Source organism: Microbacterium sp. MYb72 (assembly GCF_002979415.1).
Taxonomy (GTDB): Bacteria; Actinomycetota; Actinomycetes; order Actinomycetales; family Microbacteriaceae; genus Microbacterium; species Microbacterium natoriense.
Genome location: NZ_PCOT01000007.1, coordinates 56,771 through 112,383 on the forward strand (window position 1 = coordinate 56,771; position 55,613 = coordinate 112,383).

The 55,613-nt window shown below is 68.8% G+C and carries 57 protein-coding genes and 2 tRNA genes (2 of these 59 running past the window's edge); 36 read left to right on the forward strand and 23 right to left on the reverse strand.

Annotation, left to right across the window (positions count from 1 at the left end; all coding sequences use genetic code 11):
• The 12 genes from CQ047_RS05545 to CQ047_RS05600 form a co-directional block, all read left to right on the forward strand.
• Nucleotides 1-423 carry the 3' portion of an MFS transporter gene (locus tag CQ047_RS05545; protein WP_105673291.1) on the forward strand. Its footprint begins 1,125 nt before the window's first position, so only the last 423 of its 1,548 coding nucleotides appear in the window; its start codon lies off the left edge, out of view; its stop codon occupies nt 421-423.
• A gap of 64 nt (nt 424-487) precedes the next feature.
• Nucleotides 488-1,531 carry a 3-isopropylmalate dehydrogenase gene (locus CQ047_RS05550; protein WP_105673292.1) on the forward strand — a complete coding sequence of 348 codons (1,044 nt, stop codon included), beginning with the start codon at nt 488-490 and terminating at the stop codon, nt 1,529-1,531.
• A gap of 61 nt (nt 1,532-1,592) precedes the next feature.
• Nucleotides 1,593-2,693: a branched-chain amino acid aminotransferase gene (locus CQ047_RS05555; protein ID WP_105673293.1), complete on the forward strand. Its 1,101-nt coding sequence runs from the start codon at nt 1,593-1,595 to the stop codon at nt 2,691-2,693.
• 119 nt (nt 2,694-2,812) lie between these two features.
• On the forward strand, nt 2,813-3,580 hold the full coding sequence (locus tag CQ047_RS05560) for a fumarylacetoacetate hydrolase family protein (RefSeq protein ID WP_105673294.1): 768 nt from the start codon (nt 2,813-2,815) through the stop codon (nt 3,578-3,580).
• Nucleotides 3,577-4,833 (forward strand): MFS transporter, encoded by a 1,257-nt coding sequence (locus tag CQ047_RS05565; protein ID WP_105673295.1) that lies wholly within the window; start codon nt 3,577-3,579, stop codon nt 4,831-4,833. Before CQ047_RS05560 ends, CQ047_RS05565 begins: the two co-directional genes overlap by 4 nt.
• The gene (locus tag CQ047_RS05570; protein WP_105673296.1) at nt 4,830-5,594 is read left to right on the forward strand and encodes a class I SAM-dependent methyltransferase; all 765 of its coding nucleotides are present in this window, start codon (nt 4,830-4,832) and stop codon (nt 5,592-5,594) included. The genes CQ047_RS05565 and CQ047_RS05570 overlap by 4 nt, the downstream gene beginning before the upstream one ends.
• 53 nt (nt 5,595-5,647) lie before the next feature.
• Nucleotides 5,648-7,153: a glutamate--tRNA ligase gene (gene gltX / locus CQ047_RS05575; protein WP_105673297.1), complete on the forward strand. Its 1,506-nt coding sequence runs from the start codon at nt 5,648-5,650 to the stop codon at nt 7,151-7,153.
• Nucleotides 7,154-7,248: 95 nt separating this feature from the next.
• Nucleotides 7,249-7,320, forward strand: a tRNA-Gln gene (locus tag CQ047_RS05580).
• 93 nt (nt 7,321-7,413) lie between these two features.
• Nucleotides 7,414-8,031 (forward strand): DUF4304 domain-containing protein, encoded by a 618-nt coding sequence (locus tag CQ047_RS05585; RefSeq protein WP_105673298.1) that lies wholly within the window; start codon nt 7,414-7,416, stop codon nt 8,029-8,031.
• Nucleotides 8,028-8,390, forward strand: coding sequence for a bleomycin resistance protein (locus CQ047_RS05590; RefSeq protein WP_105673299.1), 363 nt, complete (start codon nt 8,028-8,030; stop codon nt 8,388-8,390). The genes CQ047_RS05585 and CQ047_RS05590 overlap by 4 nt, the downstream gene beginning before the upstream one ends.
• Before the next feature lie 464 nt (nt 8,391-8,854).
• On the forward strand, nt 8,855-9,799 hold the full coding sequence (locus CQ047_RS05595; protein ID WP_146114272.1) for a hypothetical protein: 945 nt from the start codon (nt 8,855-8,857) through the stop codon (nt 9,797-9,799).
• A gap of 43 nt (nt 9,800-9,842) precedes the next feature.
• On the forward strand, nt 9,843-10,484 hold the full coding sequence (locus CQ047_RS05600; RefSeq protein WP_105673301.1) for a hypothetical protein: 642 nt from the start codon (nt 9,843-9,845) through the stop codon (nt 10,482-10,484).
• A 22-nt stretch (nt 10,485-10,506) separates the two neighbouring features.
• On the opposite strand, the gene CQ047_RS05605 is transcribed toward CQ047_RS05600, so the two are convergent.
• A complete protein-coding gene (locus tag CQ047_RS05605) occupies nt 10,507-11,604 on the reverse strand; it encodes a serine hydrolase (protein ID WP_105673302.1) in 1,098 nt (365 codons plus the stop codon).
• Between the two features lie 66 nt (nt 11,605-11,670).
• Nucleotides 11,671-12,582, reverse strand: a complete 912-nt coding sequence (locus CQ047_RS05610) for a hypothetical protein (RefSeq protein WP_146114273.1) — start codon at nt 12,580-12,582, stop codon at nt 11,671-11,673.
• A gap of 98 nt (nt 12,583-12,680) precedes the next feature.
• On the opposite strand from CQ047_RS05610, the gene CQ047_RS05615 reads away from it, so the two are divergent.
• Entirely contained in the window at nt 12,681-13,922 is a 1,242-nt protein-coding gene (locus tag CQ047_RS05615; protein ID WP_105673375.1) for an MFS transporter, read from the forward strand.
• 6 nt (nt 13,923-13,928) lie between these two features.
• On the opposite strand, the gene CQ047_RS05620 is transcribed toward CQ047_RS05615, so the two are convergent.
• On the reverse strand, nt 13,929-14,750 hold the full coding sequence (locus CQ047_RS05620) for an SDR family NAD(P)-dependent oxidoreductase (RefSeq protein WP_105673304.1): 822 nt from the start codon (nt 14,748-14,750) through the stop codon (nt 13,929-13,931).
• A gap of 140 nt (nt 14,751-14,890) precedes the next feature.
• Between CQ047_RS05620 and CQ047_RS05625 the strand changes: the two genes are divergently transcribed.
• Nucleotides 14,891-15,385: a hypothetical protein gene (locus CQ047_RS05625; RefSeq protein ID WP_105673305.1), complete on the forward strand. Its 495-nt coding sequence runs from the start codon at nt 14,891-14,893 to the stop codon at nt 15,383-15,385.
• 89 nt (nt 15,386-15,474) lie between these two features.
• Complete coding sequence (locus CQ047_RS05630; protein ID WP_105673306.1) at nt 15,475-16,434, forward strand: DNA topoisomerase IB; 960 nt, start codon at nt 15,475-15,477, stop codon at nt 16,432-16,434.
• Nucleotides 16,435-16,497: 63 nt separating this feature from the next.
• Here CQ047_RS05630 and CQ047_RS05635 read toward each other — a convergent pair whose 3' ends face one another.
• Both CQ047_RS05635 and CQ047_RS05640 read right to left on the reverse strand, forming a co-directional pair.
• Nucleotides 16,498-17,355, reverse strand: coding sequence for a 3-hydroxyacyl-CoA dehydrogenase (locus tag CQ047_RS05635; protein WP_105673307.1), 858 nt, complete (start codon nt 17,353-17,355; stop codon nt 16,498-16,500).
• A gap of 57 nt (nt 17,356-17,412) precedes the next feature.
• The gene (locus CQ047_RS05640) at nt 17,413-17,835 is read right to left on the reverse strand and encodes a MarR family winged helix-turn-helix transcriptional regulator (RefSeq protein WP_105673308.1); all 423 of its coding nucleotides are present in this window, start codon (nt 17,833-17,835) and stop codon (nt 17,413-17,415) included.
• Between the two features lie 134 nt (nt 17,836-17,969).
• Between CQ047_RS05640 and CQ047_RS05645 the strand changes: the two genes are divergently transcribed.
• The gene (locus tag CQ047_RS05645; protein ID WP_105673309.1) at nt 17,970-18,269 is read left to right on the forward strand and encodes a DUF4190 domain-containing protein; all 300 of its coding nucleotides are present in this window, start codon (nt 17,970-17,972) and stop codon (nt 18,267-18,269) included.
• A gap of 12 nt (nt 18,270-18,281) precedes the next feature.
• On the forward strand, nt 18,282-20,765 hold the full coding sequence (gene pepN, locus CQ047_RS05650) for an aminopeptidase N (RefSeq protein WP_105673310.1): 2,484 nt from the start codon (nt 18,282-18,284) through the stop codon (nt 20,763-20,765).
• On the opposite strand, the gene CQ047_RS05655 is transcribed toward pepN, so the two are convergent.
• Both CQ047_RS05655 and CQ047_RS05660 read right to left on the reverse strand, forming a co-directional pair.
• A complete protein-coding gene (locus CQ047_RS05655; protein WP_258132501.1) occupies nt 20,762-21,286 on the reverse strand; it encodes a GNAT family N-acetyltransferase in 525 nt (174 codons plus the stop codon). The two genes, pepN and CQ047_RS05655, sit on opposite strands and share 4 nt — an antisense overlap.
• Entirely contained in the window at nt 21,283-21,921 is a 639-nt protein-coding gene (locus tag CQ047_RS05660) for an MBL fold metallo-hydrolase (RefSeq protein ID WP_105673312.1), read from the reverse strand. Before CQ047_RS05660 ends, CQ047_RS05655 begins: the two co-directional genes overlap by 4 nt.
• A gap of 156 nt (nt 21,922-22,077) precedes the next feature.
• On the opposite strand from CQ047_RS05660, the gene CQ047_RS05665 reads away from it, so the two are divergent.
• A tRNA-Glu gene (locus tag CQ047_RS05665) sits at nt 22,078-22,150 on the forward strand.
• 121 nt (nt 22,151-22,271) lie between these two features.
• On the opposite strand, the gene CQ047_RS05670 is transcribed toward CQ047_RS05665, so the two are convergent.
• From CQ047_RS05670 to CQ047_RS05685, 4 genes are all read right to left on the reverse strand, one after another.
• Nucleotides 22,272-23,513 (reverse strand): MFS transporter, encoded by a 1,242-nt coding sequence (locus CQ047_RS05670; RefSeq protein ID WP_105673313.1) that lies wholly within the window; start codon nt 23,511-23,513, stop codon nt 22,272-22,274.
• Nucleotides 23,513-24,061, reverse strand: coding sequence for a helix-turn-helix domain-containing protein (locus CQ047_RS05675; RefSeq protein WP_105673376.1), 549 nt, complete (start codon nt 24,059-24,061; stop codon nt 23,513-23,515). Before CQ047_RS05675 ends, CQ047_RS05670 begins: the two co-directional genes overlap by 1 nt.
• 115 nt (nt 24,062-24,176) lie before the next feature.
• Nucleotides 24,177-25,271 (reverse strand): DUF4349 domain-containing protein, encoded by a 1,095-nt coding sequence (locus CQ047_RS05680; RefSeq protein ID WP_105673314.1) that lies wholly within the window; start codon nt 25,269-25,271, stop codon nt 24,177-24,179.
• Nucleotides 25,268-25,825, reverse strand: a complete 558-nt coding sequence (locus CQ047_RS05685; RefSeq protein ID WP_105673315.1) for an RNA polymerase sigma factor — start codon at nt 25,823-25,825, stop codon at nt 25,268-25,270. Before CQ047_RS05685 ends, CQ047_RS05680 begins: the two co-directional genes overlap by 4 nt.
• Before the next feature lie 219 nt (nt 25,826-26,044).
• Here CQ047_RS05685 and CQ047_RS05690 point away from each other — a divergent pair, with 219 nt between their 5' ends.
• Entirely contained in the window at nt 26,045-27,046 is a 1,002-nt protein-coding gene (locus CQ047_RS05690) for a TerC family protein (protein WP_105673316.1), read from the forward strand.
• 21 nt (nt 27,047-27,067) lie between these two features.
• On the opposite strand, the gene CQ047_RS05695 is transcribed toward CQ047_RS05690, so the two are convergent.
• Nucleotides 27,068-28,381 (reverse strand): LLM class flavin-dependent oxidoreductase, encoded by a 1,314-nt coding sequence (locus CQ047_RS05695; protein ID WP_105673317.1) that lies wholly within the window; start codon nt 28,379-28,381, stop codon nt 27,068-27,070.
• Nucleotides 28,378-29,673, reverse strand: a complete 1,296-nt coding sequence (locus CQ047_RS05700; protein WP_105673318.1) for an O-acetylhomoserine aminocarboxypropyltransferase/cysteine synthase family protein — start codon at nt 29,671-29,673, stop codon at nt 28,378-28,380. The genes CQ047_RS05695 and CQ047_RS05700 overlap by 4 nt, the downstream gene beginning before the upstream one ends.
• A gap of 185 nt (nt 29,674-29,858) precedes the next feature.
• On the opposite strand from CQ047_RS05700, the gene leuC reads away from it, so the two are divergent.
• The 6 genes from leuC (at nt 29,859) to CQ047_RS05730 (ending at nt 36,207) form a co-directional block, all read left to right on the forward strand.
• On the forward strand, nt 29,859-31,304 hold the full coding sequence (gene leuC / locus CQ047_RS05705; RefSeq protein ID WP_105673319.1) for a 3-isopropylmalate dehydratase large subunit: 1,446 nt from the start codon (nt 29,859-29,861) through the stop codon (nt 31,302-31,304).
• Nucleotides 31,305-31,306: 2 nt separating this feature from the next.
• Entirely contained in the window at nt 31,307-31,903 is a 597-nt protein-coding gene (gene leuD, locus CQ047_RS05710) for a 3-isopropylmalate dehydratase small subunit (protein ID WP_105673320.1), read from the forward strand.
• 67 nt (nt 31,904-31,970) lie between these two features.
• On the forward strand, nt 31,971-33,338 hold the full coding sequence (gene murA, locus CQ047_RS05715; protein WP_105673321.1) for a UDP-N-acetylglucosamine 1-carboxyvinyltransferase: 1,368 nt from the start codon (nt 31,971-31,973) through the stop codon (nt 33,336-33,338).
• 5 nt (nt 33,339-33,343) lie between these two features.
• On the forward strand, nt 33,344-34,096 hold the full coding sequence (locus CQ047_RS05720) for a 1-acyl-sn-glycerol-3-phosphate acyltransferase (protein ID WP_105673322.1): 753 nt from the start codon (nt 33,344-33,346) through the stop codon (nt 34,094-34,096).
• Entirely contained in the window at nt 34,086-35,219 is a 1,134-nt protein-coding gene (locus CQ047_RS05725) for an NAD(P)H-dependent glycerol-3-phosphate dehydrogenase (RefSeq protein WP_105673323.1), read from the forward strand. The genes CQ047_RS05720 and CQ047_RS05725 overlap by 11 nt, the downstream gene beginning before the upstream one ends.
• Nucleotides 35,125-36,207 (forward strand): D-alanine--D-alanine ligase family protein, encoded by a 1,083-nt coding sequence (locus CQ047_RS05730; RefSeq protein WP_105673324.1) that lies wholly within the window; start codon nt 35,125-35,127, stop codon nt 36,205-36,207. Before CQ047_RS05725 ends, CQ047_RS05730 begins: the two co-directional genes overlap by 95 nt.
• A gap of 10 nt (nt 36,208-36,217) precedes the next feature.
• On the opposite strand, the gene CQ047_RS05735 is transcribed toward CQ047_RS05730, so the two are convergent.
• Nucleotides 36,218-36,436, reverse strand: a complete 219-nt coding sequence (locus CQ047_RS05735; RefSeq protein ID WP_105673325.1) for a PLDc N-terminal domain-containing protein — start codon at nt 36,434-36,436, stop codon at nt 36,218-36,220.
• Nucleotides 36,436-36,909 carry a DUF3515 family protein gene (locus CQ047_RS05740; protein ID WP_105673326.1) on the reverse strand — a complete coding sequence of 158 codons (474 nt, stop codon included), beginning with the start codon at nt 36,907-36,909 and terminating at the stop codon, nt 36,436-36,438. The genes CQ047_RS05735 and CQ047_RS05740 overlap by 1 nt, the downstream gene beginning before the upstream one ends.
• Before the next feature lie 23 nt (nt 36,910-36,932).
• Between CQ047_RS05740 and thiL the strand changes: the two genes are divergently transcribed.
• On the forward strand, nt 36,933-37,928 hold the full coding sequence (thiL, locus tag CQ047_RS05745) for a thiamine-phosphate kinase (RefSeq protein ID WP_105673327.1): 996 nt from the start codon (nt 36,933-36,935) through the stop codon (nt 37,926-37,928).
• Here the strand turns inward: thiL and rsmD are convergent.
• Entirely contained in the window at nt 37,898-38,491 is a 594-nt protein-coding gene (gene rsmD / locus CQ047_RS05750; RefSeq protein WP_181155841.1) for a 16S rRNA (guanine(966)-N(2))-methyltransferase RsmD, read from the reverse strand. The two genes, thiL and rsmD, sit on opposite strands and share 31 nt — an antisense overlap.
• An 88-nt stretch (nt 38,492-38,579) precedes the next feature.
• On the opposite strand from rsmD, the gene CQ047_RS05755 reads away from it, so the two are divergent.
• From CQ047_RS05755 to CQ047_RS05785, 7 genes are all read left to right on the forward strand, one after another.
• A complete protein-coding gene (locus tag CQ047_RS05755; RefSeq protein WP_105673329.1) occupies nt 38,580-40,748 on the forward strand; it encodes an ATP-dependent DNA helicase RecG in 2,169 nt (722 codons plus the stop codon).
• A gap of 19 nt (nt 40,749-40,767) precedes the next feature.
• Nucleotides 40,768-41,265, forward strand: coding sequence for a pantetheine-phosphate adenylyltransferase (coaD, locus tag CQ047_RS05760; protein ID WP_105673330.1), 498 nt, complete (start codon nt 40,768-40,770; stop codon nt 41,263-41,265).
• 105 nt (nt 41,266-41,370) lie between these two features.
• Entirely contained in the window at nt 41,371-41,865 is a 495-nt protein-coding gene (locus CQ047_RS05765; RefSeq protein WP_374197887.1) for a DUF177 domain-containing protein, read from the forward strand.
• A 2-nt stretch (nt 41,866-41,867) separates the two neighbouring features.
• Complete coding sequence (gene rpmF / locus CQ047_RS05770) at nt 41,868-42,077, forward strand: 50S ribosomal protein L32 (RefSeq protein ID WP_013586329.1); 210 nt, start codon at nt 41,868-41,870, stop codon at nt 42,075-42,077.
• A gap of 16 nt (nt 42,078-42,093) precedes the next feature.
• Nucleotides 42,094-42,786 carry a ribonuclease III gene (gene rnc, locus CQ047_RS05775; protein WP_105673331.1) on the forward strand — a complete coding sequence of 231 codons (693 nt, stop codon included), beginning with the start codon at nt 42,094-42,096 and terminating at the stop codon, nt 42,784-42,786.
• The gene (mutM, locus tag CQ047_RS05780; protein ID WP_105673332.1) at nt 42,779-43,642 is read left to right on the forward strand and encodes a bifunctional DNA-formamidopyrimidine glycosylase/DNA-(apurinic or apyrimidinic site) lyase; all 864 of its coding nucleotides are present in this window, start codon (nt 42,779-42,781) and stop codon (nt 43,640-43,642) included. Before rnc ends, mutM begins: the two co-directional genes overlap by 8 nt.
• A 53-nt stretch (nt 43,643-43,695) precedes the next feature.
• Entirely contained in the window at nt 43,696-44,217 is a 522-nt protein-coding gene (locus CQ047_RS05785) for a hypothetical protein (protein ID WP_105673333.1), read from the forward strand.
• 51 nt (nt 44,218-44,268) lie between these two features.
• On the opposite strand, the gene CQ047_RS05790 is transcribed toward CQ047_RS05785, so the two are convergent.
• The 6 genes from CQ047_RS05790 to CQ047_RS05815 form a co-directional block, all read right to left on the reverse strand.
• Complete coding sequence (locus CQ047_RS05790) at nt 44,269-45,207, reverse strand: Dyp-type peroxidase (protein WP_105673334.1); 939 nt, start codon at nt 45,205-45,207, stop codon at nt 44,269-44,271.
• 40 nt (nt 45,208-45,247) lie between these two features.
• Nucleotides 45,248-46,570, reverse strand: a complete 1,323-nt coding sequence (locus tag CQ047_RS05795; RefSeq protein WP_105673335.1) for an FtsX-like permease family protein — start codon at nt 46,568-46,570, stop codon at nt 45,248-45,250.
• Nucleotides 46,567-47,262 (reverse strand): ABC transporter ATP-binding protein, encoded by a 696-nt coding sequence (locus tag CQ047_RS05800; RefSeq protein WP_105673336.1) that lies wholly within the window; start codon nt 47,260-47,262, stop codon nt 46,567-46,569. Before CQ047_RS05800 ends, CQ047_RS05795 begins: the two co-directional genes overlap by 4 nt.
• A 78-nt stretch (nt 47,263-47,340) precedes the next feature.
• A complete protein-coding gene (locus CQ047_RS05805) occupies nt 47,341-48,420 on the reverse strand; it encodes a GNAT family N-acetyltransferase (RefSeq protein WP_105673337.1) in 1,080 nt (359 codons plus the stop codon).
• Nucleotides 48,417-49,502, reverse strand: a complete 1,086-nt coding sequence (locus CQ047_RS05810) for a GNAT family N-acetyltransferase (protein ID WP_105673338.1) — start codon at nt 49,500-49,502, stop codon at nt 48,417-48,419. The genes CQ047_RS05805 and CQ047_RS05810 overlap by 4 nt, the downstream gene beginning before the upstream one ends.
• Nucleotides 49,503-49,541: 39 nt before the next feature.
• A complete protein-coding gene (locus CQ047_RS05815; protein ID WP_105673339.1) occupies nt 49,542-49,823 on the reverse strand; it encodes a hypothetical protein in 282 nt (93 codons plus the stop codon).
• 537 nt (nt 49,824-50,360) lie between these two features.
• Between CQ047_RS05815 and smc the strand changes: the two genes are divergently transcribed.
• The 3 genes from smc to CQ047_RS05830 all read left to right on the forward strand — a co-directional run bounded on the left by smc (nt 50,361) and on the right by CQ047_RS05830 (nt 55,502).
• Nucleotides 50,361-53,906: a chromosome segregation protein SMC gene (smc, locus tag CQ047_RS05820; RefSeq protein WP_105673340.1), complete on the forward strand. Its 3,546-nt coding sequence runs from the start codon at nt 50,361-50,363 to the stop codon at nt 53,904-53,906.
• A gap of 178 nt (nt 53,907-54,084) precedes the next feature.
• Complete coding sequence (gene ftsY, locus CQ047_RS05825) at nt 54,085-54,957, forward strand: signal recognition particle-docking protein FtsY (protein ID WP_105673341.1); 873 nt, start codon at nt 54,085-54,087, stop codon at nt 54,955-54,957.
• Between the two features lie 44 nt (nt 54,958-55,001).
• On the forward strand, nt 55,002-55,502 hold the full coding sequence (locus CQ047_RS05830) for a DUF2004 domain-containing protein (protein ID WP_105673342.1): 501 nt from the start codon (nt 55,002-55,004) through the stop codon (nt 55,500-55,502).
• A 59-nt stretch (nt 55,503-55,561) separates the two neighbouring features.
• Here CQ047_RS05830 and lipA read toward each other — a convergent pair whose 3' ends face one another.
• Nucleotides 55,562-55,613, reverse strand: the final stretch of a protein-coding gene (lipA, locus tag CQ047_RS05835; RefSeq protein ID WP_105673343.1) for a lipoyl synthase. Its footprint extends 938 nt past the window's final position; only the last 52 of its 990 coding nucleotides appear in the window; its start codon lies beyond the right edge, outside the window; its stop codon occupies nt 55,562-55,564.

The following is a 55,613-nucleotide window of genomic DNA, read 5'->3' on the forward strand; positions in this document are numbered from 1 at the left end:
GTCGCCTTCATCGTGCTCGGCATCGGCATCGGCGCGGCCGAGACGATCTCGAACGAGCTGATCCTGTCGAGCGCCCCCGCGGAGAAGGCGGGAGCCGCGAGCGCGGTCTCCGAGACCGCCTACGAGCTGGGCGCCGTGCTGGGCACGGCGATCCTCGGCGGCATCATCACCGCGTTCTACCGCGGAGCCCTCGTGCTCCCGCCCGGACTGCCGGAGGATGCGGCCGTCGCCGCCCGCGAGACCCTCGCCGGCGCCTACACCGCGGCCGCGAAACTGCCGGAGCAGCTCGGGGGCGCGCTGTGGGATGCCGCGGCGACGGCCTTCGGGTCGGGCGTCATGGTGACGTCGCTGATCGGTGCGGGCCTCGTCGTCGCGGCGGGTGCCATCGCCGCCGTCACACTGCGCACGACCCCGTCTCACTGACCAGTACGCTGGGGGGACCGGCATCCGTTCCGATGGGTGCCGGTTCCCTCATGCAAGGAGTGTCATGTCGCGTGTCGTGAAGCTGGCCGTCATCCCGGGTGACGGCATCGGACCCGAGGTCATCGCCGAGGCGGAGAAGGTCCTCGACGCCGTGACCGCCGCGAGCGATGTCACGTTCGACAAGACCCGGTTCTCGCTGGGAGCCGCGCGCTTCCTGGAGACCGGCGACACCCTGACGGACGACGACCTGTCGGCGATCGCCGCACACGACGCGATCCTCCTCGGCGCGGTCGGCGGCCAGCCCGGAGACCCGCGCCTCAAGGACGCGAACATCGAGCGGGGGCTGCTGCTGCGCCTGCGGTTCACGCTCGACCACTACGTCAACCTGCGTCCGTCGAAGCTCTTCACCGGCGCCCCCGGACCGCTCGCGAACCCCGGCGACATCGACTTCGTCGTCGTGCGGGAGGGCACCGAGGGGCCGTACGTCGGCAACGGGGGAGCGATCCGCACGGGAACTCCGCACGAGGTCGCCAACGAGACCAGCGTGAACACGGCGTTCGGCGTCGAGCGCGTCGTCCGCTACGCCTTCGAGCTCGCCGAGCGCCGTCGCAAGAAGGTCACGCTCGTCCACAAGACCAACGTCCTCGTGCACGCGGGCGCCATCTGGCAGCGGATCGTGAACGAGGTCGCCGCTTCGCACCCGGACGTAGAGGTCGACTATCTGCACGTCGACGCCGCGACGATCTTCCTGGTCACCGACCCGTCGCGGTTTGACGTGATCGTCACCGACAACCTGTTCGGCGACATCCTCACCGACCTCGCCGGCGCGGTCACCGGCGGCATCGGTCTCGCCGCGTCGGGCAACATCAACCCCGACGGCGCCTTCCCCTCGATGTTCGAGCCGGTGCACGGCTCCGCGCCCGACATCGCCGGCCAGCAGAAGGCCGACCCGACCGCGGCGATCCTGTCGATCGCGCTCCTGCTCGACCACCTCGGCCTGGCGGAGGAGTCGGTGAGAGTCAGCGCGGCCGTCGAGGCCGATATCGCGGCGCGCACCGGCGCCCGCAGCACGGCGGAGATCGGCTCCGCGATCGCCGCGCGCCTCTGAACGACAGGCGTAGGCTGAAGCAGCGCGATGATGCGCCCACCCACGAGGAACGGATGACGACATGACGACGATCGACACCGAGGCGACCGTGGCTCCGCTGGAGTTCGCGGTCACGAAGAACCTGAACGCGGCGACGCCGGCGAGGGTCGCCGAGGTCCTGGAGAACCCCGGCTTCGGCGTGGTGTTCACAGACCACATGGTCGACATCTGCTGGTCGGTGAACGGCGGCTGGCACCGCCCCCGGGTGCAGCCCTACGGCCCGATCCCGCTCGACCCCGCAGCCTCCGTGCTGCATTACGCGCAAGAGATCTTCGAGGGCATCAAGGCCTACCGTCACGCCGACGGGTCGATCCACACGTTCCGCCCCGATCGCAACGCAGCGCGCCTGCAGGCGAGCGCCCGTCGCCTGGCGCTGCCGGAGCTGCCGACCGAATACTTCATCCAGTCGCTGCGCGAGATCATCGCCGTCGACGGCCGCTGGGTTCCGTCCGGCGCCGATCAGAGCCTGTACCTGCGCCCGTTCATGTTCGCCAAGGAGGCCTTCCTCGGTGTCCGCGCGGCGCAGAAGGTCGCCTACTACGTGATCGCGAGCCCCGCCGGGGCGTACTTCTCCGGTGGTGTGAAGCCGGTGCGCATCTGGCTGTCCGAGGACTACGCGCGTGCGGGCAAGGGCGGCACGGGCAAGGCGAAGACCGGCGGCAACTACGCATCGAGCCTGCTCGCGCAGAGCGAGGCGAGCGCGAAGGGCTGCGACCAGGTCGTGTTCCTGAACGAGAACCGCTACGTCGAGGAGCTCGGCGGCATGAACGTCGTGTTCGTCTTCAAGGACGGCCGCGTGGTCACGCCCGAGTCCGACAGCATCCTGGAGGGCATCACGCGCGACTCGCTGCTGCAGCTCGCGGAGGATCGCGGCTACACCGTGGAGAAGCGGCCGATCTCGATCGACGAGTGGCGCCAGGGCGTGGCCTCCGGAGACATCGTCGAGGTCTTCGCCTGCGGCACCGCCGCGGTCGTCACGCCGATCGGCGCGCTGGTCGGAGAGGGGTTCGACGAGCCGCAGCCCCTCGGCGAGCTGGCGCTCTCCCTGCGCGAGGAGCTCACCGAAATCCAGTACGGCCGCCGCGAGGACCGTCACGGCTGGCTGGTCCGTCTGGACGCCTGACGCCGCTCGCGCCCCGAGCGCGCCGCATCGCCGAGACCCCCGTCTGCCCCACCGGGCCGGCGGGGGTCTCGACGTCGGTCGGGGTCTCGAAGAGGAGCGCGGCTGGCTAGGCTGAACGGGTGAAGATCGCACGATTCAGCCACGACGACGCCATCATGTACGGGATCGTCGACGAGTCCGACCTGGTCGTGCTCGCCGGTGACCCCCTGTTCACGGGATACGAGACGACAGGTGCCCGCGTGCCGCTGGCGGATGCCGCGCTGCTGGCTCCCGTGATCCCGCGCTCCAAGGTGGTGTGCGTCGGCAAGAACTACCACGACCACGCCGCCGAGATGGGGGGAGTGGCGCCGGAGGAGCCGCTGCTGTTCCTGAAGCCGAACACGGCCGTGATCGGTCCGGGCGACGCGATCATCCGGCCCGCGCTGTCGCAGCAGACGGAGTACGAGGGCGAGCTCGCCGTCGTGATCGGCAGGGTCGCGAAGAACGTGAAGGCGGCGGACGCGCTGAACCACGTGCTCGGCTACACGATCGGCAACGACGTCACCGCGCGCGACCTCCAGCGCAAGGACGGCCAGTGGTCTCGGGCCAAGGGATTCGACACGTTCTGCCCTCTGGGCCCCGTGATCGAGACCGACTTCGACCCGGCATCCGCCACCATCGAGACCCGTGTGAACGGCGAGGTGCGTCAGCATGCGCCGCTGACCGACATGATCCACTCCGTCCCTGCGATCATCGAGTACGCCTCCGCGGTGTTCACGCTGCTCCCCGGCGACGTGATCCTCACCGGGACTCCGGCCGGAGTCGGCGCCTTCGGGGCGGGCGACACGGTCGAGGTGGAGATCACCGGCCTCGGCATCCTGCGCAACTCCGTCCGCGACGCGCAGTGACCACCCTCACGCCCGAACGACAGGTCGAGGTCCAGCGCCGCACGGTCCTCGTCCTGTCGCTCGGTCAGGTGCTGGGCGGCATCGCGTTCGGCGCCACGGTCTCCCTCGGTGCGCTGCTCGCCGCAGACCTCTCCGGCAACGACGGCCTCTCCGGACTCGCCACCGCGTCGGTGACGCTCGGCCCTGCGCTGTGCTCGATCCCGCTCGCCCGCATGGCGGCACGGTTCGGGCGCCGTCGCGCGCTGACCCTCGGCAACGTGTTCGCGCTGACCGGCATCGCGATCGTCGTGCTGGCCGTCGCGCTGCGCATCTTCCCACTGCTCCTGCTGGGCACCCTGACGATCGGGGCGGGCAACGCAGGCAACCTCCAGTCGCGGTTCGCCGCGACCGACCTCGCGGCGCCGCAGCATCGCGGCCGTGACCTGTCGATCGTCGTGTGGTCCACCACGATCGGAGGAGTGGCTGGGCCGCTGCTGCTGGGGCCGGGCGAGGTCGTGGGGCACGCGCTCGGGATGCCGCCGCAAACGGGCTCGTACGCCTTCTCCTTCGTCGCCCAGTGCGCCGCGCTGATCCTGTACCTGGTGGCGCTGCGCCCCGATCCGCTGCTGGCGGCGCAGAAGCTCGCCACTGCAGCCGCGGCCGCGGCGGCCGGGATCGTCAGGAAGGACAGCCCCGTCGTCGCGCGGTACGCGATCTTCGCGGTCGCGGGTTCTCACGTGGTGATGGCCTCGGTGATGGCGATGACGCCCGTGCATCTCTCGCACATGGCGCACGCGATGCACGGCATGGAGACCACGCCCGCCGACGTCTCCGCGCTCGTCGGTGTCACGATCGCTCTCCATGTGGGAGGCATGTACGCGCTGTCGCCTCTCTTCGGCATCCTCGCCGACCGCTGGGGTCGGCTGCGCGTCGTCCTGCTGGGGCAGGCGCTGCTGGCCGGAGCCCTCGGGTTCGCCGTCTTCGCGAACGATCAGGCGTGGGGCGTCATCGTCGCTCTGATCCTGCTCGGCCTCGGATGGAGCGCGGCGACCGTCGCGGGTGCGGCGCTGCTCACGGAGGCGAGCGCCGCCGAGCTGCGCACGCGTCGGCAGGGACGCAGCGACTCGCTCATGAGCCTGTCCGCTGCGGCGGGGGCGGTCCTCGCCGGGGTGATCCTGTCGAACTTCCAGTACGCGGGACTCGGGATCGCGGCATCCGTCATCGTGGTCGCGATCGTCGTGATGTCGCCGTTCGGCCGCTCCGGTTCGCGATGAAGGACTGGGCGGGCGTCGGGGAGGCCTACTCCGCCTCGTATGCGGCGCTCTGCGCCGGCACGCTGCCCGTCATGAGCGCGATGCTCGGGCCGGCGGTCGGTCGCGACCTGGTCGATGTGGGTTCCGGTGACGGCACCCTGGCGGCCGCGTGGGCGGAGCAGGGCTGGAGCGTCACGGCCTGCGAGCCGGAGGAGACCATGCGGAGCGAGTCGCTGCGCCGGCATCCGCACATCCAGACCGTTGCGGGGCGGTTACCGTCCCTCCCGTTCGACGACGAGGACTTCGACGTGGCCGTCGCGAATTTCGTGCTCAACCACGTCGACTCGCCGCGCTCCGCCGCGGCCGAGCTGCGCAGGGTGAGTAGGGGCGCCGTCATCGCCTCGATCTGGACGCGCTCGCCCTCCTGGCTGTGGGCCGAGGTCACGGAGCGGGCCGGTGTGGTGCCTCTGGCCGGAGGGCGCCTCGCCCCGGAGGAGGAGTTCGAGCGCACGCCAGAGGGCTTCGAACGGATGCTGCGCGAGGCTGGCCTCGCTGCACTCGATGTGGCAGAGCACACCTGGGTCTGGAAGGCCGATCCCGGTGCGCTGTGGACGTCGGTGGAGGGCGGTGTGGCGGGCGCCGGTGCGCTCTACGCCTCTCTCGGTGCCGCGGACAGGGAGCGCTTCCGCCACGCGTTCGACACCGTGGCGGCCGAACGCGTCATCGATGACCTGCTGCCACTGGAGCACTCCGCGGCGATCGCGGTGAGCGCGGCCCGCTGAGCCCGCGGAGCAGACGGGGAGACGGCATCCGCTCCCGGTAGAATCGAGGGGATATGGCTACTCCTCACCCCCTCACCACGACCGCCAGCGGTGCCGACGTCCGCGTCCGCTTCTGCCCCTCTCCGACCGGCCTGCCGCACGTCGGCATGGTGCGCACCGCACTCTACAACTGGGCGTACGCCCGCCACACCGGCGGCAAGATGGTGTTCCGCATCGAGGACACCGATGCGGCCCGAGACAGCGAGGAGAGCTTCCGTCAGCTCGTCGACGCGCTCACCTGGCTCAAGATCGACTGGGACGAGGGCGTCGAGGTCGGCGGCCCGCACGAGCCGTACCGCCAGTCGCAGCGCCACGACATCTACCGCGGCGTGATCGACAAGCTCGTCGCGAGCGGCGCCCTCTACGAGAGCTATTCCGACGCCGCCGAGATCGATGCGCGCAACGAGGCCAACGGCCGCGCCAAGCAGCTCGGCTACGACAACTACGACCGCGACCTCACCGAGGAGCAGAAGGAGGCGTTCCGTGCAGAGGGCCGTCAGCCCGCGCTGCGTCTGCGCGTCCCCGATGAAGACCTCACCTACGTCGACCTGATCCGCGGCGAGGTCACCTTCCCGGCCGGCTCTTTCCCCGACTTCGTGGTCGTGCGCCCCAACGGGGTGCCGCTCTACACGTTCGTGAACCCGGTCGACGACGCGCTCATGGGGATCACCCACGTGCTGCGCGGCGAGGACCTCATGCCGTCCACCGCTCGCCAGCTGGCGCTGTACGCGGCTCTCATCGACGCGGGTGTGACGACCTTCGTGCCGCGCTTCGCGCACATGCCGCTCGTGCTGGGGGAGACCGGCAACAAGAAGCTCTCCAAGCGCGACCCGCAGGCCGACCTGTTCCTGCACCGTGACCGCGGCTTCATCCACGAGGGTCTGCTGAACTACCTCGCGCTGCTCGGCTGGTCCATCGGCCCCGACCGCGACGTCTTCTCGCTGGAGGAGTTCACGGCGGCCTTCGACATCGTGAACGTGAACCAGAACCCGGCGCGCTTCGATCAGAAGAAGGCGGAGTCGATCAACGGCGACCACATCCGGATGCTGGAAGTGAAGGACTTCGCCGAGCGGACGATCCCGTACCTCGCCGCCGCCGGTCTGTTCGACGAGCCGACGCACGAGCAGCTGGTGCTGGCGTTCCGCGCCGCGCCGCTCGTCCAGGAGCGCGTGCAGCTGCTGGGCGAGGTGCCGGGCATGCTCGGCTTCCTCTTCACCGACGAGATCTCCTACGAGGCCGATGCGCTCAAGGGCCTCCCGGCGAACGCCGCCGAGGTGCTCGACGCGTGCGTCGCCGCGCTCGAGCCGGTCGAGGAGTTCACGCCCGAGAAGATCCAGGACGCCCTCGCGACCGCACTCGTCGAGAACCTGGAGCTCAAGCCGCGCGTCGCCTACGGTCCTCCGCGCGTCGCGATCACGGGCCGCCGTGTGTCTCCGCCGCTGTTCGAGTCGATGGAGCTGCTCGGCAAGGACGAGTCGCTGCGTCGCCTTCGCGCGCTGTCGTCCTCGCTCCAGAGCTGACGACGCGCCCGGGCGGTGTGCCGGAGCGGCCGTTTTGGCGTTCGGCCACCGCTCGGGTAAGCTTGAATCTCGGTGCGAGGCTCAGGTTTCGCCCTTGGGGTATGGTGTAATTGGCAACACGGCTGATTCTGGTTCAGTTGTTCTTGGTTCGAGTCCAGGTACCCCAGCACGATGAAAACCCCCGGTCACCCGGGGGTTTCATCGTTTCTCGGACGGGGTCTGATCGCTAAGCTGAACCGCAGACGAACCGGGGGTGCTTCATGGATCGCAAGACCATCGCGAGCGAGCTGCGCAGGCAGTTCTTCCCGCTGCTCACCGCTGCCGGGTTCGCCCGCATGGGCGACGTGCTCCGACGCGAGCTCGACGGTCCCGTCGTGCACGTCGTCGAGGTGCAGCACCGCCCGCGCAGCGCGGTCTTCCAGATCAACATCGGCGCCCACCTGCCGGCGCTCGGGGGTGTCGCCGGTGGGGATGCCGTTCCGGTTGCGTCGATGCGCGAGTACGACTGCGCGTGGCGCGGTTCGATCGTCTCCGGCTTCCGCAACTCCTCCGACGCCGAGTTCGCGTACGGGCGGACGGATGCCGAGGCGTCCGAGTCCGTCGCCTTCCTGGTGTCGGAGTGGCAGAGGCAGGCGGACGCCTTCTTCGGACCGCTGAGCGACTTCCCCGCCGGCTTCCATGAGCAGGCTCGCCGCTCTTCGGACGGGGATCTCCATCCGGCGCAGCTGCGCACCTGGGCGCGCGTCGCGCTCCTGGTGGGGGATCGGGGGCTGGCGCGTCGGATCGTCGATGTGGCTCTCCCGCGAGTTCCGGAACGGGCGACAGCGTTGCGCGCGGATCTCGAACGGCTCCTCGCCGAGAACGAGGGTCAGGCATGAATCGGGACCGCGCCGTTCCGAACCTGCCGTCGCGGGACTTCCCGGCGACCAGTCGCTTCTACGGGCGGATGGGCTTCCGCGAGACGTTTCGCGACGACGGCTGGCTGATCCTCGAACGGGATTCGGTCGAGCTCGAGTTCTTCCCGTACCCCGATCTCGACCCCCAGTCGAGCTCGTTCCGCTGCAGCATCCGCGTCGCCGACCTCGACGACCTCTGGGCCGCGGCGACGGGGGCAGGCATCCCCATCGCGCAGACGGGGTTTCCGCGCCTGCATGGGCCCCGGCTGGAGAGCTCGGGGCTGCGCATCGCCTATCTCGTCGATCTCGACGGCACGCAGCTGGCTCTGATCGAGACCTGACGACAGTCGGTCGCGTGAACCGTGACAATGGGGTCGTCGGGTGATGAGCGACATCTTCGGTGATCGCAGCCGTCCCGCTCGATAGGATGCGGCGACGAAGTACTTCGTCTCCAGGACCAGGACGGGGCCAGATGAGCAGAAAGACGGTTGTCTCCGGGCGTGTCGGAATGCTCGCTCTCGGACTCGCGTGCGGGGCTCTGCTGTTCATCACGACGGGCTGTGCACCCGTCTCTACTGCCGAACGGGTGGGGCCGACGCCTTCTGCGTCGGCGTCACCGACGTCTGCACCCGTGCGGTGCGCGGATGACGAGGGCACGGAGCAGGCCGAACCGGTGGATCCGCTTCCCACCGCAGCACCGGAGGTCGACCTGCTGCCGCAGTTGCCGATGGACTCCGAACAGAAGCGGTGGACCTGGGGGCCCGATCGGCCGAAGTTCACATACTGCCATCCGGCCGGAGCACCCGTGATCAACTCGATCGTGGACGACTCGCACGACATCGATGAGACCGCTTTCTACTTCTTCAGGGCTCCGGGGTCCGAAACGCAGCTGCGCAACGTGGATCTTCATGCGGGGGACACGTTCGCGGCCACCGTGTACTTCTGGAACGACGTCGCTGAGAACATCACCGAAGGCGCCACGACGAATGCGCGGATCTCCCTCGACTTTCCACAGTCGGTGACGAGCAATGCGCAGTCGCGTGCGGAGATCTGCGCCGACAATACGATCCCCCGATGCGTGTGGATGACTCTCGCGCTGAGGACTCAGGAGAACGAGACGCTGCAACTGAAGGTGCGCGAGGACTCGGCCGTTATGCAGGTGGGCGGACAGAGTCATCCCGTCGACTGGGAGCGTCTCGTCAGCGCCGAAGGACTTCCCGTCGGGTGCGACGGCTTCGACGGCGTCCTCGACGGCACGAACGCATGCAAAGGCGCGATCGTCTTCGAGGTCGAGGTGGGTGCGCCAGACGCAGAACTGTCTGTCAGCACCTCGACCAGTTCTTACGACAAGAGGATCCGCCCGGGAAGCCAGGTACGCACGACCGTGACCTACTCGAATCCGGCTGACGAGGGCGGAACTGAGCCGCTATACCTCGGAGTCATCTCGTCACCGGGGTTCGAGCACGGATCGGACAAGGTGGAGATCAGCACCTGGGACGCGGAGTCGATGGCATGGAGCAAGTGGGAGGTTCTCACCGGGAAGATCTCGGAGCCGTCGGGATTGCGGTGGATCATCGTCCCCGACAGATACCGGTCGGCCGAGCGCATATCGATAGCCGTCGCTTTGACTGCCAGCACGTCGGAGGACTTCGAGTGCGGGGGCCGATGGGCGGAGGTTCGCGGGTACGCCTCGTACGACGGCGTCGTCCAGATGGTGCCGACGACGCTGACGATCGATGCGATCTGTTGAACGGGGATGGAACGCCGTGCATCGGCGTGCAGGGAGGCCCGCGATGACTCGCCGTCCGTATCGTGAACGTCACATCCGGCTGTCCCCGTCGCGGCTGCTTCGAAAGGGTGTCGAGCAGAAGACAGAACCGGCGGCCCCATGGAAGCAGTTCTTCCATGACGGCAATTGGAGGTTTCAGGCGGGCATCTTCGCGATGGCCTTCCTTGCCCTCCTCTGTGCGGTCATCGCGTTGATCGTCTCGATCGCTTTGACATCCTGGTCCGCAGAGGTGGCGACGGATATCTCCGTCAACGAGCGTCGAAACGCGGCCGATCAACGGTGTGTCGACAGCTTGATCGTCCTCAGGGGAAGCCTCAGCGAGTTGACTGCCGGGTACTCGCTGCGCCCGCTGGACCGCGACTCCAGGCTCCTCGACTGGGGCAAGGCAAAGCAGTCCCTCGATGCGGTCTCACTGGCCTGCAGCTCGGAGGTGATCGGCGAATCCGCGGTCGCCCGCCACTACGCACTCCTCCTCGCCGACTTCGAGGACGAGTATCTACGTGCTCCTTCAGGGGAGTGGGACGGCTGCGCAGCGACGCAGTTGCACGAGTTCGCAGGCATCCTCACGCTGAATGTCCTGGACATCGCCGGGAGCAGCGGACGGCTGCGAGATCTCACCGACTCCGCGCAGACCTGCGCGGGCTGATAGGGGTCGTCGCGCGGCGAGGTCAGCTGAGGTCTGCGAAGAGACCCATTACCTGCGCGCCCATCTCGACCTGCGTCAACACGACGCGGAAGGAACCGTCCGCGTCGATGTAGAAGTCGGTGCCGAGTCCGCCCGACCACCCGTAGCGGCCGCGGCGGGGGCCTTCGGTGTGCACGACGACGCCGAATCCCCACCCCATGCCGTCCCAGAATCCCGGGAAGAAGCTGTCCGGGGTCTTGACCGACGCGGGCACCTGATCGCTGCGCAGCTGCGCAGCCAGGTCTTCGCTCAGGAACGTGTCGTCTCCGATTCGCCCGCTGTTCGCGAGCATCGTCGCGAACGCCGAGTAGTCGGCGGCCGTCGAGACGAGTTCGGCGTGACTGAGGTCGAAGGGGGCGGGCGCCACGTAGAAGCCCGCGCCGGCCGGCTCGATCTCGATCAGGCCCTGCTCGTCATCGTGGCGGTGGGCGGCAGGAAGTCGATGGGCCTTCTCGGCCGGGACGGTGAACCCCGTGTCGATCATCCCCAGCGGCTCGAAGACATCGACCGCGAGGTGCTCCTCCAGCGGCCGACCCACGAGGCGGGACAGGAGGATGCCGAGGATGCCGAACGAGTGGTGGTAGCGCCACCCGTGCCCAGGCTCGCACATCAACGGTAGGGTCGCGAGAGCGTCGAGCCAGTCCTGCGCACCGAGCTCGACGGCCTCCTGCCCGGCCTCCGTGCGGTTCGCGACCATCGCGTCGTGCAGAGGACATGGTGTGGTCGTCATTCCGTACCCGGAGGTGTTGGTGAGCAGATGCCTGACGGTGATCGGCCCCACTGCCGCGACGACGTCACCCAAGGGCGACTCCGGGGTGCGGAGCACGCGCCGGTCGCGCAGTTCAGGGAGCCAGTCGTGCACGGCGGCATCCAGGTCGAGACGTCCGTCCTGCACGAGTCGAAGAGCGGCGACGGCGACGACGGGCTTCGTCATCGACTGGATCCGCACGATCGCGTCGGGGGAGAGGTCGCCCGACGAGGTGATCGCGATCGACCCGGAGCGGTCGCCGTCGGCGACGACGATTCCCGGAGCCGTGCCGCGTGCGATGTGGCCATCCAGGGTGTTCTGCAGTTCCGACATCGGTCCTCGTCTCCGTCGCAGTCAGCGACTCCACAGTAGGTGCAACCGCTGACCCGCGGGGTGCCGCTATTTGCACTCTCCGAGGAAGCCCAGGTAGCAGACGGCCTTGTGCGTCACGGCCGGCTTGTCGTCGTTGTTCGACACCTGCCTGGTCGAGACCTCCTCGGTACGGTGGAGGCTGCCCCAACCGCCGAGCGTCGCCACGATGAAGTCTCCCGTGTCCTCGGCCCTCATGCGATCGATCTCGGCGAGGTAGTCACTGCAGAGGGAGGTCGCGGTGTCGGTCAGGGTGACGCCCGCGCAGTTGGCGTCGTACTGCGCCGCCATCGCGTTGATGCAGTCGGTCCAGTCCTGGTCGACCCAGCAGGGGTCCACCGTGTCCATCGTGACGTCGTAGCTTCCGGTCTTGTACTCCTCGCTGTGGAACGTCTCGGGCTGCGCCGCCACGTCGGTCTTGACCCAGTGCCGCGCGGTCACGAGCGCGAAGACCACCACGAGCACGGCGATCAGGATCAGTGCGAACAGGATCGAGAGCGTGACCCAGAGCCCGACGCGCGACTTCTTCGCAGGGGCTTCCGCGGGCGATGCAGCGTAGTCGGGGTACGGAGACGCCGCGGCGTAGGCGGTCGGCTGCTGCGGATCGTGGACGGCGGTGTCGTGGATCGGGAGAGTCTGCTGGACGTCGCCGGGGAAGGGCGCAGGGGTCGCCTCGTACGGCAACGTGGCGGCATGCTGCGGCTCGGGCGACGGCGCAGGCTGCTGCGTCGTCTCAGGGGCGGGCGTCGGCTGCGGAGCCGGTGCAGGCGCGGCAGGCGGGGGCGGGGTCTGCGGGAGCGTGGAGAGCCAGTATCCGTACCAGTTCTGCGCGGATGCCGGATCGGCGACGACGAGCTGGGCGTCGGCGTCCGACAGCTGGATCCCCAGCGCTGCCCGCTGATCGGCGTTCAGGAGTGATGCGCGGAAATCCTCGAAAGACATGGCCATACTCAGGATGATCTCAGACAGGGGACGGCGTGGACAATCCGGCGTGGTCCGAGAATGTCCCCGGCATCCGGAAGAATGCACGGGTGGTCGGAATGAGAAGCTTCTGGAACGCCCTGCCCGTCGAGGGGCGGTGGCTGCTGTCCACCGTCGCGATCCAGACGCTCGGACGTGGGCTCACGCTGCCGTTCACGATCATCTATCTGCACGAGGTGCGCGGGTTCGACCTTGGCTTCTCCGGCGCGCTGATGAGTCTCATCGCCATCACCGGTCTCGTCGTGACGGGGCCGGGAGGCACGCTGATCGACCGCATCGGGGCGAAACGCGTCCTGATCGTCGGGCTTCTCGCCATGATCGCCGGCTGCGTGCTGCTCGCCTTCGCCACCCACCCGGCGGTCGCGACGGTCGCGGTCATGCTGATCGGTGTGAACTTCGGCGTCTCGTGGCCCGGATTCAACGCCCTCATCGCAGCCGTCGTCGACGGGGAGGTACGCCAGCAGTACTTCGGCGTCAACTTCGCCCTCGTCAACCTCGGGATCGGGGTCGGCGGCGTGATCGGCGGTTTCTTCGTGAACGTCGACGACCCGGGCACGTTCACCGCGATCTTCCTCGCCGACGCGCTGTCATGCCTCATCCCGCTCGGCCTGCTGCTGGGCCCGCTGCGCAACGTCCGCACGCACTCGGAAGAGTCCGACGGCGAGGCGAAGTCCGGCGGGTATCGCGAGATCCTGCGGCGTCCGGCCGTGCTCTGGCTCACGCTTCTGACGTTCATCTCCGTGTTCATCGGCTACGGCCAGATGGAGGCGGGGTTCCCGGCCTTCGCGCGGCAGGTCTCCGGCGTCTCCACGCAGGTCGTGGGCTTCGCGTTCGCCGTCAACACGGCGGTGATCGTGCTGCTGCAGTTCGCGGTGCTCAAGCTCATCAACGGCAGGCGACGCACCCGCGTGATGCAGGTGATGGCGCTGATCTGGGCGGCGTCCTGGATCATCCTCGGCGCCACGGGCTTCCTCCCCGGTACGCTCGCGGCGGCGATCGGAGTGATCGCATACATGGGGGTCTTCGCGTTCGGCGAGACCATGCTGCAGCCGACCGTCCCCGCGATCTACAACGACCTCGCCAGCGACAGGACGCGCGGACGCTACAACGCGATCAACGCGGCGGCGTTCCAGGGCGGCGCGATCACGGGGCCTCTCGTCGCCGGGGTCATGCTCGGTGAGGGGCTGGACGGCTGGTTCATCGGCGTGATGGTCGCCGGCGCGTTGATCGTCTGCCTCCTCGCGCTCGCGCTCGAGCGGGTCGTTCCGCAGGCGGCGAACGGCGTGACCGTCGACGCGTGACGGAGATCAGCCGATCCAGGGTCGAGTGAAACCGAGGACGCGTTCGCCGTCGGCATCCGCCAGCGAGGTGCTCACGAAGGCGGTCGCACCGGGTGAGGTCTGGGTGCGGAACCGGAAGTCCTGCGCGGTCGCCGCGTCGGCGATCGCGACCGCGGCGCTCTCCGCGGACTGCGCGTTGGCGAACGCACCCGTGGAGCGCGCGATGTACGCGGCGAGCAGCGGAGTGTACGGGCCCGCATCCGAAGGCCGTTCCACATTCGCGACGAACTCGCTCGCGACCGCCGCCGGCTCGATGACCCCGACCTGGACGCCGAACCGCTCGGCGACCACCGCGAGGGACTGCATGAAGCCCTCGACCGCGAACTTCGCGCCGCAGTAAGCGTCGGCGAACGGCTGCCCTACGGCGCCCCCGACGCTCGTCACCGTGAGGATCCTCCCTCGACCGCGCTCGCGCATGCCGGGGAGCACCAGCTTGGTGAGGTTGACCGGCGCCAGGTAGTTGACCTCGAGCTGGGAACGGATCTGCGACATGGGCAGCAGCTCCGCGGTGCCGACGTTGCCCTGGCCTGCGTTGTTGATGAGCAGGTCGATGTGCCCGTGGTCGCGCGTCACGGCGTCGACGAGCTCTGCGGCGGCGGCATGGTCGACGACGTCGAGTGCGCGGATGTCGAGGTCGACACCCGCGGCGGCTGCAGCGGCGCGAAGACGATCCGATCGTCCGGTGTCGCGCAGGGTCGCGACGACCTGCAGCCCTCGTTTCGCGAGTTCGACGGCGGTGAACAGGCCCATGCCTGAGGAGGTTCCGGTGATGAGGGCGACGTCGGTCATCCGCACAAACTAGCACCGCAGCCGATGGCGGCCCAGGGGAGGTCCGATGAACCGTCTGAACGAGGTGCCGTGCTCCGGCATCCGCTGATCTCCATCGTTCGGACGATGGGGGAGAGGTCGGCCCGGAATAGGCTTCGCGTATGCCTCTCGAATCCCTGTTCCTCCGCCTGGACCGCATCGCGGGCGGGCGTCAGGCCGGCTACGCGATCGACGAGGGGGACCGGACGCACCCTCGGACGCGACGCGCGTTCACCTGGATCATCTGGCTGCTCGTCGTCGAGCTGGTGCTCGGGGTGGGGGCCGTGGTCGTGGCACTGATCCTCGCGACGCAGGGCGAGCCCGTGCCGTTCTCGGTGTGGATGCGCACGCTGGTCGTGCTCGCGATGACGGCGACCCTGTTCTACTTCGCATGGCGGGCGTCGCTCGGATGGCGCTGGGCGTATCTGCGTCTGAGGCTGTTCGCCCAGATCTTCCCCGTGATCACCCTGGTGCTGGCGGCGATACCCGGCCTGTACCCGCTGTGGATGGTGACCGAGCAGATCGTGTTCAGTCTGATCATGATCGGCATCGCCGACTTCCTCACGAGTGATCACATGCGCGCGGTCTTCGCCGCACCCGAGAAGCGCGGCGCCTAGCACGACCTCTCGCTGCGCGCCACGCCCTTCACGGCGCCCGGGAAGACGGGGCAAGGTCGACCGGAGGAGCTCGGGCGGAGGGAGCGCGCATGGTCACGCTGGTGCGGGTCGTGCCTGGAGAGGACCCCGGGTTCCGCAGAGTGCGTGCGGGGCGCGGGTTCCGCTATCTCGACGCGCAGGGCGAAGCGGCGGGGGATGAGGATCGCACGCGCATCCGCGAGCTCGTGATCCCGCCGGCCTGGACGGACGTCTGGATCGCCGCCGACGCGCACGCCCACATCCAGGCGGTGGGCGTCGACGACGCGGGACGGCGGCAGTATCTCTACCACCCGCTGTGGCGCACCCGCCGTGATCGTCGCAAGTTCTCCCGAGCGCTGATGCTGGCCGAGGCGCTGCCGCTGGCGAGACGGCGCGCGACCGGGGCTCTGCGGGCCGAGGGTCTCACGCGCGAGCGTGCGCTTGCCGTCGCGTTCCGCCTGCTCGACGACGCGGCGCTGCGCATCGGGTCGGAGCGCTATCTGAGAACGCACGGAAGCCGAGGGCTCAGCACCCTGCAGCGGCGGGACGTGCGGGTGGACGGCGCGAGGGTGTCTCTCCGCTTCCCCGCGAAGAGCGGTCGGGTAGCGGCGATCGAGGTCGACGACGCCGACCTCGCGGACGCGATCGAGGAGTTCTCCGCCGGATCGCCTCGCTCGGCGCTGCTCGCCTATCGCAAGGGGCGTCGACGCGTCAGGATCACGTCAGGCGAGATCAACAGCTACCTGCGGGAGATCGCCGGCGCCGCGTACTCGGCGAAGGACTTCCGCACGCTCCACGGCACGATCCTCGCCGCGGACGCTCTCGCGAGGATCGGGGTGCTCGACGCGCGTCAGGAGCGACGACGGGCCGAGAGGCTCGCCGTGCTGGCGACGGCCGGAGCGCTCGGGAACACCATCGCGGTGGCGCGGGGGAGCTACATCGACCCGCGGGTGTTCCGAGAGTACGCGCGCGGCAGGACGCTCGACCTGTCGGTGGCACCCGAGACGGCGATACGCCGACTCCTCGGCTGATGCGCGTCGGGCCGGTCGTCGCACGATATGCGACGACCGGCCCGACGGAGCGGATGCCGCGACTCAGCTCTCCCGAGGGTACGTGTAGAAGCCCTCGCCGGTGGCGATGCCCAACTTGCCCTTGTCGATGTACTGCTCCTTGAGCAGGTCCGCGAAGCGCTGCTGCTTCTCTCCGCCCATTCGGGAGATGTTGTACGCGGTCGTGAGGCCCACGATGTCGTAGATCTCGAACGGCCCCTTCGGAGCTCCTGTCCCGATGCGCCACGTGGCGTCGATCGCGGCGGGCTCGGCGATCCCGTCGACGAGAAGCTCAGCGCCCGCCTGCAGGAACGGCACCAGGAGCGAGTTCAGCAGGTAGCCCGCCTTCTCCTTCTTGATCTCGATCGGGACCATGCCGATCTGCGCGGCGAACTCGACGACCTCGGCGTAGACGGCGGGGTCGGTCGCGGGGGTGCCCATGACCTCCGCCGTGTTGTGGGCCCAGATCTCATTGGCGAAGTGGAGGGCGAGGAACCGGTCGGGGCGTCCTGTCGAGTCCACGATGTCGCTGGGCAGCAGCGTCGAGGAGTTGGTCGCGAAGATCGTCTTCGCGGGGGCCGTCTCGGCGAGGGTGCGGTAGATGCTCTTCTTGAGCTCCAGGTTCTCGGGAACGGCCTCGATGATCAGGTCCGCGTCACGCGCCGCGTCGGCGAGATCCGAGGAGAGCCGGATGCGGCTGATCGCCGCGTCGGCGCCGCCGTCGGCCGCTCCCGCGACGCCGTCGGCGGTGTAGCGGGCGGCGAGGCCGCGGAACCGGTCGGCCGCACGGTCAAGCGCAGGCTGATCGATGTCGTAGGCGACGACGTCGAATCCGTGGAAGGCGGTCTGGAACGCGATCTGCGATCCGAGCACGCCGGTGCCGAGAACGGTGATGTTCTTCATTTCTCTTCCTTCTGTTGCGACCTCGTGGGTCTCTGGGGCGGCCATGTCGGCCGGAGTTCAGGCGTCGCCTCGATCGAATCGCTCGAGGTCGTGCGCGAAGCGGGACACCTCGGCATCCGTCCAGCGGGCGAGGTGCTGGTCGATGATCTGCTGGAGGGCTCCGAGGGTGCCGCGATACGCATCCATCCCCTCGGGTGTGAGTTCGAGCGGGCGCCCTCGGCCGGACGGAGGAGCGGTGTCGCGCACGATACCGAGCGCGATGAGTCCGGCCAGCTGCCGTGACACCGTCGAGCGGTTCAAGCGGAACATCCTGGCGATGTCGATCGAGCGGATGCCGGGCCGCTCGGCGATGGCCATCACGATCGACTGATCGGTGATCGAGAGCGGGGCGTCGCCGAAGCTCGCATCGACCAGACCGCGGCGGGAGATCGCGACGAGGCTGCGCAGGACCGTCGCACTGTCGTTCTTCCTGCTGTCCATATCGACCTCCTGTTGTCTTATGCAACGCTACGCGCGTATGTTGCATTCCGCAACTGAGGGATTGTCGCAGGACCGCGACAGGACTGCGACAGCGGCGCGACCACGAGCGGTGCTCTCGTTCGTACGCTGGAGGCATGACCACACCTGCTGCGCCGGTACCGCCCGCCGCCCCACAGAACCCCGCCGTCCCGGCGCCTCGACCGACCAACGGTCTCGCCATCGCGACCCTCGTCCTCGGCATCTGCGGATTCGCGATCCTCCCGGTGGTCCTCGGGCACATCGCCCTCCGCCAGATCCGCGAGCGCGGGGATGCCGGCGCCGGTCTCGCGATCACGGGACTGGTGCTGGGCTACCTCGCGGTCGCCGGCTGGATCATCGTCGGCATCATCGCCGCCGTCGCGATCGCGGGAGGAATAGCCTCCGGCGTCAGATGACAGGATGGAGGCATGGACACAGCCAACCTCACCCGCGAGGAGACCGCAGCGCGATCCGCAGCGGTCACCGTGCGCAGCATCCGCGTCGAACTCGACCTCACGGGAGCGCCGGAGCGCGCCCGCACCGGATTCCCGACGAGGACGGTCGTCGAGTTCGAGGCGACGACGGGGGAGACCTGGCTGGACTTCATCGGGGAGTCCGTCGATCGTGTCGAGCTCAACGGCAGCGAGGTGGATGTCGACTTCGACGGCGCGCGCATCCGACTGCGTGGTCTCTCTTCGACGAACGTCGTGATCGTCGACGCCGTCGGCGCCTACAGCCGCTCCGGGGAGGGGATGCATCGTTTCCACGACCCCGTCGACCAGCACACCTACCTCTACACGCAGTACGAGCCGGCCGACTCCCGTCGTGTCATGGCGTGCTTCGAGCAGCCCGACATGAAGGCGTCCTACACGTTCGTGGTGGACGCTCCAGCGGGGTGGGAGGTGCTGTCGAATCAGTCCCCGGCGAAGGTCGACGTCGGCGTCGGCGTCCAGCGCGTCGAGTTCGCTCCGACCCTTCCGATCTCCAGCTACATCACGTCCGTGGCCGCCGGTCCTTACGCGCGCGTCGACGGCGAATGGGCTCGCGACGATCAGCGCATCGAGCTGGGGGTCTTCGCGCGCCGCTCGCTCGCACAGCACCTCGAATCGGACGAGATCCTCGAGATCACGCGGCAGGGGCTCGACTTCTTCACCGACGCGTTCGCGTACCCGTACCCCTGGGGCAAGTACGACCAGATCTTCGTGCCCGAGTACAACCTCGGCGCGATGGAGAACCCCGGCCTCGTCACCTTCACCGAGTCGTATCTCTCCCGCGGGGCCGCGACGGACGCGCAGCGCGCGGCTCGCGCCAACACGATCCTCCACGAGATGGCGCACATGTGGTTCGGCGATCTCGTCACCATGAAGTGGTGGGACGACCTGTGGCTCAAGGAGTCCTTCGCCGATTACATGGGCTCCCATGCCTCGGCCGCCGCCACCCGGTTCCACGACGCCTGGGTGAAGTTCGCCGCCAATCGCAAGGCGTGGGCGTACCAGCAGGACCAGCTGCCGACCACGCATCCGATCGTGGCCGACATCACCGATCTGGAAGCGGCGAAGCTGAACTTCGACGGCATCACCTACGCCAAGGGCGCTGCGGTGCTCAAGCAGCTGGTCGCCTTCGTCGGTGACGACGCGTTCTTCGAGGGCGCGCGCAGGTACTTCGCCGTAAGCGCCTTCGGCAATACGACGCTCGACGACTTCCTCGTGCAGCTGAGCGATGTGTCAGGGCGCGACATGAGGGGATGGTCTCGCGCGTGGCTGGAGACGTCCGGCGTGTCGACGCTCCACCTCGAGACCGACGCCGACGGACGCAGGGTGCTCGTGCAGAGCGATGCGCGCCCGCATCGCCTTCGTGTCGGGGCGTACGGCTGGAACGACGGCCGACTGGTGCGCATCGGGCAGACGGCGCTCGACATCGCCGAGGAGCGCACGCCCTTCGAGCTGCCGGCTGCGGAGCTCGTCATCGTGAACGACGACGACCTGACCTATGCGAAGGTTCGGCTCGACGAGAAGTCGCTCGCGACCGTCGCATCCTCGCTGTCCTCCGTGGAGGATCCCCTCGCGAGGGCGCTCCTCTGGTCGTCGCTGTGGAATGCGACGCGAGACGGCGAACTGGATGCCGCCCGCTACCTGGCGATCGTGCGTGATCATGCCCCCGGTGAGCCCAACGTCGGACTCCTTGCCGGGATCCTCGCCAACGCGGCGTTCGCCCTCCGCCATTTCGTCTCGGATGCGCGTCGCGATGAGGAGCAGCGCGCATGGACCGAGTGCACGTGGAGCACGATGAGCGCGGCCGACGCGGGAAGCGACGCGCAGCTCTCATGGGCACGAGCGCTCGCGGCGGCATCCGTGCTGGACGACGCCCGTCACGTCGAGGTGCGCGCGATGCTGGACGGCGAGTCCCCGGAGGGCCTGACGATCGATCCCGACCTACGCTGGCAGCTGCACATGGCACTGGCGGCCACGGGGCACGCCACCGCAGACGACATCGCCGCCGAAGAGCAGCGCGACGACACGGGGAGCGGCCGTACGGCGGCGCGACGTGCGCTGGCATCGCGTCCGAGCGCCTCGGTGCGCGCAGCCGCCTGGGATGCGGCCTGGAACGATCTGACCCTCAGCAACGATCATCTCGATGCGTCGATCGGCGGGTTCCGTGCCGGTGGGCGCCGCGACCTCATCGCAGAGTTCGACGAGGAGTACTTCTCCCGCATCGCCGATGCATGGCGTACCCGCAGCATCGAGCTCGCCCAGCGGCTCGTGGTCGGACTGTTCCCCGCGACGGAATCCCTCGACCTCGTCGACGCCTGGCTCGCACAGAACGAGGACGCGCCGGCGGCGCTGACCCGGATCGTCGTGGAGCAGAGGGACCACCTCGCCCGCGACCTGCGGGTACGGGCGGCGCAGAGCTAGACGGGCGACACGTCCATCCCCATGACCGTGCGAACGATCCAGGGGTGGGCGTGATCGTCAGCGATGTGCGTCATGCCGAGGTTCTCCGCGACCCCGCGGGACGCGCCGTTGTCAGGATGGATGATCGCGGTCAGCACGCCGGGCGCGAACTCCTGACGGAACAGCTCGACGCACGCGAGAGCGGCTTCCGTCGCGTATCCCTTGCGCTGCTGATCCCCGCGGACGTGATAGCCCACCTCGCGGACAGGCACCGCGTTGTACGACTGCCAGGTGATCCCGCAGTCGCCGATGAACGCGCCGTCGTGCGTCTCGATGATCCAGAGCGCATGTCCGTGCTCCGCGTACCCGAGCTGCATCCGCTCGATCCAGTCGAGGGACTCGGCACGGCTCTTCGGCGCCGGGTAGAACGACATGACCTCAGGGTCTCCGAGCAAAGCCGCCATGTCGTCGAGATCGTCGAGTTCCATCTCACGGAATCGCAACCGCGCCGTCGGAGCCGGCAGAAGACGTCTGACGCTCACAGGTCGAGGGACTCGCCCGGCTCGAGCACGAAGAACTCGCCGCCGTTCTGCTCGGTCGCCCACTGCAGGCGCTGCCGGTGCATGGTCTTCCCAGCGACCGAGAGGGTCATGTCGTGGGTGCCGAAGGCGCGACGGGGCTTCACGGCCAGGACGTAGTCCATCGCCTCGCCGATCTTCAGCCAGGGGGCACCCAGCGGCGCGGCCAGAGTGCCCACCTCGACGCCCTCCGGGATCGCGTAGGAGTCGCCGGGGTAGTAGAAGTCGTCGTTCACGAGGACTCCGACGTTCTCGACGAGGGGGAGGGAGGAGTGGATCACCTCGTGCCGTCCGCCGAAGAACCTGAGCGTGAACTGTCCTGCCTGGACGGTGTCGCCCGGAGCCACCTCGGTGATCTCGTAGCCGTCCGCGGCTCGTGCGACGCCGGAGGGAGCGAAGATCGGCGTTCCCGGTGCGGCGCGCAGGATGCGATCGAGGTGCTCGGGCGTCCAATGGTCTGGATGCTCGTGGGTGACCACCACGGCGACGAGATCACCGAGGTCGTCGAGGGGAGCGGTGAACGAGCCCGGATCGACCAGGAGGGTCTCGCCGTTCTCGTCTATGCGGAGGGTGGCATGTTCGTACTTCGTGACGCGCATGGGATGAGTCAACTCCTGTTCCGCGTCGGGGGCAAACCGGATTCGCGAGCGTGCGCCACGCCCGGGAATCTGGTCGGTGCGGCCCCGATTTGGCGACGCGAGAATCGTCGTGGCATACTTGAACAGTTGTCGCGGGACGGAAACGCTCCGCAAGACGGCCCCATCGTATAGCGGCCTAGTACGCCGCCCTCTCACGGCGGTAACGCGGGTTCGAATCCCGCTGGGGTCACACAACACACGAAAGCCCTCGGTTCTCCGAGGGCTTTCGTCGTCTCCGGGTGGAGTGCTCCTGCGTCGGTCTCTTCTCCGTCCGGGTGGGCGTCGTCGCGTGACGGGGATGCCGTGGCGCCTCACGCCGCCGCGGGGCGGAGCGACAGGGCACGGAACAGCGGATTGCGCAGCGGCAGGATCATCAGCGCCATCATCCCTCCGCCGAACAGGGCGAACGGCAGCCACAGGGCCGACGACGACGCGATCAGCCCGAAAACGGCCATGGCGAGCGGCATCAGGCAGTCGTCGCCGAGCCGGGTCAGCGCGCTCATGCGACCGAGATAGGCCGTGTCGACGGTCGCCGAGAACGTCGCGCTGAGCAGGACGGAGGCGTACCCCGCCGTGCATCCGATCACGAATGCGGCCGCGGCGACCGACCACAGCGGGCCGAGGCCCAGAGCGATGATCGCCGCGCCCTGCACGACGAGCGCCCAGAACCCGCCTCGCGCCTCTCTGCGCGGTCGCCAGCGTGCCACCGAGATCGCGCCGAGCGCGGCGCCGAGTCCGAGGAGCGCCTCGAAGAGCCCCACCGCCTGTGCACCCCAGTGCTGCTCGTGGGCGCGCAGAGCGAGTCCGATGCCGACGGCGGGGCCGACGGCCAGATTCAGACCGGAGAGCGCCAGCACCAGGGTGCGGGTCGTCGCGTTCTGCCCCAGGTGGGCGAAGCCCTGAGCGATGCCGCGCAGCGCCGACTCCCTGGGCGCTCGAGCGAGGGCGAAGCGCGGCCGCAGCCAGATCGCGATGAACGCGACGACGAGTGTGAAGGTGAGCGCGTTCGCCGTCGCGCTCCCGCCGAGCCCGGCGTGCGCCACCAGCACGCCGCCCGCCGCGGCGCCCGCCATCGTGCCGAGGCGGGAGGCGGTCTGCGCCACGGCGCCGTACGCAGGCAGATCCGATGGCCGCACGAGCTGCCGCGCGATGGTGCCAGCCGACGGCTCGTAGAAGGCGTCGCACACCCCGAACGCGATGGCAGCGAACAGCAGCACGGCGATGGAAGGAGGTTCCGCCAGGACCCACAGGGCGACCGCGATCAGCACGACGACGCGCAGCGCGTTGAACAGCATCATCACTCTCCGCGCGTTCGCCCTGTCTGCGAGCACGCCGCCGAAGACCAGGACGAGCGCGCGCGGCACCGTGCCCGCGGCGACGACGAGCCCTGCGACGGCGGGAGAGGCGATCTGCACGGCCGTCCATGCGAGGGCGATGCTCCACAGCGCGTCTCCGGCGTCGGAGAGGGCTTTGACGCCGATCCAGGCGTGAACACGGGCGTCGCGCCGGAACTCGGGAGGTTCGACGAGCTGGCGAGGCTCTGCCGTGGTCATCAGGGCTCCGTGGGGAACGCGTGGGCGAAGAAGAAGACCGGCGCGCGCTCCTGGCCGTCGTCGAGGTCGATCGACTCCTGCCACTCCCGCAGCGTCGTGAGCAGCCTGGCACTCAGATCGCGCAGTTCGTCGGGTGAGGCCCACGCCGTCGTCTCGGTGTTCGAGCCGTCGTAGGCGGCCATCGCGGGATCGCCGTGCCTGCGGTGCCAGCGCTGCAGGCGTTCGATCTGCATGCGGATGCCCTGGCGCTGCGCCTCGCGAGCGAGGAGGGCGTCGGCGGGGGAGTCGGCGAAGTCATCCGCCGACCACGTCAGCCCTCTGCGCGCGAGCTTCCACCAGCTGGTCCGCCTGTCGCCGGTCGGGTCGTCCGTGCGTTCCACGACTCCTGCACGCTCGAGCATCCGGAGGTGGTGGCTGATGCTGCCCACCTGGCTCTGGAGCGTGCGGGCCAGCGTCGTGACCTGAGACGCCCCGTAGAGCAGCAGATAGTCGTAGATGCGCCGGCGCAGCGGGTGATGCACGGCGGTGATCACGGAGATGTCTTCCACGGGATGCAACGCTAGAGGCGGATGCAGAGACGCACAAGACTTCTTGTATACCCCGGAAAGACAACGAAGAAGCCGCCCCCGCCCGTGCGGGAACGGCTTCTTCGGATGCTGCTTCTCAGTCTTCGTCGGCGGTGGCGTCCGATGCTGCGGTTCGGCGCGAGCGGCGCACACGCCGGATCAGCCACACGAGCAGCACGACGATCGCGGCGATCCCGAGCCAGGGGAGGATGAACCCGATCGCGATGACGAGGGCGTTCAGGGAGACCACGAGGCCGTTCCAGCCGGCGAGGAGCCCGTCACCGAACCCTGCGGGGTCCGCCGTCGTCGGAGCGGAGGCGCGGGTGAGCTGCACCTGCAGCGTCGACATCGCGATCTGATCCTCGAGGGATGCGAGCTGCTGCTCGTAGGACTCGAGCTGCGCCTGACGATCTGTCAGAGCGACCTCGGCCTCGATGAGCTCGGACACGGACCCTGACTGCGCCATCAGCTCGGTGAGCCGCTGCACGGAGGTCTTGGTCGCATCGACGCGAGCGCGGAGGTCGATGGCCGTCGACGTGACGTCCTGCTTCGAGATCGACGTCGACAGCACCTCTCCCGACTCCGACAGGGCGTCGATGACCGCGGTGAGGTCGGCCGAGGGGACGCGGATGCTGATCCAGCCGTATCCGTCGTCGGGTGCGGCCGGCTGAGTCGTGTCGTACACGACGCCTCCGCCCTTGCCGATCTGGGTGCTCTCCACGAAGCCGCCGTGCTTCTCCGCGAGCGCGGCGATGCCCTCGGCGGCCTTCGCGATGTCCTTCACCTGCACGGTCGCGTCGGCGGTCGCGATGATCTCGCGACCGGTTCCGGCGTCGGCGCTCTGCAGGGCACCGTCGGGGGCGGTCCCCGGGGCGAGCTCGGTGCTCTTGTCCTGCGAGCCGCCGGAGGTGTCCGACGCCACTCCGTCGGAGTAGATCGCGCCGTCCGCCGTGCTCGATGCCGACCCGTCGACGGCGGAGAGGATCGGCGGAGTCACGAGGACGCCGACGGCGAAGGCCGCGGCGACCCCGGCGCCGGTGAGCCATCCGCGACGGCGCGCACGCGAGCGCTCCGCGGGCGTCCTCCTGGGGGCGCGCTCGCTCTCGATCTCGTCGAACACGGCCGACTCGATGCGTGCGATCGCGGCATCCGACAGCTCGGGGAGGTCTGGGGTGGTGGTGTTGTCGGTCATGCCTCGCTCGCTTCCTTGACGGCACCGCGCAGTCGGGTGCGCACTCGCGAGAGACGGTTCCGAACCACGGCGTGACTGACGCCCAGCTCCTTTGCGGCGGCCTGGTAGGCGTACCCCTCGGCGGCGCACAGGCGGAAGATCTCGCGATCGAGCTCGCTCAGGGAGCCCACCTCCTGCGCGATCCGCTCCGCGAGCGCCGAGGTGATCACCTGGTCCTCGACGCTGACCGTCGCCGGCAGGTTCTCGTCCATCGCCTCCGCGGTGTGGGCCTGGTCCCGTCGCTTCTGGCGCAGCCGATTCGCAGCCTGGAAGCGGCAGATCGTCGCGAGCCAGGGAAGGATCGACTCGCCCTGCAGCTCGAAGCCGGGGAGCTTCCGCCACGCGGCGACGAAGGTCTCCTGGGCCACGTCCTCGGCATCCGGTGCGGAGCCGAGGATGCCGTGGGCGATCCAGTAGACCGGGCGGATGTAGGCGCGGTAGAGCTCGCGGAAGGCGCTCTCGTCGCCTCCAGCGGCCTGCGCCGCCCACTTCTGATCACTCGTCTGTACGGGCATCGTTCTTCCGTTCGGTGTCTCTCACCCGGAAAGTGTCGGCTGAGCTCCGATCGTCTCAGAAAACTCCGCTAGCATTGCAGAAGCGAGAGGGAGTATCCCGATTCCGCGCGTAACGTCATCACGAGCATCGACTGAGCTGCTCCGGGCGCGCGACGCACACTGTGCGGGGGAGAGACTTTCGGTTCTTTTCCGACCCTCCCCGAAAGGTGCTGCGCACCCGTGAACATCCCCGTCTGGTTCGAGGTAGGCGCCCTCGTCGTCCTCGTCCTCATCCTCATCGGCGATCTGCTGCTCGCCAAATTCCGACCGCACATCCCGTCCACCAAGGAATCCACGCTCTGGGTGGTCTTCTACGTCGCGCTGGCGTTGATCTTCGCCGGTCTGCTCTATCTGTTCGCCGGCGGTCAGTACGCGGGCGAGTTCCTCACCGGGTGGGCGCTGGAGTACAGCCTCTCCATCGACAACCTCTTCGTGTTCGTGCTGATCATGGCGCAGTTCGCGGTTCCACGGCGACTGCAGCAGATGGTGCTGATGGTCGGCATCATCATCGCGCTCGTCCTGCGCGGCATCTTCATCCTTCTCGGCGTCGCGATCATCGAGAACTTCTCGCCGGTGTTCTACATCTTCGGCGCGTTCCTCATCTGGACGGCGATCAGGCAGGCGATGCCCGAGGGCGACCACGACGGAGAGGTGCAGCGCGAGAACTTCATCGTGCGTCTGCTGCGTCGTCGTGTCGACATCAGCGACGAGTACGACGGCAACAAGCTCCGCACCGTCGTCGACGGCAAGCGGGTCTGGACGCCCATGCTCATCGTCTTCGTGGCGATCGGCGTCACCGACCTCATGTTCGCGATCGACTCGATCCCCGCGATCTTCAGCATCACGCACAACAGCTTCCTGGTGTTCACGGCGAACATCTTCGCTCTCATGGGATTGCGCCAGCTCTACTTCCTGCTGGGCGACCTGCTCGACCGCCTGCGCTACCTGCACTACGGCATCGCCGTGATCCTCGGGTTCATCGGCATCAAGCTCGTGCTGCACGCCATGCACGTGAACGAGCTGCCGTTCATCAACGGCGGGCAGCACATCGACTGGGCCCCCGACATCCCCATCTGGCTGTCGCTGACGGTGATCCTGGTCTCGATGGTCGGTGCGACCGTCGCCAGCCTCATCGCCTCGGCGCGCGAGAAGCGTGCGGAGAAGGCGTCGATCAGCGAGTAGTCCTGAGGCGAACCTGCGCGCTCAGAAGGCGCGCAGGTTCGCCTGCAGCCCGCCGTCGACGTACTCCCGGCGGAGGATGCCACGGCGACGCAGCACAGGGACCAGCTCATCGAGTGTGCGGTGCAGCGTGACGGGGTGGAAGTCGCCCCACAGCAGCACGCCGTCGTTGCCCCACTCGCCGAGCTCCTCGATGAGATCGGCGAACTCCTCCGCGGTGCCGACGAAACCCGTGCGGTCGGAGATGCGACCGGCCTTGGCCAGGGCGGTCAGGTGCGCGCGCAGCGGGGTGTCCTCTCCGCGGTCGCCGATCAGGCGCTGGATGCTGCCCCGCGACACATGCGCCCCGAAGATCGAGACGTCCAGAGGGCGGTCGAGGTCGAGGGCCGTGAGGTCGGTCTCGAGATCGCTGGACTGCTTGCGCGCGATCTGCACGAGTGCCGCGTCGTCCGGTCGAGCCGAGGCCGCCACGATGCGGTCAGCCTCTTCGGCGGACGTGGTGATCACGGGCTGGATCGCGAACAGGATCTTGATGTCCTCGGGCGTCCGGCCGGCGGCGATCGCGGCGTCGTGGATCTTCGCACGGTAGGCGCGCACAGAAGCCTCGTGCAGAGGCGCCAGCGCGAGCTGCACATCGGAGTTCGAGCCCGCGAACCCGAGGCCTCGCCCTGAGCCGCCCGGCGACACGATCGCGGGCTCGCCGTGCGGGAACGGGATCGCGTTGAGCGGTCCGTCGAAGGCGAAGTGCTCGCCGCGGTGCTGCACGGCGCGCAGCCGGGAACCGTCGGCGTACACGTCGCTCGCGCGATCAGCGAGGAGAGCGCCGTCGTCCCAGCTGCGCCAGAGCGAGCGGATGCCGTCGAGCCACTCCTCGGCGCGGTCGTACGCCTCGTCGTGTCCGAGCTGCGGTGCGGCGGAGAAGTGCCGAGCGCTCCCGGTGTCGGTGACGACGTTGAGGCCCAGCCGGTGACCGCTGAGGTGCTGGAGGGTCGCGAACTGCCGCGCCGCCGTGTAGGGGAGATAGGCGGCCGGATTCACCGTCGGCACGACGCCGAGGTGACGGGTCGCCTGGAAGATGTAGGGCGCGAGGAGCAGCGGATCGTGCTTGGGGCCGCCGAAGGCGTGGCGTACACGGAGGTCGATCGTCTCGGCGGATCCGAGCGACGGGGCGTCCTCGATGATCACCAGGTCGAATCCGGCCTGCTCGAGGGTGCGAGCGGCCTCCTGATAGACGTCGGGGCGGGTCCAGTCGTAATCCCAGTCGAGCGACGGGTATCCCCATCCCTGCGGGCCGAAGCCGCGGGCGAGGAACCAGCCGAAGTGCTGTTGGCGCGTCATGCGACCTTCTCCCAGACGGTGGCGAGTGCCCGCGAGAGATCGGCGATGAGATCGTCGACGTCCTCGATGCCGATGGACACACGGAGGGTGCCCGGTCGGATGCCGAGCGCGTCGCGTTCCTCCTGGGTCCGGTACGAGTGGCTCGTGGTCGCGGGATGCAGCACGAGCGAGCGGACGTCGCCGATGTGCGTCATGTGCGTGAACACGCTCACGCTCTCGACGACATCACGCGCCGCTTCCAGACCGCCGCGGAGAGTGAACGTGAAGATCGAGCCGTGGCCTCCGCCGAGGTACCGCTGCGCGAGCGCATGATCGGGGTGGCTCTCCAGCCCCGCGTAGTCCACGCTCTCCACCGCGTCGTGCGCCTCCAGCCAACGGGCGACGTCGAGCGCGTTCCTGGACTGGCGCTCGACGCGCAGCCCCAGCGTCTCGGCTCCCTGCCCGATGAGGAACGCATTGAGCGGCGACGGCGATGCGCCGAAGCGCGGAGCCACGGACTCCCGCGCGTACGCGATGCGGGCGAGGCCGCCGTGTCGCGCGGCGACGCTCGGCAGTCCGCCGCGCCCGGGGAGCACCAGGTGCGGGGCGTTGTGACCCGCGCGATCCGCGTCGAAGCGTCCGTCGTCGACGACCACGCCGCCCAGCACCGAGCCGTGGCCGGCGAGGAACTTCGACGCGGAGTGGACCACGATGGACGCCCCGTGCTCGAGCGGACGCACCAGATACGGCGTGCCGAGGGTGTTGTCGACGATGAGCGGGACCGCATGCTCGTCGCCGATCGCGGCGACTCCGGCGATGTCGAGGATGTCGTTGCGCGCGTTCGCGATCGACTCCGCGAACAGCGCGCGTGTGGTGGGGCGGATCGCGGCACGCCAGGCATCGGGGTCGCCGATGTCGTCGATGAAGGTCGTCTCGATGCCGAGACGGGCGAGGTTGTCGACGAGCAGCCCGCGGGTCCCCTCGTAGATGTGTGCGGAGGAGACGATGTGGTCGCCGGCCCCTGCGACCGTGAGCAGGGCGACGGCGACAGCCGCCTGGCCGCTGGCCACGAGGACGGCGTCCGCGCCAGACTCGATAGCCGCGAGCTGGCGCTCGACGGCACGGACCGTCGGGTTGCCGGTGCGCGTGTACCCGAATCCGTCTCCGGTGCCGAAGTGATGGGCCGCGTGGTCGAAGTCGTCGAACTCGAAGCCCGCCGTGAGGTAGATCGGCGTCGCACGCGATGAAGCCGTCTCCCGATCGCGCCCCGCGTGCAGCGCTCGGGTGAAGAAGCTGGCGGTGTCGACGGTCATGCGGTGCCTCTCGGTGGTGCGGATTCCTCAGCGTGTCACGCCGTGCCGGAGCACGCGGAACCGGTGGTAATCTGACGTCATGCGGATCGTGCTCCTTCTTAGCGGCCGCGACGAGACCTCGTTCTGAGCCCCTCCTCGTCGCGGAGTCCACTGTGGGCCGAACCGCCAGCTTCAGGAGACATTCGATGAACACCCCCGCAGCAGCATCCGCTTCCGCACGCACCCTGGCCGAGAAGGTCTGGGACGATCACCTCGTCGTCAAGGGCGAGAACGGCGAGCCGGACCTCATCTACATCGATCTGCACCTCGTGCACGAGGTGACGAGCCCGCAGGCCTTCGACGGTCTCCGCAGCGAGGGGCGCCCGCTGCGACGGCTCGACCTCACGATCGCGACAGAGGACCACAACACGCCAACGTGGGAGATCGACAAGCCGATCGCCGACCTCACCAGCCGCACGCAGATCGACACCCTCCGTCGCAACGCCGCGGAGTTCGGTGTCCGCCTGCACTCTCTCGGCGACGCTGAGCAGGGCATCGTCCACGTCGTCGGTCCTCAGCTGGGACTGACCATGCCGGGCATCACCGTCGTCTGCGGCGACTCGCACACATCCACCCACGGCGCGTTCGGCGCGATGGCGTTCGGCATCGGCACGAGCGAGGTCGAGCACGTCATGGCGACGCAGACGCTCCCGCTCAAGCCCTTCAAGACCATGGCGATCAACGTCGAGGGCACTCTGCGACCCGGCGTCACGGCCAAGGACATCATCCTCGCGGTCATCGCGAAGATCGGCACCGGCGGAGGTCAGGGGTACGTCCTCGAGTTCCGCGGAAGCGCCATCCGCGCGCTCTCGATGGAGGGCCGCATGACGATCTGCAACATGTCGATCGAGGCGGGAGCCCGCGCGGGCATGGTCGCCCCCGACGAGACGACCTTCGCGTACGTGAAGGACAAGCCGCACGCTCCGAAGGGTCAGGACTGGGAGGACGCCGTCGCCTACTGGCGCACTCTTCCCACCGATGAGGGTGCGGTCTTCGACGCCGAGGTGTTCATCGACGCCGACGCGCTGGAGCCGTTCGTCACGTGGGGCACCAACCCCGGTCAGGGCAGCTCCCTGTCGGCATCCGTCCCGAACCCGGCCGACATCGCCGACCCGAACGAGCGCGCCGCCGCCGAGCGCGCGCTCGAGTACATGGACCTGACTCCGGGCACCCCGCTGAAGGAGGTGCCGGTGGATGCCGTCTTCATGGGCTCGTGCACCAACAGCCGCATCGAGGATCTGCGGGCCTTCGCGTCCATCATCGAGGGCAAGAAGAAGGCAGACGGGGTCCGCGTGATGGTGGTCCCCGGGTCTGCGCGCGTGCGCCTCGAGGCCGAGGCCGAGGGCCTGGACCGGATCATCACGGACTTCGGTGCGGAGTGGCGTTTCGCCGGCTGCTCGATGTGCCTCGGCATGAACCCCGACCAGCTCGCTCCGGGGGAGCGCTGCGCCTCGACGTCCAACCGCAACTTCGAGGGCCGTCAGGGCAAGGGCGGGCGCACTCATCTGGTCTCGCCGCTGGTCGCCGCGGCGACCGCCATCCGCGGAACCCTGTCCAGCCCGAGCGATCTGAACGAGACGGCGGAGGTCTGATCATGGAGAAGTTCACCACCCACACCGGCATCGCGGCGCCGCTGAAGCGCTCGAACGTCGACACCGACCAGATCATCCCCGCGGTGTTCCTGAAGCGCGTCACCAAGACCGGCTTCGACGACGCGCTCTTCCACGCCTGGCGTCAGGACCCCGACTTCGTGCTGAACCAGGAGCCGTTCCAGGGCGCGTCCGTGCTCGTCGCCGGGCCCGACTTCGGCACCGGATCCAGCCGTGAGCACGCCGTCTGGGCGCTGCGCGACTTCGGCTTCTCGGTCGTGCTCAGCCCGCGATTCGCCGACATCTTCCGGGGGAACTCGGGCAAGCAGGGCCTGCTCGCCGCCACGATCTCCGAAGAGGATCTGGAGCGCATCTGGGCCGAGATCGACCGGAATCCCGGGGCGCAGATCACCGTGAACCTCGAGGAGCGCACCGCGTCGATCGGCGGGATCCAGGCCGACATCGGGATCGACGATTACACTAGATGGCGGCTCCTCGAAGGGCTCGATGACATCGGGCTCACGCTGCGCAACGAAGACAAGATCGCGCAGTTCGAGGCCCGACGCGAGTCGTGGCGGCCTCGAACCCTCCCCGTTCAGTGACACGGAAGGGGCGGGCGAGCCAGGGGCAAACCCGCCCCCGAAACAGTGGATTGAAGTGAGGCTCCGAATGACGACACCCGTGCGCGATGCTCTTCCGGACGGAGTTCCCGCTCTCACCGGAGACGTCCTCGCCATTCGCGGAGGGCGCCCGCTGCGCGGCCGCGTCGACGTCAAGGGGGCGAAGAACCTCGCCACCAAGGCGATGGTCGCGACCCTCCTCGGCGAGACCGCGAGCACGCTCCGGGATGTGCCCGATCTGAGCGACGTCGCCGTGGTGCGCTCGCTGCTCGAGGTGCACGGCGTCCAGGTCACGCCGGGCGACGAGCCGGGCTCCCTGGTCTTCGACCCGGTCGGTGTCGAGTCCGCGCACATGGAGGAGATCGACGCTCACGCCGGTGCGTCGCGCATTCCGATCCTGTTCTGCGGTCCGCTTCTGCACCGCCTCGGGCAGGCGTTCATCCCCGATCTCGGCGGATGCCGCATCGGCGACCGTCCGATCGACTTCCACCTGGACGCGCTGCGCAAGTTCGGCGCCATCGTCGAGAAGCTGCCCAGCGGCATCCGCCTGTCCACCGGCGGCGCCCGACTGCACGGGGCCAACATCCACCTCCCGTACCCGAGCGTCGGGGCGACCGAGCAGGTCCTGCTCACCGCCGTCCGCGCCGAGGGCACCACGGAGCTGCGTAACGCGGCCATCGAGCCGGAGATCATGGATCTCATCGCCGTCCTGCAGAAGATGGGCGCGATCATCTCCTACGAGCCCAACCGCGTCATCGTGATCGAGGGCGTGGAGAAGCTGCGCGGCTACGACCACCGTTCGATCTTCGATCGCAACGAGGCCGCATCCTGGGCTTCCGCCGCCCTCGCCACCGACGGGGAGATCTTCGTCGGAGGCGCCAAGCAGCAGGAGATGCTCACCTTCCTCAACGTGTTCCGCAAGGCGGGCGGCTGGTTCGACATCCAGGAGGACGGCATCCTCTTCCGCCGCGACGGCGAGCTCAAGCCCGTCGTCGTGGAGACCGACGTGCACCCCGGCTTCATGACCGACTGGCAGCAGCCGCTGGTCGTGGCGCTCACGCAGGCCCACGGCCGCTCTGTCGTGCACGAGACGGTCTACGAGAACCGCATGGGCTTCACGGACGCGCTCGTCAAGATGGGCGCCGACATCGTCGTGCATCCGCGTGGCCTCCAGGACGGTCCGCGTCGGGTGCCCCGTCGCGACCTCGAGCAGGCTGCCGTGATCACCGGACCGACGCCGCTGCACGGCGCTGACATCGTGGTGCCCGACCTCCGCGGCGGCTACAGCCACGTGATCGCCGCGTTGACGGCGACCGGCGAGTCGAAGGTCTCCGGCGTCGACATCCTCAGCCGCGGCTACGAGAAGTTCCTGGCGAAGCTCGACGCCCTCGGGGCCGACTTCGACGTCATCCGGTGACCGGAATGGGTGCCAGGTCGGAGACGCGGCGACCGAGCCTGTTCTGGCCGCTCGCGGTGATCGTGGTCCCGCTGATCTCGCTGCTCGCGAAGATCCGGGTCACGGGCACGGAGAAGCTGCCCGCTCAGGGCGCCTTCGTGCTCGCGCCCAACCACTATTCGGAGTTCGATCCGCTGATCGTCGCCGTCGCCGTGTGGCGGCTGGGACGTGCTCCGCGGTTCATGGCGAAGGACAGCCTGTTCAAGATCCCGGTCCTGGGGTGGCTGCTCCGCCGCACCGGGATGATCCCGGTCGCACGCTCCTCGTCGGCGACGGCCGCGAAGCAGACCATGAAGCAGTCCGAGGAGCTCGTCGAGCACGGGCGGGGCGTCATCGTCTATCCGGAGGGCACGCTGACCCGCGACCCCGACCTGTGGCCGATGCGGGGGAAGTCCGGCGCGGTGCGTCTGGCACTCGCCGACGACATCCCGCTCATCCCGATGGCGCAGTGGGGCACGCAGGCGATCATGGGCCGCTACCAGAAGGGTCTGAGCCTGTGGCCTCTGCGCAAGCCGGTGAATATCGTCATCGGCGACCCCGTGGACCTCTCGGACCTCCGCGGGCGTGCGGGGGAGCAGTCCGCGCTCACCGAGGCCACCAACCGTCTGATGAACGCCATCACTGCGCTGCTGGAAGACCTCCGCGACGAGAAGGCTCCCGCGGAGCGCTGGAACCCGGCGTCGCACGGTCAGAAGGAGACGGGTCGCCTTGACTCCTAAGAGAACCCCGCAGGCGGGGCCGAAGGTCGCCGTCGTCGGCGCCGGAAGCTGGGGAACGACCTTCGGCAAGATCCTCGCCGACGGCGGAGCGCAGGTGACCATGTGGGCGCGTCGCGCCGAGCTGGCCCACGAGATCGACGAGGCGAAGCGGAACTCCCGCTACCTTCCGGGCATCAACCTGCCCCGCACGATGGCGGCGACGCATGAGCTCGCGATCGCGATGCGCGACGTCGAGCAGGTGTACCTGTCGGTGCCCAGCCAGTCGCTCCGCGAGAACCTCAAGGCGCTGCGCCCCCTTCTCGCCGACAGCGACGTGAAGATCGTCAGCCTGATGAAGGGCGTGGAGCGCTCGACGGGTCTGCGCATGAGCCAGGTCATCGAGCAGGAGCTCCGCTGCGACCCGGAGCGGATCGCGGTGGCCTCGGGCCCCAACCTCGCGCTCGAGATCGCGCGTGAGCAGCCCACCGCGGCCGTGATCTCCTCGCGGAGCCTGGAGACGGCGGAGACGATCGCCAGGGCAGCGCGCAACAGCTACTTCCGCACCTTCGTGAACACGGATGTCATCGGCACCGAGTTCGGCGGCGTGCTGAAGAACCTCATCGCCGTCGCGATCGGCATCGTCGACGGCGTCGGGTACGGCGAGAACACCAAAGCGTCGATCATCACCCGCGGACTCGTGGAGATGACCGACTTCGCGGTCGCCAACGGCGCGCACCCGGAGACTCTGCAGGGCCTCGCCGGCCTGGGCGATCTGATCGCCACGTGCCAGTCTCCGCTGAGCCGCAACAACACGGCCGGGCGCCTGCTCGGCCAGGGGTACAGCTTCCAGGACGTCGTGAAGCAGATGCAGCAGACCGCCGAGGGACTCGCGTCCGTCGCTCCGGTGCTGCAGCTGGCACGCGAGTCGGAGGTCGACATGCCCATCGTCGAACAGGTGAAGATGGTGCTGGACGGGAAGATGGATCCCCGTGACATCGCACCGCACCTGACGACGGACGACGACACCCCGCAGGGGGAGAGGACCAATCTTGGACAAGCAGACGGTGGTGGTGCTCTTCGGAGGGCGCTCCAGCGAGCATTCGATCAGTTCCGCAACGGCGGGCGGGGTTCTGGGCGCGATTGACCGCGACCGCTACGCCGTGATCCCCGTGGGGATCACCCGCGAGGGGGCGTTCGTGCTCGAAGAGGACGACCCGGCGAAGTTCCCGCTGGATGCCGCGCACCTTCCCGAGGTCGTGGACAACGGCACCCGGGTGCTGTGGCCGGAGCCCGGCGGAGACCGCACCCTGCGCGTCGTGCAGCCCGACGGCTCGATCGACGGGCTCGGCGAGATCGACGTCGTCCTGCCCATCCTCCACGGACCGCACGGCGAGGACGGCACCATCCAGGGTTACTTCGACACGCTCGAGGTCCCGTATGCAGGCGGCGGCGTGCTCGATTCCGCGCTGTGCATGGACAAGCACTTCATGAAGATCGCGCTGCAGGCCGCAGGCATCGCCGTGGCGCCCTGGGTGACGGTGCGCGCCCGCGAATGGACCACGGATGCCGCAGGCGTGCGCACCTCGGCCGAGGCGCTGGGGCTGCCGCTCTTCGTCAAGCCCGCCCGTGCCGGGTCCAGCGTCGGCGTGTCCAAGGTCGACGACCTCGCCGAGCTGGATGCGGCGCTGGCCGTCGCGTTCGCCGAGGACGACAAAGTGCTCATCGAGACCGGAGTGTCCGGCCGCGAGATCGAGGTCGCCGTTCTCGAGGGCGTGGAGGGCGTCCGGGCGTCGCTGCCGGGGGAGATCGTTCTGACCTCGCGCGGCTTCTACGACTTCGAGGGCAAGTACCTCGGCGGAGACGGCGTCGACGTGGTGTGCCCGGCGGAGCTCACGGATGCCGAGGTCTCGGCGATCCAGGAGGCCGGTGTCCGTGCGTTCGAAGCCGTCGACGGTCGTGGTCTGGCCCGCGTGGACATGTTCCTGACGCCGGCGGGCGAGCTGGTCGTCAACGAGCTGAACACGATGCCCGGCTTCACGCCGATCTCGATGTTCCCGAAGTGCTGGGTCGCCTCGGGACTGAGCTACGGCGATCTGATCTCCGAGCTGATCGAGGCCGGCCTGCGCCGCTGAGCGCTTACCGCTACGGGCGTGCGGCGACTTCCGCGCGTCCGTAGCAGAACCACGCGAGAGCCCCCAGAACGGGCAACAGCAGGACGATCAGGAGCCAGACCAGGAAGGTCGACCCTGTCGCCTTGCGATCGCGCACCATCGAGACGAACGCGCACAGCGTGAACAGCATCGCCGCGACGGCCAGCACGCTCATGGCGACGTCGAAGGCGGTGGGGATCAGGGGATTCATCAGCCCTCCCGAGCCGTGCACTTCGCCGTCGCCGGCTGGAGACCGGCCTGGATGCTCGTGGAGAGCTTGTCCACGATCGTGCGGAAGTCCACCTCGGTGCCTCGGCGGATGCTCAGTTCGATCGCGGGGTCGCGGCCGAACGTGACGAGTCGCTGGCGGTCCTCCTCCTGGTCGAGCACGAGCCAGTCGACGCCGCTGAAGGTCTGGCAGACCAGCGCCGAGGGAGCAGGCACGGCGACGCCGCAGCGGAGCACCACCGTCGGGTCGTCTCCCCAGGCTCCGGTGGCCTGAGCATCCGTCCACACCCTGTCGAGCTCTCCGAGCGCCGATGGCAGGAGAACCGACACGTCGGCGCAGGCGGGATTGTTCGCGTCCTTGGCCGCTTCGAGGTGGATCGTCGTCGAGCATCCGGAGAGTGCGGCGAGCAGAGCCACTGCACCCGCGGCGACGGCGAGACGGCGAGAGAGGCGCATGCTTCCAGGCTACCTTTGACTTCATGCCCTCCCGACCCGATGCCGACGATCCGCACCTCGGAGAGCTCTCCGAGGGAGAGATCCTGCGGGCCATCCTCGCCAGGACCGCTCCCGCCTCGCACACGATCATCGGGCCCGGCGACGACGCCGCCGTGATCGCTGCGCCGTCGGGAACCGTCGTCGCGACGACGGACACGCTCGTGCACGGCCCGGACTTCCGTCTCGCCTGGTCGAGCGGCTACGACCTCGGCTGGAAGTCGGCCGCTGTCAACCTCGCCGACGTCGCGGCCATGGGGGCGCGCCCGACCGCGCTGCTGGTGGCTCTCGCCGTGCCCCGCGACCTCCGGCTGTCCTTCGTGGAGAGTCTGGCCGACGGCTTCCGAGACGCTTGCGCAGCCCTCGCTCCAGGGTGCTCGGTCGTCGGCGGCGACCTGACCGTGTCCGACGTGCTCACGGTCGCGGTGACGGCACTCGGAGACCTCGAGGGGCGAGTTGCCGTGACGCGGGCGGGGGCTCGGCCCGGTGACGTCGTGGCGGTTGCGGGAGAGCTGGGAGCAGCGGCCCGCGGACTCGCCGTGCTGTTTGGCCGCTTCCGAGACGGCGAGACCCCTGTCCCGGTCGACCCCACGCAGCTCGCCGAGGGGGAGCGTGCGGCGCTCGACGCGCAGCTGCGCCCGTCTCCGCCGATCGGACTCGGTCCGTTCGCCGCCGTCGCCGGGGCGACGGCGATGATGGACATCTCCGACGGCCTCGCGCTGGACGCGCGGCGCCTGGCGGCGGCATCCGGTGTGACGATCGCCCTGGACGGCGCCCGCCTCGGGTCTGACCCGACGAGGGCGCTGGCGGGCGGCGAGGACCACGCCCTGCTCGCGACCTTCCCCGCCGATTCCGTTCCGGCCGGTTTCCGCGCGATCGGTGTGGTGCGCACGGCAGGCGCCGAGTCGCTCCTCTGCAATGAGGAGCCCGTCGACATCAGCGGCTGGGATCCCTATCGGGACTGGGACTCCGCGGCGGGCTGATCGTCGGCGGGCTCAGCCCACCAGAGCGTCGTGTCGCCGTAGTTCTTCTCCCGGAACAGGGAGAGTCCGGCGCCGTCGAAGTCGGGTGCGGCCGACCGCTTCGCGCGTTCGACGATGACCAGAGCGTCGGGGGAGAGGAGCGGGGCGAGCGCGAGGAGGTCTGCGTTCATCGCCGCGTCCTCGATGTCGTAGGGCGGGTCGGAGAAGACCAGGTCGTAGGGCCCTGCGGCGCGCAGGAGGAACGGATGCACCGCGCTCTCGTGCACGCGGGCCATCGCGACACCGCCGGCCTTCGCCGTGGTCGCGGCGTTGCGTCGCACGATCGCGGCGGCCGGGCGGCCCCGCTCGACCAGGTCGACGCTCAGGGCGCCTCGGCTGAGCGCCTCGAGGCCCAGCGCACCGGAGCCGGCGTACAGATCGAGGACACGCGCACCCGCGATCGCCTCCGCGGATTCGAGCGCACCGAAGAGCGACTCCCGCACCCGGTCGCTGGTCGGGCGGGTGCCCGAGCTCGGCACGTCGAGGCGCGCTCCTCTGGCCTTGCCGGCGATGATCCTCGTCACCTGTTCACGATACGACAGAGGTGACGGAGGGATGGCGCAGGGCCGGTCACCGGTTTCGGTGTCCGTCGGCGTCGATAGAGTCGTTGTCATGCCGCTCACTCTCGACTCGTCGCTGGACGAGGCGCTCGGGCCGACGCCCGCGAAGACGCTGAACCGCGCCTTCGGAATGCAGAGCGTCGGCGACCTGCTGTCGCACTACCCACGTCGCTACGCCGACCCAGGCGAGCTCACGCCCATCCGCGAGCTGCCGCTCGGGGAGACCGTCACGATCGTCGCCGAGGTCCTCTCGTCCAGCGCGCGGGCCATGCGCAACCGCAAGGGCGCCATGGTCGATGTGGTGATCGGCGACGGCATCGGCAAGATGTCCCTGACCTTCTTCGCGAAGAACCTCGGTGCGGCGAAGTGGCGTTCCGAGGAGCTCGCGGTCGGGAGACGCGGGGTCTTCTCCGGCAAGGTGGGCGAGTTCAACGGCGTCACGCAGTTCGCCCATCCGGAGTACGAGCTGTTCGACGACGAGGATGCGGCGCGTCGACGCGCCGACGCGCGAGCCGCCGTCCTCATCCCGATCTATCCCGCGACCGCGAGCCTGCAGACCTGGCAGATCGCGAAGTTCGTGGTCAGAGTCCTCGACGATCTCGGCGATGTCCCGGAGCCGCTGCCCGACGCCGTCCGCCGTCGAGAGGAGCTGCTCACCGCGAGAGAGGCCCTCGACCAGATCCATCGCCCGAAGACCCGGAACGACATCGATCCTGCGGTGCGGACGCTGCGCATGCACGAGGCGCTGACCCTTCAGACGGCACTGCTGCAGCAGCGCGATGCGGTGCGCGCGCTCGCGGCGACGACGCGCCCCGCGCGGCCCGGTGGGCTTCTCGAACGATTCGACGCGGCGCTCCCGTACACCCTCACCCCGGACCAGCAGACGGTCGGCGACCAGGTCGCGGAAGACCTCGTCGGCGCGTGGCCCATGAACCGCCTCGTGCAGGGCGAGGTCGGCTCGGGCAAGACGCTGGTCGCGCTCAGGGCGATGCTGCAGGTGGCGGAGTCCGGAGGCCAGGCCGCGCTGATCGCTCCGACGGAGGTTCTCGCAGGCCAGCATCTGCGGTCGATCGCGAAGATGCTCGGCCCCGAACTCGCGCCGCTCGTGATGCCGACGCTTCTGACCGGCCAGATGCCGGCCGCCGACCGGCGCAAGGCGGCGCTGCGCGTGGCGTCGGGTCAGGCGCTCATCGTCGTGGGAACCCATGCGCTGCTCGGTGAGAAGACGACCTTCGCCGATCTCGGCCTCGTCGTCGTCGACGAGCAGCATCGCTTCGGAGTCGAGCAGCGCGAGGCGCTGCGAGCGAAGGGATCGAGTCCGCACGCCCTCGTGCTGACGGCAACGCCGATCCCGCGGACCGTCGCCATGACGGTCTTCGGCGATCTCGACACATCCGTCATCCGGACGATGCCGGCCGGACGAGCGGGCATCCAATCGTTCGTGGCGCCGCTCGCAGAGCATCCGGGGTGGTTCAACCGCGTATGGGAGCGCGCGTCCGAGGAGATCGCCCAGGGGCGGCAGGTGTTCGCCGTGTGCGCGGCCATCGACACGACCAAGAAGACCGCCGAGGCCGGAGCGCTTCCCGCGCCCGAGGGCGCGAACGGTCCCCGTTGGGGCGTCGTGCAGCTCGACGAGGCCCTCGCCACGCATCCGACGCTGGGCGGCCTGCGACGTGCGGTGCTGCACGGGAAGATGCCCTCCGATGAGAAGGACGCCGTGATGCAGTCCTTCGCGAGGGGTGAGATCGACCTGCTCCTCGCGACCACGGTCATCGAGGTCGGCGTCGACGTGCCCAACGCCTCGACGATGATCGTGCTGGACGCCGATCGGTTCGGCGTCTCGCAGCTGCACCAGCTCCGGGGTCGCGTCGGACGTGGTGGCGTCCCCGGGCTGTGCCTGCTGGTGACGGAGGCGGAATCCGGTTCGGTCGCGCGCGAGAGGGTGGATGCCGTCGCCGCCACCCTCGACGGCTTCGCACTGGCTGAGGTCGACCTCGAACTCAGGGGAGAGGGCGATGTGCTCGGAGCGGCTCAGGCCGGCGTCCGCTCCTCGCTGAAGCTGCTGCGCGTGGTGAAGGACTCCGGCCTCATCGTGCGCGCGCGGGAACTCGCGGAGGCGATCCTCGAATCCGATCCCTCCCTCGACGCGCACCTGGGCCTGAGAGCGGCGATCGAGCGACGTGTGACCGACGAAGACCGTGCGGCGCTGGCGAAGAACTGACGTGCCTTAGGCTGGTGGCATGAGCAGCCGGATCGCCGTCGTCCCGGGTTCCTTCGATCCGCCGACCCTGGGTCACCTCGATGTGATCCGTCGTGCGGCGAAGCTGTACGACGAGCTGCACGTGCTGGTCGTGCACAATCCCGGCAAAGAGGCCATGCTGCCCATCGCCCAGCGTCTCGCGCTGCTGGAGCAGTCCATCGCCGAAGACGGCATGGGCGGCAACATCGTCATCGGCTCGTGGAGCATGGGCCTGCTCGTCGACTACGCGCGCGACGTGAACGCGGGGGTGCTCGTCAAGGGCATCCGATCTCAGATCGACGTCGCCTACGAATCACCCATGGCGATCGTGAACAGGCACCTGGCCGACATCGAGACGGTGTTCCTGCTGCCCGACCCCTCGCACGCGATGGTGTCCAGCTCCCTGGTCCGTCAGGTGGCGGGCCTCGGGGGAGATGTCACGCCGTTCGTGCCTCCGGCCGTCGCGGCCTTCCTCGACACCGGCGCACGCGGGATCTGAGTCGGCGATCACCCAGGTGAGAGCCGGTAACATGGCGGGGTGCGTCCCCGTCTGAATGGCCCCTTCATCCTCCCTGTCCGCGACATCGTCCGCCACCCGGGAGAGATGCGCGAGCACGCCTTCACCGTCCGTCTCGACGAGCAGTGGGGCGAGGGGATCGTCACCTATGCCGAGGGCTCTGAACTCGACCTCGATGTGCGTCTCGAGTCCGTCCACGAGGGCATTCTGGTGTCCGGAACGGCCGAAGGCGAGTACTCCGGAGTGTGCGGCCGATGCCTGATCGACATCGCACAGCCTGTCGAAGTCGAGTTCCAGGAGCTTTTCGCGTATCCTGGTCAGGAAGAAACTGACTTCGAGGTTCAAGACGACCACGTGGATCTTGAAACTCTGGTCAGGGATGCGGCCGTGTTGTCGCTTCCTTTTCAGCCGGTGTGTCAGCCGGATTGCCTGGGTCTCGACCCGAGAACGGGCGAGAGGCTGACCGTGAGCACCGGAACGGAGCAGGCCGCTCCCATCGATCCTCGATGGAGTGCGCTCCAGCAGATCACAGACCAAGACGGAACGGCAGAGAGCCGCGCCGCCGAGAAAGAAGAGAGCTAGTCATGGCTGGTAACCCCCCGAAGCGCAAGGTTTCCCGTTCGAACACCCGCTCGCGCCGCGCGCAGTGGAAGGCGGAGGCTCCTGCCCTCGTCAAGACGATCGAGAACGGCAAGGTCGTCTACAGCCGCCCCCACCAGGCGAAGGTCGTCACCGACTCGCAGGGCACCGAGCTCTTCCTCGAGTACAAGGGCCGCAAGGTCGCCGACGTCTGAGACGCTCATCACGTCGCTGACAGAGGCGCCCGACGGGGCACGGCCTCTTCCGGATAAGCTCCGCGTCGATATCGACGCGGAGCTTCTGGAGTTGGCCCTGACCCACCGTTCGTACGCGTACGAGCACGGCGGGATCCCTCACAACGAGCGCCTGGAGTTCCTCGGCGACTCGGTCCTCGGGCAGGCGGTGACCGTCATGCTCTTCACCACGAATCCCGACCTCGATGAGGGCGAGCTGGCGAAGCGCAGGGCGAGTGTCGTCTCGACCGTGGCACTGGCAGAGGTCGCCCGGGGCATCCGCCTCGGCGATCATCTCCTGCTGGGCCGCGGCGAGGAGCAGACCGGTGGACGCGACAAGGACTCGATCCTCGCCGACACGATGGAAGCCGTCATCGGCGCCACCTATCTGTCGGCTGGTCCCGATGCCGCCACGGAGCTGGTGCTCCGGCTGACCAAGCCTCTCCTCGCCGACCCCGAACGGTACGGCGCGGCGATGGACCCGAAGACGAGCCTGCAGGAGCTCGCCGCGCGCGTCGGTGCGACGCCGCCGCAGTACTCGATCGAGGCCAGCGGGCCTGATCACGACCGTCGGTTCACCGCGACCGTCGTCGTCGGGGACGTCAGCATGACGGGCAACGGCACCAGCAAGAAGACCGCGGAGATGGCGGCGGCGCTCAACGCCTGGCGCGTGCTCGACGAGCGTGCCTGAGCTGCCAGAGGTCGAGGTGGTGCGAGCGGGTCTCGCTCCCGCCGCCATCGGCTCGCAGATCACCGCGATCAGCGTCTTCGACGAGCGCGCACTGACCCGGCATCCCGCCGGAGCAGCGGACTTCGTCGGACGCCTTGAAGGACGTACCTTCACCGGAGCTGAGCGGCGTGGCAAGTTCCTCTGGCTACCGCTCGACACCGGCAGCGATGCTCTCATCGCGCACCTGGGCATGAGCGGACAGATGCTGCTCCGGGCGCCGGAGGCTCCGGCTGAGCGCCATGAGCGCATCCGCATCCATCTGGAGCATCCGACGCACGGCGAGCTGGCCGTCGTCTTCTCCGATCAGCGCACGTTCGGCTCGCTCGCGGTCGATCCGCTCGTCCTCGACGGCAGGACGTCGATCCCGTCCCAGGTCGTCCACATCGCTCGCGATCCGATCGATCCCGAGTTCGATGACGGTGCGTTCCGCGCGGCGCTCCGCACCCGCGGCAGCGCCATCAAACGCGTGCTGCTCGATCAGGGCGTGATCAGCGGCGTCGGCAACATCTACGCGGACGAGTCGCTGTGGGCGTCGCGCATCCACCCCGAGACACCGGCGAACGCGCTGTCGACGCAGGCCGTTCGGCGACTCCTCGCCGAGGTGCGCTCGGTGCTCGCGAAGGCGCTGGCAGAGGGCGGCACCAGCTTCGATGCGCAGTACGTGAACGTCAACGGACAGGCCGGTTATTTTGCGCACTCGCTCAACGCCTACGGGCAGCAGGGCACGCCGTGCCATCGATGCGGAACACCCATCGTGCGCGAGAGCTTCATGAACCGAGGATCGCACTTCTGCCCGAGGTGCCAGCGGCGACGCTGAACGGCGGGCCTGCTGCGCAGTGAGCGGTTCGGCGTCCGGTGTAGCTTGATGGCATGCCTGCCTCTCTCGACCGAGTCCTCTTCGATCACGATGACGCGCCGGCGCCCGACGTGTTCCTGATCGCTCATGACGACTATCACGCACGGTACGTCGGCAGGACCGCGGACGGTCAGCAGTTCTTCATCACCACGCCCTTCACGAGTGCCGTGACGTCCGGAGCGAGCGCCGAGTTCGTCGCGCGGTACCTGTTCGACGGCGAGGGCGATCTCATGGACGCGCAGATCGTGGCACTCGGACCTCGGCCGGAGGACTCGGCGCTCCCGGGCAATCCGGCGGACTTCACGGAGCAGTCCGATGCCCTTGCCGCCCTGCTGGCGCAGCTCGGTCCCGTGACCTTCGACGACATCACGATCGCCCCGTTCAGCATCGTGGCGCACGGACACGTGTTCGGGATGGTCTTGAACGGCCCCGACGCCGACGATCCGGACGAGGAATGGTACTGGAACGTCACGGTCGAGCCGGGGGACTACATGGCGTTCTACGCCCCTTGGGATTCGGGCGAGTACGATACGTAAGACTCGATCGGCGCCATCGGTCGCGGCTCAGGCCGGGCGACGATGGCGGAGTCAGCCGAGCGAGGCCAGGAACGTCGCAGAGGGCGCGAAGAACGTCGTCCCCGTGCGCGCGGTCGAGAAGTCGAGGATGCGGTCATGCAGGCCCGGCGGATCGCCGATGAACATGCGCTCGATCATCTTCTCCGTGACCCAGAGATGGCGTGAGTAGCCGATGAAGTAGGTGCCGAACTCGCCGGCGCCGGGCCGCCCGAACGGCATGTTGTCGCGGAGGATGTCGTGCTCGCCCGTCTCATCGACGATCGTGGCGAGCGACTTGTGCGCCTGCTGGGTGCCCGACGCGGCATCGTCGAGTTCGACGTTGTCGGCCTTGCGCCGCCCGATGATCGCCTCCTGCTGCTCTGTCGACAGACTCTGCCACGCACCGAGGTCGTGCAGGTACTTCTGCACCACGACGTAGCTGCCGCCGGCGAACGCCGAGTCCTCCGCCCCGACCAGGGTGGCCTCAGGCAGATCGGGACCGACGGGATTGGCCGTCCCGTCGACGAAGCCGAGCAGATCGCGCGCGTCGAAGTAGCGGAACCCCCAGGTCTCGTCGTCGACGTGCGCGGCGTCGCCGAGCTGCTCCAGGATCAGCCGTTCGAGTTCGAAGCAGAGATCCTGCCTCTCAGCACGGATGTGGAACAGCAGATCCCCCGGAGTGGAGACCGCCGTGTGCACCTGCCCCTGCACTTCGGGGAACGCGTGCAGTTCCGACGGCAGCGGGTGTGAGGTGAGCCGTTCCCACACCCGCGCGCCGATCCCGACGGTGCAGGAGAGGCGCGCGCCGAGGTCTCGGAAGCCGACGGTCTTCACGAGGTCCTCGATGCCGGAGACGACCTCCCGCGCGGCATCCGTCCCGGTGTCCGCGAGGGTGACCACCAGGAAGATCGCCGTCCTCGTCAGCGGCGCATCGACCTGCTGCGGGGCAATGGGCACACGGCGTTCCGACACTCTCGTCTCCTCACGGTCAGCGAGCAGACTAGCAGGCGACTCAGGCCGCCTGGAACGAGCGGGCGAGGAGCGGTCGCGTCGCCAGTGCACCCACCCAGACCACCCCGATGCCGACAGCGACGACGAGCGCGATGGTGAGCAGGGACTCCGGGGCGATGATCATGGCGATCCCCAGAAGGGGGAACACGAGGAGCCCGGCGCAGAGCGCGGAGCCGATGGACGTGATGAGCAGCGGCGACATGATCGCCCGCCGACGGGCTCGGTCGACCGTCGCCATGGGCACACCGAGATAGTGCAGGCTGCGGTGCAGCTCGCGCTCGTCGAGGATCGACGAGGCCTGGTTCACTCCGACGGATGCCGCGACCATGAGGAACGAGGCGACGAGCGTGATGATCAGTCCGGTGCGCATGTCGCGCGCGATCGCGATGTCTCCGCTCTCGGCGCCCGCGGAACTCATCACGTTCATGAGCGAGACTCCGGTTCCGGCGAACACGGCCATGAAGCTCGCCATCGCGATGCCGCTCACCTGGCGCCATGCGGACTTGGGGGAGTCGAGCACGATCCGTGCGGCGAGCAGTCTCTCGGGCACCTCGGCTCGGCGCAGCTGACGGGACGCCGACACCTTGAGCACCCACGGTCCCACGAGGTTGAGGACCGCGAGAGCGGCGCCGAAGAGAGCGGCGAGCACGACGATGGTCGTCACGAGACCGGCGATCTGCGGAACGAGCTTGATGAGGAGGAAGGCGATCGCGATCACGGAGGCGCCGAGCACGAAGCGGATCCAGTGCACACCGGATGCCGTGGCCCGCATCCGCACTCCCAGCGGCGAGATCACGACTCGACGCAGACCGATCGCAGCGCTGGCGGCCGCGACGAGCAGCACCCCGGCGATGACGGCGAGGACGTGCAGGGGCGGGAGCAGGACCGCGCCGAGCCCGAGCGCCTGACCCCGGAACGGGATCAGGGCGATGAGCGGACTGATGGCGAGATGACCGAGCACCCCGACGAGCGCACCGGTACCGGCCAGGAGCACGGACTCGAACACCGTGGCGACCCCGACGCCGAGCGGGGTGACGCCCAGCAGACGCAGAGTCGACAGGCGCTCGTCGCGGCGTCGAGCCGACAGCCGCGCGGCGGCGCCGCCCAGACTCATGAGGGGGACGATGAGAAGCGCGAGGGCGATCGCCGCGAGCGCCTGATAGAGGGGCGCGAACTCGTCGGTCCAGGACCAGAACGACTGAGCGCCGCCGACGACCGTGAGCACGAGCGTCGTCACCACGCCGAACGCGACGACGGGGAGCATCAGCACTCCCGCCTGCCCGGGGGAGGGGCGCAGCAGCAGCGCGAGGACGCGCGGGTTCATGCCGTCACCGCCGAGGAGACGATCAGGCCGTCGCGGACCGCGATCGTCCGCGAGCAGCGGGATGCGACCTCCGCATCGTGGGTGACGACCACGAGCGTGCGGCCCTGACCGGTGGTCGACCACAGCAGCGCGTCCATGACCTCGTGCGAGGTGCGCGAATCGAGGGCGCCCGTCGGTTCGTCGGCGAACACGAGCTCGGCGCCGGTCGCCTGGGCGCGCGCGATGGCCACGCGCTGCGCCTGACCTCCGGACAGCTCGCCGATGCGGCGGTCCTCCATGCCGGCGAGTCCGAGGGCGGACAGCCAGGATGCCGCATGCTGCACGGCATCCGCTCGCTTGGTCCCGTTGATCATGGAGGCGAGTGCGACGTTCTCGACAGCGGTGAGCTCGGGGATGAGGAGACCCTGCTGGAAGACGAAACCGAGACGCTCCCTCCGCAGCCGCGAGCGCGCGGACTCGCCGAGTCCGGTGAGGAGGATGGCGTCGCCGACCGCGGGTCGGAAGGTCACAGAGCCGCTGTCGGGGGTGACGATCCCCGCGAGCACGTGCAGGAGGGTCGTCTTGCCCGACCCCGACGCGCCCATGATCGCGACGGACTCGCCGCGGTTGATCGCCAGGTCCATTCCGGCGAGGGCACGGGTCGTGCCGTAGGTCTTGGTGAGGGCGTGAGCTTCGAGGACGGAGGAGTTCATGCTTCCCAGCCTCTCGTCACGCCCTCACCGCCGTCATCGGCCAGAGGAGTGATCCGGCTACATCGGACGGATGATGTCTCAGATCCTCTTCTGCCACGCGCCGGCGTACGAGACCGGGACGAAACCGATGGCCTCGTTGATGTCGAGCATCGGCCGGTTCTCCTCGGCGTTGAAGGTCGAGACCACCGTCGCCGCGGGGACGAGGTCGCGCCACCGCAGCAGGTTGGCGCACTTCACGATCGTCCCGAGCCTGTGACCGCGGTGCTCCTTCGCGACGAGGGTGCCGAACTGATGGGTGACCCCTGCGCGCTCCTTCGCGATGACCAGCTCGTTGTAGGCCACGAGCGCGCCGGTCGGCGCATGCTGCACCGCGGCGACGGAGACCAGCTGACCCCCGTCGAGCAGCCGCGACTCTCGGCGGATCACGCGCTCGGCGTCCCAGTGCTCGGCCACGAACTCCATGTCACCGCTCGGAGCATCCGTCGACAGCCGGGCGAGGATGGAGGCGTACCCCTCTCGCAGTTCGGCAGGGGTGGGCAGGTTCCAGGAGATGACGCGGTAGTCGTCCCCCGCGAAGGCCTCGGCATCCGCCAGCGCCTGCCGGATGCCGGTGTCGTCGGCATGCAGATCGAGCTCGCTGTTGCGCTCCACCTGCTCGAGGCCGTATCCCGCGCCGGCGAAGAGAACGGCCAGGGGAGTGGCCGGAATGCGGCCCCACCCCGTGCCGGGCGTCAGCATGCGCTCCGCGTCGATCGGACGGTGCAGGGTCCACGTCTGCAGGATGCTGCGTCCGCGCGACCGGGACTCCTCCTCGGCGCGTGCGAGGAGCGCCTCCTCGACGCCGCGGCCCCAGTGCTCCTCCGCGACGAGCAGGTCGATCTCGGCCGTCTGCGCACCGTCCTCCTGCGCGAACGCGACCGAGATCATGCCGAGGATCTCTCCGTCGACACGAGCCACGAAACCCACCTCCTGGGTGTCCGTGTCGTCCAGCCAAGAGGGCAGCAGCTCCTCGGCGGAGGGGGAGAGATCGGGCAGTCCGACGGCCTCATCGCAGATGCGGCGGTTCAGGGCGGCGAACGCGAGGAAGTCGCCGGCGTCGTCATCGCTCAGGGTTCGTGGCACCACGAGCGGAGAGATCGTGATGGTCGGGGTGGTCATGAGAGGTCCTTCCTCCAGGCGCCTTCGTAGGCGATCGGGGTGAAGCCGAGGGCTTCGTTTATGGAGAGCATCGGCCGGTTCTCCTCGGCGTTCCAGGTGATCACGCGGGGACTGTCGGGTCGGAGATCCCTCCAGTCGAGCAGCCCGGCCGTCTTGACGAGCATCCCGAGTCGATGCCCGCGGTGCGCAGAACGCACCAGGGTGTCGGCCTGGTGGGTCGTGAGACCCAGCTCCCCGCCGATCGACAGCTCGTTGAAGGCGCAGAGCTCACCCGTCTCCGCGTGCTGGGCGGCGGTGACGAGCACCGTCTCCCCGCGCTGGAGGTAGCGGTCGTCGTGACGAGCGACACGCTCGGCGTCCCACTCCTCTTCCGGCATGTCGAGGTCGGCGTCAGGGGCGTCCGTCGACATGGCCTGCTTCAGGCGGGCGTACCCGTCGACGAACTCTGCGGGAGTGGGCAGCTGCCAGCTCACGATGCGGTATCCCTGCGCGTGCGCAGCGGCCTCCGCGTGCAGAGTGCGGAGCCGGTCGGCGTCGCCACTCAGCTCGAAGGCGCTGACGCGTTCGACCTGCTCCAGCGCGAATCCGTGGCGGAGCAGGAAACGAGCGCCGTGGTCCTTCGGGATGCTCCCGAAGCCGGTGGGCGAGTCCAGCCGGGACTCGTCGGCGTCGGTGTGCTCGATCCAGACCAGCAGCCGCGCGACTCCTGCGATCGCGGCCTGCTGCTCGATGAAGCGCAGCGCCGCAGTGCCGATGCCTCTGCTCCATACAGACCGGAGCAGGTTGATCGTGAAGAAGGCCGCGCGGCCGCCGTCGTCCGCGATGATGTTCAGGACGGCGAGGCCGACGGCCTCCTCGCCGATGCGGATCAGCCACTGCCGGCGCTCCAGGTCGGCGTCCGACCGGAGGAGTGCCAGCAGGGCAGCCGGCGCGAGGTGATCGTCGTCTCGGCCCGTGGTCTCGGTCAGCGAGGCGTTCCGCACTCGCGCGTACTCGATGAGGTCGGCCGCGTCCGCTGCATCCGCCCGTGCGGGGAGCACGAGCGGATGCAGCGTGGCGGTGTCGGTGAGCGGGATGCTCATGTGTGTTCTCCTGTCGGCGCAGCTCTCGCTGCGCGTTGGTCAGCGCATCTGCCGTTGCAGCTCGTACATGAGCAGGGCGTGGGTCTCGGCGGCAGAACGTTCCCGCCGCTCGATGAAGAAGCCGTCGTCGGGAGCGAGCGCGAGTGCGCGCGGTGCCCGACGAGGCCGCTGCGCCCGTTGGAGCAGCCACAGACCGATCCTCAGGGACAGCCGATCGGCGAGCGCCAGGCGCCGCTGATCGTGGGGTGCGGGGATCTGCAGGACCAGCTGGTCCTCGGTATCCGGCGGGTGGGTGGTGCTGGCGTACAGCGTGGTATTCACGGTGATTCCTTCGATGAATGATGGTGATGGGGTGCGGAGACGCCACCGACGACGACCGGAGCCGTTCGGCGGGAGCGGTGGGTGCGGTGGAGGTCCGCCGACGGATGCCGCTGAGAAGAGCGGGAGCCGGAACGGCGGTGGCCGTGATCTGCGAGGAGATCAGAGGACGGGGCGCGGAGAGACCACGAAGAGAGAACCCACCTGTGGCGGGCGAAACTCAGAGTGCGGTTCTACGAGAGCGCGCTGCGACGGTCGCCGAAAGCGGTCACCGAGAACGCAGAACGCGGCGCGGCATAAACACGCGCGGCGAGGCCAGTGGCCTGTGCGTTGAGCTGAATCATCATCGGTAACCTCCTTTTCGTGTTGCGATCCGGTGGTTACCGTAGCGAACGTTCGGATCGGGAGTCAAGCACCGGGCGTGTCGCACGGCGTGTCGCGAGGCGATCGGGTTCGGTCGCGTTCCGCGCGGTATCCCCGCCGACGCCCGTGATTCCGGTAGCGTATGGGCGTGATTCTCCCCGACCGAGTGGCCTCCGCATGCATCTGAAGAGCCTGACGCTCAAGGGGTTCAAATCGTTCGCGCAGCCGACGAGCTTCGTCTTCGAACCCGGGGTCACCTGCATCGTGGGGCCGAACGGATCCGGCAAGTCGAACGTCGTGGACGCGCTCGCCTGGGTCATGGGCGAACAGGGGGCCAAGACGCTCCGCGGCGGCAAGATGGAGGACGTCATCTTCGCCGGGACCTCGACGAGAGGACCCCTGGGGCGCGCCGAGGTCCAGCTCACGATCGACAACGCCGACGGAGCCCTCCCGATCGACTACGCCGAGGTGACGATCAGCCGCACGCTGTTCCGCAACGGATCCAGCGAGTACGCGATCAACGGGGAGAACTGCCGGCTTCTCGACGTGCAGGAGCTGCTCAGCGACTCCGGTCTCGGCCGTGAGATGCACGTCATCGTCGGTCAGGGGCGCCTCGACACCGTTCTCCAGGCTTCGCCCGAAGACCGTCGTGGCTTCATCGAGGAGGCCGCCGGCATCCTGAAGCATCGACGGCGCAAGGAGAAGACCCTGCGTAAGCTCGACGCGATGGAGGCGAATCTCACGCGCCTCAGCGACCTGGCCGGTGAGATCCGCAGACAACTCAAGCCCCTGGGACGCCAGGCCGAGATCGCCCGCGAGGCGCAGACGATCGCTGCCGTCGTGCGCGATGCGAAGGCCCGCATCTTCGCCGACGACGTCGTCGCGCTCCGCGCGGCTCTCGCGGATCACACGCGCACCGAGCACGAACGCCACACCGAGCGCCTGGTGCTCTCCGACCAGGCGGAGGCGGTGCGCGCGGGGATCACCCGCCTCGAGCAGGATCAGAACTCCGTCGCGGTTGACAGGGCGCGCGGGATCGCCTTCGGCCTGGAGCAGGTGCAGGAGCGGATGCGCGGGCTCTACACGCTCGCGAATCAGCGCCTCGCGCTCCTCGGATCGGAGGAGGACGACGCCGCGGTGACCGCGGTGACCGTCACACAGGCGACCATCGACGAGGCGAAGGACGAGATCACCGAGATCTCCGCCGGTCTGGGCGACGCGCAGGATGCGGCCACGGTCGCGAGCAGAGAGGTCGTGCACGCTCGCGCAGAGCTGGACACCCTGGACGTCGACATCGCCGAGCAGAGCGCGCTCGTCTCCGAGTACGACATGCGTCTGACCGCGCTTCGAGGAGCAGCAGAGGCCGCCGCATCCACTCTCGCCGCCGTCCGCGGCGCTGTGCTCCGTCAGGAGAACGCGCTGGAGGCGGCCGAGGCGCGTCGCCGGGAAGCGGCGGAGGCTCTGGAGTCGATCGATGACGCCGAGGCGCCGGATGGCACGGCCGCCGAGCACGCAGCCGCATACGATGCGGCACAGAAGGCGGCGACGGCCGCCGAGGCCGAACGGGAGGCCCTGCGCGAGCGGCTGCACGCGGCCGAGCGCGAGGTGGATTCGCTGACGGCCAAAGCGGCGGCCCTCGGCAGCGCACTGTCTCTGTCCGGCGGGGCCGCGGAGATCGTCAGGACGGGAGGCGCGGGCATCCGCGGACTCGTGGGCGACTCGGTGCAGGTCCGCTCGGGTTTCGAGGCGGCCGTCGCCGCCGTGCTCGGTCCCCTCGTGGAGGGCGTGCTCGTGGACACGCCCGCCGATGCGTTCACGCTCGCGGCGGACGCGGCCGAGCAGCGCAGGGGAGTCGTGGACTTCGTCGTCGCCGAGGCGCCGCGTCCGTCGGCGTTGTTGCCTTCGATGCCCGGGGTGACCCCCGCGATCGACACCGTCACCGCGCCAGAGGGAGTCCTCGGCATCCTTTCGCATGTCCTGATCGCCGACGACCTCGATGCCGCACGCGCGGCTCGGTCGGCCCTGGATGCGACGGGCGACACCACGACCACGATCGTCACGCTGGGTGGAGACGTCGTCACCGCCCAGACCCTGCGCACCGGTTCGGGCGGGGAGCGTTCGCGCATCGAGCTCGCCGCCGAGCGCGACGCCGCCACGGAGCGGCTCGCCGAGGTGCAGGTGATCGTCGACTCGCTCCGTGAGGCCCGCGAGGAGGCGAACGACCTCATGGAGACGACTCGCCGTCAGGCGAAGGACGCGTTGCGCGCGCTGCGCGAGCACGACGCCGCACTGGCGAGCCATGCGGAGCAGGTCAACCGGATCACGGTGCGACACGAGTCCGCGGTCGCGGAGTGCGAGCGGCTGAAGTCAGGACTCGACCAGGCGCAGGCCGCCGTCGCCGAGGCCGAGGCGAAGGCCGACGCCGCGAAAGCGGAGCTGGAGAAGGCCGTCGACGCACCTCGCCCGGTCCTCGACGCCTCTGCCAGAGACGGCCTTCTCGAGGCGCTCGAGCTCGCCCGTGAGGGGGAGGTGCGGGCACGCCTCGACATCGAGACCCTGCGGGAGCGCGTGCGAGCGGGCCAAGCACGCGTCGCGTCGCTGGAACGGCAGCGCGAACAGGAACGGGATGCTGCGGCGGAGGCGGCGCGCAGGGCTGTCGTGCGGCGTGCCCAGCGCGAGTCGGCGTCCGGGGTGGCGCAGGAGCTTCCTCGCATCCTCGATTCCCTCGACCGCTCGGTGACCGAGGCCCGTGTCGCCCTGGCGGAGGCGGAGGCCGCTCGCTCCGCGCAGAACGAGGAGCTCACCGCGCTGCGCACCCAGGAGAACTCGCTCCGCGAGCGTCTCGCCGGCCTCACCGAGAGCGTCCACGGGCTCGAGCTGCAGATCCACGAGAAGAAGCTGCACCTGAACAGCCTTCTCGAGCGCGTCTCGTCGGAACTCGCACTAGACGAAGATATTCTCATTGCGGAATATGGGCCTGATCAGCTTGTTCCGCGTGATCCTGGCGTGGAGCCACCCGAGGGTGACGGCGTAGACGACACCGCGATCCCCTTCGATCGCCGCATCCAGCAGCGTCGACTGGCGGATGCCGAGCGCAAGCTCGCGCAGCTCGGACGAGTCAATCCGCTCGCGCTGGAGGAGTTCGCCGCGCTGGAGCAGAGGCATGCGTTCCTCACCGAGCAGCTCGCCGATCTCACGCAGACCCGACAGGATCTGCTGACGATCATCGCCGACCTCGACGAGCGCATGCAGACGATCTTCGCGAGCGCATTCGACGACACGAAGACGGCGTTCGGCGAGGTCTTCCCGCTGCTGTTCCCCGGCGGAACGGGGAGCATCTCGCTCACCGATCCCGACAACATGCTCACGACGGGCATCGAGGTCTCTGTGCGCCCCGTGGGGAAGAAGATCGAACGCCTGTCTCTGCTGTCCGGCGGGGAGCGCTCGCTCGCGGCGGTGGCGCTGCTGGTCGCGATCTTCAAGGCGCGGCCCAGCCCCTTCTACATCCTCGACGAGGTCGAGGCTGCGCTCGATGACGCCAACCTCGGCCGGCTTCTGACCGTGTTCGAGCAGCTGCGCGAGAGCTCTCAGCTCTTGGTGATCACCCACCAGAAGCGCACGATGGAGATCGCCGACGCCCTCTACGGCGTCTCGATGCGCCAGGACGGCGTCTCGGCCGTCGTCGGACAGCGTGTGGGCGATCGGGCGGCCGCGGCGAGCTGATACCACCGTCGCCGGTCGGGAAACCCGGACCGTTCCGTTTCGACACGGTGAGTCGAGGCGCGACACGCCGCCCGGCATCCGTCTCGTCCTGGGTTTCCCGACGTCAGCGTGGCAGGGAGGCCTCGACCGGAGCGGCTGCTCGCGGATCATTCCCGCATGCTACCCGTAGGCTGGAGGCATGGCGGAGAAGTCCTGGTCCCTCGGTCGCGCACTGCGCGGCATGTTCGTCAAGCCCACGATCGACGAGACGACGTGGGAGGACCTCGAGACGGCGCTGATCACGGCTGACTTCGGCCCCGACATCAGCGAGCGGGTCGTCGAGGAGCTGCGCGAGAAGGTGGAGCGCTACCGGACCACCGATCCCAAGGATCTCCAGCGGATGCTCCGCGAGACCCTCGAAGAGCACTTCGCGAAGTTCGACACCACCCTCAAGCTCACGGAACGCCCCGCGGTGGTGCTCGTCGTCGGCGTCAACGGCGTCGGCAAGACCACCACCATCGGCAAGTTCACGAAGTTCCTCCGCGGATATCAGCGCAGCGTCGTCGTGGGCGCGGCCGACACGTTCCGTGCGGCCGCGGTCGACCAGCTCGCGACCTGGGCGCAGCGCGGGGGAGCGGCGATCGTCCGCCCGCAGCAGGAGGGGCAGGACCCGGCATCCGTCGCCTTCCAGACGATCGAGTTCGCGCAGCGCGAAGGCATCGAGATCGCGATCATCGACACCGCGGGTCGACTGCACACCAAGGGCGGGCTGATGGACGAGCTGTCCAAGATCCGCCGCGTGATCGAGAAGCAGGCTCCCATCAGCGAGGTTCTCCTCGTTCTCGACGCGACGACCGGCCAGAACGGCGTGATGCAGGCCGAGGCCTTCCTCGAGCACGCCGGGGTCACCGGACTCGTGCTCACCAAGCTCGACGGCTCGGCCAAGGGCGGCTTCGTCCTCGCCGTTCAGGAGCGCACCGGCATCCCGGTCAAGCTCCTCGGACAGGGCGAGGGGATCGACGATCTCACCGGTTTCACCCCCCACGTGTTCGTGCAGTCCCTTGTCGGTTGAGAGCGGGACTACCGCCGCGAGCACGAGGCTGGTTTCATAGCGGTATGGCGATCGAACACGACTACTTCGGACTGCTCTCCTCCGGTCCCGACGGCTCGATCTTCTGGTCGGAGACGGTGGAGCTCGGCGACCAGAGCGTCACCGTGGATCTGACGGCGCCCGACCAGGACGACGTCTCCGCCGACGCGCTCGACATCGCCGCATCCCTCATCTCCGGACTGGAGAATGTCGACGCCACCGCTCGGCGCGGGATGCTTTCGGAGGTGGACGATCGCACGAGCGAGGTGACCGAGTACATCCTGCAGCAGCAGGAGGCCTACGGAGAGGAACTCGAGGAGGTCCTCGTCGACGTGAGCGGCGATGCCGCGGTCGACATCATCCGCTCCCTGCGCCTCATGAGCATGACGATCCTCGCCGACGAGCACGGGGGCTCCGAGCCCTTCGCCGTCCTCGAGTACGCTCTCGACGCCGATTCCACCGATGACGTGCTGCTCGTGAACCTCGGTTCCGACGGCAGCGTGCAGTCGGTCATGAGCGCCGACTGAGGTCGGAGACGCATTCCCGCGCCGCCCCGCCGGAGCGAGGCGACGCGAGACGAGGCCGGTCAGACGGCCTGAGCGAATCCCAGGTCGGCGCTCTCCGCGATGTGCGCCAGG

Excerpts from the sequence above, each read along its gene's own strand:
- leuD (WP_105673320.1), top strand. The coding sequence starts at position 31,307 with ATGGAGAAGTTCACCACCCACACCGGCATCGCGGCGCCGCTGAAGCGC.
- CQ047_RS05605 (WP_105673302.1), bottom strand. The coding sequence starts at position 11,604 with ATGTCGGAACTGCAGAACACCCTGGATGGCCACATCGCACGCGGCACG.
- CQ047_RS05635 (WP_105673307.1), bottom strand. The coding sequence starts at position 17,355 with ATGAAGAACATCACCGTTCTCGGCACCGGCGTGCTCGGATCGCAGATC.
- CQ047_RS05615 (WP_105673375.1), top strand. The coding sequence starts at position 12,681 with ATGAGAAGCTTCTGGAACGCCCTGCCCGTCGAGGGGCGGTGGCTGCTG.
- CQ047_RS05805 (WP_105673337.1), bottom strand. The coding sequence starts at position 48,420 with ATGACCACCCCGACCATCACGATCTCTCCGCTCGTGGTGCCACGAACC.
- CQ047_RS05795 (WP_105673335.1), bottom strand. The coding sequence starts at position 46,570 with ATGAACCCGCGCGTCCTCGCGCTGCTGCTGCGCCCCTCCCCCGGGCAG.
- CQ047_RS05785 (WP_105673333.1), top strand. The coding sequence starts at position 43,696 with ATGCCTGCCTCTCTCGACCGAGTCCTCTTCGATCACGATGACGCGCCG.
- CQ047_RS05740 (WP_105673326.1), bottom strand. The coding sequence starts at position 36,909 with ATGCGCCTCTCTCGCCGTCTCGCCGTCGCCGCGGGTGCAGTGGCTCTG.
- CQ047_RS05800 (WP_105673336.1), bottom strand. The coding sequence starts at position 47,262 with ATGAACTCCTCCGTCCTCGAAGCTCACGCCCTCACCAAGACCTACGGC.
- CQ047_RS05670 (WP_105673313.1), bottom strand. The coding sequence starts at position 23,513 with ATGACCACGGCAGAGCCTCGCCAGCTCGTCGAACCTCCCGAGTTCCGG.
- CQ047_RS05660 (WP_105673312.1), bottom strand. The coding sequence starts at position 21,921 with ATGCGCGTCACGAAGTACGAACATGCCACCCTCCGCATAGACGAGAAC.
- CQ047_RS05640 (WP_105673308.1), bottom strand. The coding sequence starts at position 17,835 with ATGGACAGCAGGAAGAACGACAGTGCGACGGTCCTGCGCAGCCTCGTC.
- CQ047_RS05685 (WP_105673315.1), bottom strand. The coding sequence starts at position 25,825 with ATGCCCGTACAGACGAGTGATCAGAAGTGGGCGGCGCAGGCCGCTGGA.
- CQ047_RS05585 (WP_105673298.1), top strand. The coding sequence starts at position 7,414 with ATGGATCGCAAGACCATCGCGAGCGAGCTGCGCAGGCAGTTCTTCCCG.
- CQ047_RS05680 (WP_105673314.1), bottom strand. The coding sequence starts at position 25,271 with ATGACCGACAACACCACCACCCCAGACCTCCCCGAGCTGTCGGATGCC.
- coaD (WP_105673330.1), top strand. The coding sequence starts at position 40,768 with ATGAGCAGCCGGATCGCCGTCGTCCCGGGTTCCTTCGATCCGCCGACC.
- CQ047_RS05720 (WP_105673322.1), top strand. The coding sequence starts at position 33,344 with ATGGGTGCCAGGTCGGAGACGCGGCGACCGAGCCTGTTCTGGCCGCTC.
- CQ047_RS05700 (WP_105673318.1), bottom strand. The coding sequence starts at position 29,673 with ATGACCGTCGACACCGCCAGCTTCTTCACCCGAGCGCTGCACGCGGGG.
- CQ047_RS05765 (WP_374197887.1), top strand. The coding sequence starts at position 41,371 with ATGCGCGAGCACGCCTTCACCGTCCGTCTCGACGAGCAGTGGGGCGAG.
- CQ047_RS05755 (WP_105673329.1), top strand. The coding sequence starts at position 38,580 with ATGCCGCTCACTCTCGACTCGTCGCTGGACGAGGCGCTCGGGCCGACG.
- CQ047_RS05695 (WP_105673317.1), bottom strand. The coding sequence starts at position 28,381 with ATGACGCGCCAACAGCACTTCGGCTGGTTCCTCGCCCGCGGCTTCGGC.
- CQ047_RS05810 (WP_105673338.1), bottom strand. The coding sequence starts at position 49,502 with ATGAGCATCCCGCTCACCGACACCGCCACGCTGCATCCGCTCGTGCTC.
- CQ047_RS05590 (WP_105673299.1), top strand. The coding sequence starts at position 8,028 with ATGAATCGGGACCGCGCCGTTCCGAACCTGCCGTCGCGGGACTTCCCG.
- CQ047_RS05610 (WP_146114273.1), bottom strand. The coding sequence starts at position 12,582 with ATGTCTTTCGAGGATTTCCGCGCATCACTCCTGAACGCCGATCAGCGG.
- CQ047_RS05645 (WP_105673309.1), top strand. The coding sequence starts at position 17,970 with ATGACCACACCTGCTGCGCCGGTACCGCCCGCCGCCCCACAGAACCCC.
- gltX (WP_105673297.1), top strand. The coding sequence starts at position 5,648 with ATGGCTACTCCTCACCCCCTCACCACGACCGCCAGCGGTGCCGACGTC.
- CQ047_RS05630 (WP_105673306.1), top strand. The coding sequence starts at position 15,475 with ATGGTCACGCTGGTGCGGGTCGTGCCTGGAGAGGACCCCGGGTTCCGC.
- CQ047_RS05620 (WP_105673304.1), bottom strand. The coding sequence starts at position 14,750 with ATGACCGACGTCGCCCTCATCACCGGAACCTCCTCAGGCATGGGCCTG.
- CQ047_RS05555 (WP_105673293.1), top strand. The coding sequence starts at position 1,593 with ATGACGACGATCGACACCGAGGCGACCGTGGCTCCGCTGGAGTTCGCG.
- CQ047_RS05550 (WP_105673292.1), top strand. The coding sequence starts at position 488 with ATGTCGCGTGTCGTGAAGCTGGCCGTCATCCCGGGTGACGGCATCGGA.
- murA (WP_105673321.1), top strand. The coding sequence starts at position 31,971 with ATGACGACACCCGTGCGCGATGCTCTTCCGGACGGAGTTCCCGCTCTC.
- CQ047_RS05570 (WP_105673296.1), top strand. The coding sequence starts at position 4,830 with ATGAAGGACTGGGCGGGCGTCGGGGAGGCCTACTCCGCCTCGTATGCG.
- ftsY (WP_105673341.1), top strand. The coding sequence starts at position 54,085 with ATGGCGGAGAAGTCCTGGTCCCTCGGTCGCGCACTGCGCGGCATGTTC.
- CQ047_RS05625 (WP_105673305.1), top strand. The coding sequence starts at position 14,891 with ATGCCTCTCGAATCCCTGTTCCTCCGCCTGGACCGCATCGCGGGCGGG.
- thiL (WP_105673327.1), top strand. The coding sequence starts at position 36,933 with ATGCCCTCCCGACCCGATGCCGACGATCCGCACCTCGGAGAGCTCTCC.
- CQ047_RS05600 (WP_105673301.1), top strand. The coding sequence starts at position 9,843 with ATGACTCGCCGTCCGTATCGTGAACGTCACATCCGGCTGTCCCCGTCG.
- CQ047_RS05735 (WP_105673325.1), bottom strand. The coding sequence starts at position 36,436 with ATGAATCCCCTGATCCCCACCGCCTTCGACGTCGCCATGAGCGTGCTG.
- pepN (WP_105673310.1), top strand. The coding sequence starts at position 18,282 with ATGGACACAGCCAACCTCACCCGCGAGGAGACCGCAGCGCGATCCGCA.
- smc (WP_105673340.1), top strand. The coding sequence starts at position 50,361 with ATGCATCTGAAGAGCCTGACGCTCAAGGGGTTCAAATCGTTCGCGCAG.
- CQ047_RS05830 (WP_105673342.1), top strand. The coding sequence starts at position 55,002 with ATGGCGATCGAACACGACTACTTCGGACTGCTCTCCTCCGGTCCCGAC.
- rpmF (WP_013586329.1), top strand. The coding sequence starts at position 41,868 with ATGGCTGGTAACCCCCCGAAGCGCAAGGTTTCCCGTTCGAACACCCGC.
- leuC (WP_105673319.1), top strand. The coding sequence starts at position 29,859 with ATGAACACCCCCGCAGCAGCATCCGCTTCCGCACGCACCCTGGCCGAG.